The following is a 57,671-nucleotide window of genomic DNA, read 5'->3' on the forward strand; positions in this document are numbered from 1 at the left end:
AGAGTACAGATCAGGAGAGTACAGATCAGGAGAGTACAGATCAGAAAAGTATTAGAGCTTACCGTGATTTGATTGTTAGGTATTGAGAGCGACGCAGGTACGGACCGGAATCCGTACCTGCGTTTTTGCTTTTAGCCTTCAACATCCAGCAGGAAGCCGGTTTCCTGAGCTTCGCTACTGGTCAGCAGACTTTTCAGGGCTTCAAAGTCGATGCCATCTTCGGTGAAAACCGCAGATGCCGCCTCTTCGCCATACTCTTCCACTAACTTAGCTTCCAGTTCTTCAGGAGATGCCATGCCCTGTGGTGGCGGTGGAGGAGGCATTCCACCCATGCCACCAGGAGGTTGGCCACCCATACCTGGGCCTTCAGGGGCGTTAGCCGCCAAAAGCTCAGTCAGAGCTTCCACATTCAGAGTGCCATCTTCGGCAACAATGCCGGTTGCTTCCTCACCAAAACGATCTGTCAGATTAGCAACCAGGCTGTCCAGATCGATATCGCCATCCTCAACGGATTGCGCCATGCGTTCTGCCATCTCCTCCGGGGAAGGTGGTTTACGCATCTCGTGCATCTGGCTCTGTCCAATACTCTGAACACTATTAATACTCATAGGTCTCTCCTTAAATTGAGCTTTTTTGGAACGGGTCGTTTAAAAGCAAACCATGCCGTTTTGTCTTGCCGCTTTTTGGCAAAGAGCTCTGGGTTACGGCAAGAGGGTAAGAGCAATGCCAGTGCCGGATTTGTAAAACGAAACAAAGGTTTAGCTCTCTTAACGTGACTTGTTCTTTCTTAACGTTTCTTTGCACTGTAAAGAGATAATGCAGTTTCTTTACAAAAGGCTCAGGCCGTAAGCTCCCGGTTTTGTGCAAAGAGATATAAAAAAAGCGGCATTAAATTGCCGCTTTTAAAGGGTTATCCTCTTTTCTCAAATGGCGTTGCCGTCTGAGAAAAGCAGGCCGTTGATCAGGACTCTGAGGCTTCAGTATCCGGCCGAGGCATAGGGCGCATCTCTTTGTGATGGTCGTGTTTTCCTTTGTGACCCTTATCACGCATGGAGTGACGCATATCTTCCATCAGTTCCATCTTGATGCGTTGCTCTGGTGTCAGTAACTGATAAACCTGCTGACGCATGGTCGCTCGCGCCTGCATGCGCTCTGCCATCTGTTTCTGGGCGTTTGTGATCAGTTCGTTAACCTTGTTCTGATAGTCGCTATCGGTTGGGTCGAGGTCCCGCATGGCCTGATGCAGGGCTTTAGGTGATGCACCTTCTTCTTTCTCAGATTTGTGCTGTTCAAACAGAGTTTTCAGTTGTGCCACCTGATCGTCGGTCAGCTCCAGATAGCGCTTCATTTTTTCCATTCGACGCTCAGAATGTTTTTCCATCATCTGTTGGCGCTGTTCCGGATCGCCACCAAAGCGGTGGTAGCCTTCACCGCGATCATTTTGATGGGCAGAAACCGCAGCACTGAGTGTCAGGGCTGCCAGAGTTGAGCCAATCAGTGCCAGTGATTTTTTGCTTTTCATGTTTTTCAGCAGAGATAGTTTTTTCATTACAGTCATCTTGATCATCTCCATCAGATGTTGAGTCGCCCTTGGTGGCGGTTTTATTCCGCTCAGTCATGGGCGTTTGCTTTCGATGGATGCAGTATGGGCTTTGGCTGCGCAAAGTTGTCACACACCGGTGTAAAGTTAGGTAAAACCTGATCGGATAACAGGGGAGAAGCCTTACTGCGCCAGCCAAAGGCAGTATCATAGGCTTAAGATTTTGACTTGAATGCGTTTCGCCGTATTTAACCCCCTATTTGTTAAATAGCAGTTAAACAGCCCTTACCGAGGTAACCCTATGTCCAATGAACGATTACTGCTGGTCGATGACGATAAAGAACTTTGCAGCCTGCTGACGGAATACCTGAGTGCTGAGGGTTATCGGGTTGATTCCGCCTACAACGCACAGCAGGCGCTGGAAAAGTTACAGAGTCAGAGTTATAGCCTGATGGTGTTGGATATCATGATGCCCGGTACAACCGGGCTTGAGCTTCTGCAGCAGATCCGCCCCCGTATTACCCTGCCGGTGATTATGCTCACTGGTCGTGGTGATGAGATCGATCGAATTCTGGGACTTGAGATGGGGGCTGATGACTATCTGGGCAAACCCTGTAATCCAAGAGAGCTGCTGGCACGGATTCGTGCGGTATTGCGTCGTATGTCGCCTCAGGCTCCTGTGGAAGGGCGTTTACCGGAGCAGCCGTTGGTCATCGGCGCTCTGAGTCTGAATCCGGCAACCCGTGATGCCCGCGTTGCGGATCAGCTTCTGGAGCTGACCAGTGCCGAGTTCAATGTGCTGGCGTATCTGATGCAGCACGCAGGACAGGTTTTAAGTAAAGAACAGCTGACCCGCTGGGTACTGCATCGTGATCTTACCGCTTACGACCGTGCGATTGATGTTCATGTCAGCCGTGTGCGTCAGAAACTGGCACCTTATTTTGAGCAGGCGGGGGGCGAATCCGTGGAGATGATCAAGACGGTTCGCGGGCAGGGTTATATCTTTGTTTATACCGCTGATCAGGTTCAGGGCTAGCATTATGTGGCGGTTTAACACCCTGTTCTGGAAAATCTTCGGTACCATCTGGCTGATCAGCTCACTGGCGATGTCGAGCGTGTTTCTGGTGTTGGCCAGCCGTGATGATCAGGATCGCTGGCGTCACTTGTTCGAAACCCAGTTTAAGGATCAGGCACTGGAATTGATCCGGGATTATGAAGCCAATGGCACAAGCCGTAATCCGGTTGTAGAGCCAGATGGAAGCATGATTGAACAGCCTTTTTTATGGGAAATGCCGGATCGACTGACCCGTTTTTATCTCACACGGGAAGAGCGCAATCGCCTTGAGCGTCAACGTCGTGAAGAGCGCTGGAGGGATGATCGTGAGGGGGGGCGTTTTCCGCCGCCTGATCACGGTTACAATCCACCACCAAAGCCACCGATCTGGCTCTATCAGGTAGATTCGACCGGGGTGAATATCAATCAGATTACCGGCCACAGACGTCCTGCACCTCTGGATGCCTTTGCCCTGGATCTCACTTCCGATAGCGGGCAGGCATATCGCCTGATGGTCGAGCTGCCACCCCCTCTGCGGCATAAAGAGCGCTTTGCCAGTTATCTGTTTTCTATCCAGATGATTATGGTGATGGGGGTTGCGGCTATCTCAGCTCTGATTCTGAGCTTTATGCTGATTCGCCCGATCCGGCAGCTGAGCGAGCACGTTAAGCAGATCTATCATCAGGGGGATCTGAGTACCCGTGCTTCCCGCAAGCTGAGCCAACGCCGGGATGAGCTGGGCGAACTGACCCGTGAGTTCGATCAGATGGCTGACTATGTAGAACGCACACTGCAAAGCCAGCAGCGTCTGCTGCAGGATGTCTCCCACGAACTACGCGCGCCTATGGCTCGTCTGCAGGTCAGTGCAGGCCTTGCGGAGCAGCAGTTGGGAGAGGGCAGTACGCTGGCGCAACGGATTAACCGGGAGTGCGAACGCCTTGATGGCCTGATCGCAGAGATTCTCTCCTTCAGCCGTCTGGAAAGTGCGCAGAAAGAGGGCGATCGGTTTGCTGTAAAAGAGCTGTTTGATGAGTTGGTAAGTGACCTGAGCTTCAGTCAACCGGAGCGTCCGGTCAACGTTCAAATTGAACCGGAGACCCTGCACCTGAATCTGAACCGGGATCTGTTGGCGCGGGCTCTCAGAAACGGCATCGGCAACGCCCTGAAATACACCCCGGAAGATAGCCTGTTGGAACTGACCGCCCGTCAACAGGGCGGCGAGCTACTGATTCGGCTGCGGGATCATGGTGAAGGTATCAGCGATGACCTGCTCAAAGAACTCTTTACCCCCTTTGTCAGAGGCACCGGAGGTCACGGAGACGGCTATGGTCTTGGTATGAGTATCGCCCGCCGTGCTGTTGAGCGTCTGGGTGGCACTTTGAAAGCAGAGAATCATCCCGAGGGTGGTCTTCAGTTATCGGTACGTTTGCCGGTTTAATGCCAGTCTGATGCAAAAAAGGGGCTGATGCTTTAAGCATCAGCCCCTTTTTTCTTTGTAGCGATTCGACGGTTAAGTGTGTCTTTGTCCTTCTTTTACCCTTACTTAACCCTTCAGCCCCAGATAAACACCGGCACTCATCATAATACCGCCGGCGCTTTTGTTCAGGCGGTTCACCGATTGCTCGGAGCGGAGCATCTTGCTGGCCCAGGCGGCGAAACCTGCGATCAGCATCAGGCCTGCCAGCAGAGCAACAAAAGTCAGTCCGGCCGCCAGCCAGATATCCTGTGTGGTCAGTACTGTCAGATCCATAAAGGTCGGCAGGAAGGCGATATAGAAAAGGATCACCTTAGGGTTAGAGGCGGAGATCAGAAAGCCCTGAATAAAACCGGCAAGGATACCCTGGTCAGCCCCTGCATTACCCTGTTGGCTCAGATCCGGTTTGCTGGTGAACATTTTATAACCCAGATAAAGCAGGTACGCGGCACCGGCATAACGGATAACTGTAAACAATCCGCCCCAGTGTTCCGCAACCGCCGCAAGACCCAGACAGGCCAGAACCAGATAAATAATATCGCTGGCAATCATACCTACGGACATGGGCAGGCAACTGCGGGAACCGAACATCATACCGCGGGCCAGAATGGCAAATACGCCGGGGCCGGGGGTGATGCCGAAGATAAAGATGGCGATAAAAAAGGTCAGTGCGCTTTCAAAAGACATAGCGAGATCCTTGCGGGAAATAGAGATTTAGGAGAGTTGCAGGAAATATCACTGAGCGATGCGCTAATGCGCAGGGCTAAGATCTGTATTTTGGGTTTCACCGTAGAGGTTGTAAAGGTTGTTTCAGGATTGAAGCTATCTTTTTTGTGCGATGCAGCTAATAATGCTGCAGGGCAAAAAGACCCAGTAACGGGATCAATTTGTCAAAAGGATGGTATCAGTTAAATACAAGGGCAGATCGCTACGACTTTAGAGGTAATATTCGCCCAATTGATAAGTTATTTAGCGGTTTTAGCTCAAGACTTTTCAGTCAGAATCCGTATAATTCTGCGCCATCCACGGGGTATTGTAGACAAAATGTCGCAGTAATTATCTGATCCTGTAGATAGTTGGTGCGTACCCCAGATTATAACTAAAAAGGGATATCCAGAGACTCTGACTGACTGCTTAGCATGCGGGCAGAGAAGCCAAAAGCTGATTTCTGGTGTCGGTTCAATCCCAACAATATGACGAATGGCAAAGCTCTATGACCGCAAAAACTGCAGATGTGTTGCTAGTAGGGGCCGGTGCGATGAGCACGACCCTGGGCATGCTGCTGAAGCAGCTGGATCCCTCCATTAACCTGATTATGGTAGAGCGCCTTGACCACGTGGCGCACGAAAGTACCGACGGCTGGAACAACGCCGGTACCGGCCACGCCGCATACTGCGAGCTGAACTATACCCCTCAGCAAGCTGATGGCAGCGTAAACACTACCAAAGCTTTCGCAATCAACTCGGCCTTTGAGGTCAGCCTGCAATTCTGGTCCTACCTTGTGGAACAGAAGGCACTCCCTTCCCCTGAGAAATTTATCAATCCTGCGCCACACTGCAGCTTTGTCTGGGGCGAGAAGAATGTTGAGTTTTTGCGTACCCGCTATCAGACCCTGAGCAAATCACAGTCTTTCGAGGACATGGAATACTCTGAAGATCACGACGTGATTCGCCAGTGGATGCCATTGGTGATGCTGAACCGTGATCCTTCCGAAAAAGTTGCTGCGACCCGTGTTCGCTACGGCTCCGATGTTGATTTTGGTTCCGTTGCTCGCAACATGGTCGACCACCTGCAGAAGCAGGACGGTTTTGAGCTGCTGCTGAGCCACAACGTTCAGGATATCGACAAAGCTAAAGATGGCCGCTGGAACGTTAAGTTAAAAGATAAAAATGGCAGCAATGTGACAATCAATGCTGGTTTTGTCTTCCTGGGTGCCGGTGGTGGTGCTCTGCCTCTGCTTCAGAAATCTGATGTTAAAGAGGGTAAGGGCTACGGCGGTTTCCCTGTAAGTGGCATGTGGCTGGTTTGTAAGAAGCCAGAGATTGTTGAGCAGCACATGGCTAAGGTTTACGGCATGGCTCCGATCGGTGCGCCTCCTATGTCGGTTCCGCACCTGGATACCCGTATTATCAACGGTCAGAAAGCACTGCTGTTTGGTCCGTTTGCCGGCTTCACCACCAAGTTCCTGAAGCAGGGATCTATGTTCGATCTGGTCAGCACCATCCGTCCGGATAACCTGATGCCGATGATGTCTGTGGGCATGAACAACATGGATCTGACCAAGTATCTGATCAGTGAAGTACGTCAGTCTCACAGCGCCCGTTGTGACTCTCTGCGTAACTTCTTCCCTGAAGCTCAGGATGATGACTGGGAACTGGCTATGGCAGGTCAGCGTGTTCAGATCATCAAGAAAGATGAGCAGGGCAAAGGTAAGCTGGAATTCGGTACTGAAGCGATTACTACTGCTGATGGCTCTCTGGCAGCACTGCTGGGCGCCTCTCCGGGTGCATCCACTTCTGTAAATACCATGATCGGTATTATCGAGAAGTGCTTTAAAGACCGTATGGAAAATGACGGTTGGAAGGAAAAACTGAAAGAGATGGTGCCATCTTATGGCCACACTCTGGCAGACAATCCTGAGCTTCTGAAAGAGGTTCGTCAGCGTACTCTGACAACTCTGCAGCTGGATAAAGCTGAGAAGCAACAGGCGCAGGAAGCATAAGCTCCGGCCCCAAGCGTTAGGTTTAGACCCGAAAAAACGGCAGCCATGGCTGCCGTTTTTTTATGCCTGCTTTTCTGCATCCGTATCGATGTTTTCCATTAGCCTGTTATACGGGTTAGTTGCCGTTATTGTATTTTCTTCCCATTTTTAATTTGACCCGTCTACAGGTTCAGGGCTGATGCTTAAGCCTCCACAGTAAACAGGTGAACTTATGCTGACTGTTACTCAGCTGGCCCGACAGGCCGGAATCTCACGATCAACTCTGCTCTATTACGAGCGCGAGGGTTTGCTGAAACCGGCGTTGCGCTCTGAAAGCGGTTACCGCTATTACGGTGACGCTGAGCAGAACCGACTGAAGAGCATTGTGGCTTATCGTGGCTATGGCTTGGCTGTCAGCGATATTCACCAGCTGTTGGAACTTAATGACCGACAGGCTCAGGCACAGCTGCTGAAACAGCATTTTCAGCAGCTGGAGCAGGAGATCGGTCAGCTCAGACAGCAGCAGAAAGGCATTGTCGCCCTGCTGCAGGAACCGGAACTACTGGAGGAAAATAACGTGACGAAAGAACGTTGGGTCGCCATTATGCAAGCCGCAGGATTTGATGAAGATGCCATGACCCGTTGGCATCAGACCTTTGAACAGATGGAGCCGGAAGAGCATCAGAAGTTTCTGGAATCCCTCGGTATCGCTGAGGAAGAGATTCAGAGAATCAGAGGCTTTTGAGTGAAGAAGAAATGGAGGCTAAGCCTCCATTTTTTAGGATGCTTTCTTCGGTAGTGAGTGCACCCCGGTTGTCAGAGAATGTTGGTAAGACTGATTAAATTTTTGGTTAAGATCGGGTGATGTTTTTAAATTGCGGGTTCGTTTGCTGAGTAACTTACCCGTGTTTTGTCTCATGTTAGCTCTTCTGGCCTCGAGAGATTTCTGAATTGTTTCCATGGTAGAAAATAACTCATCGCAAAGTTCAACTGATCTTGAAAGAGAGCATTTTTTCATTTTATGAAACCATTTCCATATCGGTTAGAAGGTTTTGGGATGCAATAAATTGGTAAAAGTCATAATTGGTAAGCGGTTTGCTGATCAGATAACCCTGTAGGTAGTCACACCCCAGTTCGCACAGCAGTTGTTGTTGTTCATTATCTTCAACTCCTTCGGCTACAACCTTCATGCCGAGACTCTTGGCCAGATTGATAATCGCTTTGGTGACTAATTGATCCTGAGATTCGGTCATCATTTTATTAATAAAGCAGCGATCAATTTTCAGCTTGTCGAGTTGGAATCCTGTCAGGTAACTCAAGCTTGAGTAGCCTGTACCAAAGTCGTCAATAGAAAGTAAAAAACCTGCAGTTTTAAGGTCTTTCACAACTGAGATGGCGGATTGTGCATCATGAATCATCGCCGTTTCAGTAATTTCTAGAGAGATCCTGTTTATAGGAATATTGAAAGATTTCAGTGTTGCTTTCAGGTGTTCAGCCAATTCTGTATGTTGTAGTTGTTGTGCTGAGAGGTTGATTGCAATACTGCCCTTATAATGATCACCCCATCTTGCAAGTTGCCGGCAAACCTCTTCGACCACCCAGAATCCGAGGTCATTGATAATCCCGCAGTGCTCGGCCAGAGGAATAAAGCGGTCCGGGGGGACTTGCCCAAATTTTGGGGAGTTCCAACGGAGCAGGGCTTCGGCAGAGAAAATATCACCAGTTTTTGCATTGATTATGGGTTGGTAATGCAGCGACAGCTCGCCTTTGTATAGGACGTTGTGTAACTCGTGTTCCAGCAGAATACTATCATTGGCTTCCTGCTGAATTTGAAGATCAAAAAACTGCGAGCAGTTACCGCCTTGCTCCTTTGCATGGTGCATTGCTATGTGAGCAGATTCGATAATGTTTTTAGGCCGATCCGTTTTCTGAGCAATGGCTATTCCGATGCTAACCGTAAACTTCCATTCAATTCCCTGGTATTCGACACTATCCCGAAGCGTCTCCAGCAGGTGCTGTGAAACAGATGCTGCTTGATCCGGTGTTGAAATGTAGGGTGCTGCAACTATAAATTCGTCACCAACTGATCGTGCAATAAGTCCTTTAGGTGTAAATGTATCTGTTAGCCTGGAAAGGGTTGTTCTAATAACGTGATCGCCCAAAGCTATACCGCCGTGGCGGTTTAGCTTATTCATTTTATCTATACCGATATAGAAGACGGTAATTGCATCTTTTTGCTTGTTGAGATGCTCATTGATTCTCCCAATGATGCCCTCCTGACCTAAGATGCTATGGCTTTGGCATGGTGCGAGCGATGCCGACAGTGATGTGACATCGTCGTAAAGTACCGGCGTACCGGAGGAAAAATAATTGGTAATTTCACCTTCATCATTTTTAACGGTGTATATCGTTTTTTGTTCGGGGTACTCACGACCATCTTTTCTTCGGTTCCAGATTATTCCAGACCAGAAGCCGTCATTAATCAGGCTGTGCCAAAGATTTCTGTAGAACTCTTTATCTTGTCTTCCAGAGCTAAAATAACCAGGATCAAATCCGATAACTTCTTCGTATCTGTATCCAGATAGTTCTTCGAAGCGCTTATTTACTTTTATTATTCTGTTATTTGCATCTGTTATCGCTACAGATGAATGGCTGGAGTGGAATATACGTTCAAAAAGTAGCCACTGGTCTTTATATTTCTCTCTCCAACTAATATCTCTCACGGCAAGGATGGCAAAATTTGAGTGTGAAGACTTAATAGCCCATTCCAGTTTTAACAAGCTACCATCGTCTAGTCTTTCTTCGCTTTCAAATACTGAGGCATTGTCCTGGTTGTTGATAAGGTTTCCGATTTTTTCTCTTTCCAAATCAGAAAACCAGAGAGATAGCTCACTTTTTGACTTGTTATATTTTTTTGCAATTGAATTAAATTTATCATTAAAAGAAATAATAGAAATATTATTATCAAGATGAATGTGAATAAAGCCCATGTCCATCTGATCCATGACCATTGCAACAGATCCCAGCTCATATAGAGGGGCTGACATTCTTTGAGCTTGATTCAACTTCTTACTCCATTAATACAGTGATTAATATGCTGCTTGTGAAATTTTGGGCATCCTACATGACGGATGCCAATAAAGAATTAGGGGGAACCCTAATTTCTACTGACAAAATCAAACATTCTTGGAGTTTTTGTTCTAAGTTTGGTGGGCTATTTGATCGGTAGATAAAATATTCTGTTGTTGTTACAGGAATATTACCAGATAACGTTGGGTTAGCATCTTATGCTAAAGAATATAGGAGTATATTTAGGCTATGTTTTTTGGGATATTATTTTTTGTATTTTTGTTTATATTGATTTACAAGGTTGATAATACTGCTAGTTTCAATAGTCGGCTCCGGCCCCCAGGGATCAAAGATCGCTTCGTCAGAGCGTTTAACCCAAGCGGTTTTCATGCCGTGGTTAAGTGCGCCCAGCACATCAAAGGGGTTGCCGGAGATCAGCCAGGCGTTTTCGGCGTTAACCTCTGCGGTATTCAGCAGATGCTGGTAAACATCCGGGTTAGGTTTGAAGGTTTGCAGAACCTCAACGCTAATTACCCCTGCGAAAAAGTCCCGAATACCCGCATGGGCCAGCAGACCTTCCACAGCGGCAGCACTGCCGTTAGAGAAGGCGTAGCAGGTCAGTCCTGCTGCTTTGGCGGCTTCCAGTCCTGCCAGGGCATCGGGGAAAGCGGGCAGGGTTTTGTAAACTGCCATCAGTTCGTTGCGAACCGCCTCTTCAAGGGGCTGCTTCAGTGCCTGGCAGGCAAAGTCCAACGCATGTCGGGTGCAGACAGAGAAATCGACATAATCCCGCATCAGGCCACGTCGGAAGGAGTACTCCAGTTGTTTTTCCCGCCAGAGTTTTGAGAAGGCGGGAGCGGTATCACCCATCACCTGTTGCAGGGCATCCAATACCCCCTGAGTGTCGATCAGGGTGCCGTAAACATCAAAAGCCAGAACTGTTTTTTGTGACATGCTTGCCTCGTATCTCTGCCGTTGCTTTTGTCGGTTTTTCAACAGCCTAGCATAGCCCTGACTGTTTTTTCAGGTTCAGCTTGAAGGGTAATCACCGTATCATAGCCCTCCTGTTTGTAAGCACCTTAGGAAACCTTTAGGGAATAACAAAACCATGATGCCAGAGCTGAACTTTGATCAGGAAGACCTGCTGAAACTCGCCCAGATGAAGATGCCCTTCGGTAAATATCAGGGGCGTATTCTGGCGGATCTGCCGGAGCCTTATCTGCTCTGGTTCAGCAAGCAGGGTTTCCCGAAAGGGGAGTTGGGTAAGTTGCTGGCGCTGATGCTGGAACTGCATATCCACGGGCTGGATCGTTTGTTAGACCCGCTGAAACCTACCCGGAAAACCCAATACCGCTTCGACGACTGATCCGGCTTTTCCGACAGCTCGTAAGACGCATAAGCCACGGAGATGCTTATGCGTTATTACTCACTGTTACCCCTTTCTGCCATTATCGCCTTCAGCTTACTGACGGTGCTGGTCAGTCTCGGCTGGATTCCACCGGGGGAAGAGATTCTTACCCAACTGCAGGCCAATCTGGCTGATAGCCGAAGCTGGTTACTGCTGTTGATTATTCTGGCAGAGTCCATCATCTATCTGGGTTTTTACTTCCCCGGTCAGTTTTTTGCCGTGGTGATCGTCGTACTCTCTGATCCCGACTTTGGCGATATGCTCTGGCTGACCCTGATGATGGTGTCAGCGGCGACCTTGGGTTCATGCATCAATTACGGGCTGGGGCGTGCTTGGGGTGATCCTGCCTGCAGCGGTCATCAGGATTACTCCCTGCGTAACCTGCTGCTGGCGATGCTGCATACCAATGCCTTGGCGTTTTATATGTTTGCCCAGGGGGCAAGCCGACATCCCTTTAAAGTGGTCTGGCTCTCCGGCCTGATCAACCTGCCTTACTACCTGCTGTTGATCGCAGGAACCGCACTCTTAAGTGATGAGGTGATGTATGTCGCTGAAACACCGGAAGTGCTGGCACTTTTCCTCACGGGCTGGTTTCTGATCGCCCTTTGGCTGGATATCCGCAAGCGGGCGATACCTGCTCCCGATAGCTGATATTTTGCTGGCTTCTCACCATCACGAATTGACTTGTCGCTTATAGGGCGTATCGTACGCACCGCTGAAGAGTGCAGAGCTTTCTGTGCTCTTCAGTTCTCTATAAACAGCGATAAGGAGCACTCAGGTGTTACAGCTATCAAATGCCGTTTCCATTCCCGATGAGGAGTTGGAACTGCAGGCCATTCGGGCGCAAGGGGCCGGTGGTCAGAATGTGAATAAGGTGTCCTCGGCGATCCATCTGCGTTTTGATATACGGGCTTCCAGTCTGCCGGAGTTCTACAAAGAGCGCCTCTTGGCACTGAAAGACAGCCGGATCAGTAAAGAGGGTGTGCTGGTGATTAAAGCCCAGCAGTTTCGCACTCAGGAGAAGAACCGGGAGGACGCGTTGGAGCGATTGAAGACTCTGATTCTGGATGCCACCAAGGTTCAGAAAACCCGACGTCCAACCAAGCCCAGTCGCAGTTCACAGAACAAGCGGATGGATAAAAAGAATCAGCGCGGCCAGATTAAATCTCTGCGCGGTAAGGTGATGTAATGAAAACGGACAAAACGATGATGATTAACCGAATGATGGCAAGAAAAAGAATGATGGTAAGAAAGAACAGGCTCAGGACAAACCCGGATCAGAAACTCAATCTCAGACAGCTGGTGATAACCCAAAGCCTTCAGGCAAAAGAGAAAGGGCTGCCGAATACACTGCAAAGCAGTTTATCCGCCAGCCCTTTTTATAAGCCAGCCGTTTATAAATTTCCGCTTCTGATGTTTGGCTAGTTAAACTCAGCCACCACTCGATCCAGCTCTGCCAACAGCTCCTTTTTACGGGCTTCTTCTGCCCAGCTGCCTTCAATACTGTTTCGGGTCAGGGTGATGATATCATCGGCGCTTAAGCCTACCGCCTGCTGCAGCTGAATCAGGTTCTCATTCATATAGCCGCCAAAATACGCCGGATCATCTGAGTTGATGGTGGCTTTCAGACCGGCTTTCAGCATGGTCGGAATCGGGTGGTTTCCAAGATCTTTCACTACCTGCAGTTTCAGGTTGGATAGCGGACACACCGTCAGCACCATCTGAGAATCCCGCAGTCGCTCGATCAGGGCATCATCTTCCAGCGAACGGTTGCCGTGATCAACACGATCTACCTGCAGCAGATCCAGCGCCTGCCAGACATAATCCGCCGGGCCTTCTTCACCGGCGTGAGCGGTAATCTTCAGACCCAGTTCACGGCAGGCCTCAAAGACCCGTTCAAATTTCTCCGGCGGATGCCCCATTTCTGAAGAATCCAGACCCACACCGTAGATCTCATCCAGATAAGGTTTGGCCAGTTCCAGAGTTTCAAACGCGCTTTCTTCAGAGAGGTGGCGGAGGAAAGACATAATCAGACGGTAGCTGATGCCGTTCTGACTGCGGGCTTCTTTCAGCGCCTGCAGGATGCCGCCAATCTGAGTGGCAAAGTCGATACCCCGCTCCAGATGCCCCTGTGGATCCCAGAAGATTTCGACGTGACGCACATTCTGGCTGTGTACCTTATCCAGATAGGCGCGGGTCAGGTCGTAGTAATCCTGACGGGTCTGCAACACATTCATGCCCTGATAGTAAAGGTCCAGAAACTCCTGCAGGTTGTTGAACTGATACGCCGCTTTCAGAGCCTCTACGGAGTCGTAGCTCAGGGTGATGTTGTTGCGCTGAGCCAGTCGGAACATCAGTTCCGGCTCAAAAGAACCTTCAAGATGCAGGTGCAGCTCTGCTTTGGGCAGAGCCTGAATCAGGGCGCTCAGGTCAGTGGCAGAAGCCGTCCGGGAATGTGTCATAACTTTCTCCACTCTTTTCTATTCGCTATTCGCTATTCGCTATTCGCTATTCGCTTTCGCGATTTATATCTTCGGGGGGCGGGCATTCTAGCGAATCCCTGCCGGTTTTTCTGGTGGATTATTAATCGTGGTTTTAATCACCTTTAAGATCACTTTTTTAGTCATTCTTTCGTATCAGCAGGGGCAGCATCCCGCTCCGGTTTAAACCAGAGTTCAGGCCGGTTGAGCGGTGTTTTCGGGTGCAGTTCCGGGCCTTCCAGTTTGATCAGGGTGTAATCGGTATTGTTGAGCAGATTAAGGGCTTTTTTCAGCTCCGGACGGGTGCGGAAATAGTGGTCAAAGCTCCCATCGGCGATCGCTCTTTCCAGACCGGTTTCGATCCGCTCTGCCAGATGAACCCGCTCTAGGGGGACAAAAAAGTAGATGGGGCTAACGTACTGCAGCACCAGATCCTCTTTCAGCATCAGGCCATCGGTGATATCCCGCTCCAGCTCCAGCCAGACCTCGGCGATACTTCGGGGGAAGAGATCAACACGATTCTTTCGCATCATCTCGAAGGGGCCTGCGTATTGGGTGTGGGTGCGCACCGGAAAACCGTTCTTTCTCAGAATCGCCACATCCGGCCAGCCATTGCCCTGAATCATCACATAGCGGTTCAGTTCCTCTTTGGTATCCAGTGTTGAAAGCTCAACCGCCCGTTTACGGTTAATCAGCATCATGCGATAGCCCAGTAAACCCTTCATCAGAGGAATGCGGATCGGCTGGGTGCGTATCTCCCGCATGCCGCTGGTCATGCCCCAGGTCACATCCAGCTTGCTCTGGCTGACCATCATAAAAGAGCGTTCCTGATTGATAGGTTCATCCCTGGGGCCGAGCATATAAGGCCCGTAATCTTCCACGGTTTTATCCAGTGCCAGACGTAACAGACCGGTGAAATAGTTAGGGCGCTTATCGTCGGGGTGATCCGCAGGGCGGTGATAGAGCACCAACATGGGTTTGTCCGGCTGAGCAGACGGTTGTGACAAAGGTTGTGTCGAAGGTTGTGGTGAAGATTGGGTGGAAGCCTTATCTGAATCCGCACGGCTGATATCGGGGGAGAGCAGCATCAGGCTGCTCAGCAACAAAGCGAATAGCGATATCAGCGGAAGACGATGCAGGATTAAAGGAATCGGTTTTGCCATGGCATTGCCCCAGTTAACTGTTGTTGGTGTTCAGGGTGCGCTGCGATGTTTTATGCAGTCCTTTCCAGAGTATAGATTTCTTTCAAATATTTGAATCGACTTAATTAAAAGAGTGCGGATCATCTGCTTTGTGCAACCTTGGTCGCAAAGACATAGGTCGGATTGCGACCAATGAGTCATTTTCATATTCTTGCCCGCTGCCTACTGAACGGTAGGAGATAACAGGTTGTCACGGAAGAACTTTTTAACCTGATTTTTTGCGTACTTAAGCGCTGTCATTTTCAACAAACACAACAAAGAAGATCCCGATGACACATTCTGTACACTCTGAGCAAGAGTCTAAAGACAACACAACAGACGCGTGTTACCGCTCGCAACGTAAGCCAAGTAAAAGCTTCTCCTCCCGTGCGGAGTATCTGGAGCACGAACTCACCATTATGAATCCCAAGCGTTGGGGCCTGAATCTGCCATTCCGTGATTATCACTTTGAAATGGAAGACTTCGTACCTGCGCTGGCAGCAACCATCGGTAAAATTGTGATGGTGGCGGCTGTTGTTGCCGCATTCGCCGCACCGATGGGACTGTCTCCTGAATTTGTGATTGAAAACGTCCGTTTTGAGATGCTGATCGCAGCCCTGCTGTTCGTGATTCTGTTCTCCGGTATTTTCAATCCGAATGCCAACCTGGCCGGTACTCACGGCCCTATGATTCCTATGATCCCGCTGATTGTGGCCTCCGGTGGTCACCCGATGGCGCTGGGTGTCATGGTGGGACTGTTAGGTCTCTTCCTCAGTGTTACCAAAGGCGGCAGTAAGCTGATGGTACTGACCGGCGAAGGGGTGCGGGGCGGTCTTCTGATCTACCTCGGTGCTGTCGGTATGATCAGTCAGGTCAATGCACTGTTCGACTGGGCAAACGGTATCGGTATGGGTTATGTCGGCTTTGCGGTGATCCTGTCGACGGTACTTATGTATGCCTTCCTGGCACGTATTCAGATGCGTTGGTTGTCGATCCCGCTGGGCTCAGGTCTTGCCATGGTGATCGCTCTGGCTCTGGGCGCACCGTTCGAGTTTGTCACCGAGCCTGGTATTCCAAACCTGAATCCGTCGTACTGGTGGGGTGAAGATACCGGTTGGCAGATGGGCTGGCCTGAACTGCATCACTTTATTGCGGTAGCGCCTTTTGCTGTGCTGGCGGTTGCTATGTGGTCGCCGGATTTCCTCGGTCACCGTGTCTTCCAGGAACTGAACTACCCGAAAAAAGCAGAAAAAGTACTGATGAACGTAGACGACACCATGGCGGTTGCGTCTCTGCGTCAGATGGTCGGTAGTACCATGGGTGGTGGTAACCTGGCTTCCTCCTGGGGGACTTATATGATCCCTGCGGCGATCGCCAAGCGTCCGATTCCGGCCGGTGCGGTCATGACAGGTATCCTGTGTGTGGTTGCAGCTCTTTGGGGTTACCCGATGGATCTGGCGGTATGGCCTCCGGTTCTGCGTGTTGCTCTCTTGGTGGGTGTATTCCTGCCGCTGCTGGAAGCCGGTATGCAGATGACCCGTGACTCCAAGACTTCTCAGTCTGCGGGTATCGTGATGTTTGCTTCTGCTTTTGTTAACCCGGTATTTGGCTGGTCTCTGACCATGCTGCTGGATAACCTAGGTCTGATTGGTGACAAAGAGCGTGGTCGTGAACTGCGCCACACAGATCGCTGGATCATCCCATGCATCACCTTCGTGGTTCTTTGTGTGGTGATGGCCGCAGTAGGTATGCTGCCGGGTATCCCGCCGATGGTGGAATCCTTCCGGTCGGCAGCGGGCTAAGCCCTGTTGACCACGGAAACTGAAAAGGCAGCCTGATGGCTGCCTTTTTTGTGCCTGTTTTTTACCGGTCTGCTGAGCAATTTTGTACAAAAAACTTATTCGGGTATGAGTTAGACTCAATCAACCTCCGTTGGGAAACGACCATTCGTTCTGCAAACCTGCTTTTATGACTAAAGAGAACATTCCGGCCGAAGAAGCTGATTTATCGACAAAGGCCAATTTGTCTGATAAAGCCAATTCGCCCGAGAAAGCCAATTTGCCTGATAAAGAGAGCGCCGTATTCAATACCGCTGCAGAGCTGGGTGGTGTTGAGCTTCTGAACGCCCGTTATAAAAAGCAGAACTTCTCCCGCCACAGCCATGAAGGCTTCACCCTTGGCGTGATTCAGGAAGGTGCGCAGTGTTTTTATCGTACCGGTGGTAACCATATCGCCCCCCAGGACAGCATCATTCTGGTGAATGCCGATGAGGTGCATAACGGCCATTCCGCTGCTGATGGCGGCTGGGCGTACAAGGCGATGTATCCGCTGCCGGAGCAGCTCAACAGCGTCTGCGCGGAGCTGGGCAGCTTCAAAGATGTGACACCCTATTTCCCGGAACCTGTGGTGCATGACCCCGAACTGGCAGCGCAATTCCGCCAGCTGTTTGAGGTACTGGAAACTTCAGATAACCGGCTGCTGCGGGAAAGTCTGATGTATGCCTTTCTGGTGAAGCTGATTCACCGCCACGGTCGCTCCCGTCTGCCGGAAGGCCCGCAAACCAAAGTGCAGTCCCAGCTGCATCGGGTGAAAGAGTTTCTGGATGATTTTCCGGAAGCGGATATCTCTCTGGAAGATCTGGCACAACTGGCTAACCTCAGCCCGTATCACCTGATTCGAGCTTTCGGTAAAGCCTTTGGCCTGCCGCCCCATGCTTATCAGGTACAGGCGCGTTTGCGTCTTGCCCGTCAGTTTCTGCGTAAAGGCCAGACACTGGCAGATGCTGCACAAAGCAGTGGTTTCCACGATCAGAGCCATCTGCACCGCCACTTCAAAAAAGCGATGGGCGTGACGCCTAAACAGTACCGCCAGAGTTTTGGTTTCTGATCTGACCTTTGCCCCACCTGAGCAATTTTATCCAAGTTTTCCCGCCCTCAATTCTTCTAATCTCAAACCTCGATTTACTCATTTTTTCTGTCTTTGTGCGTTTAGAGGTTGTGATGATTCCAGATACCTTCAGTCGGTTGGGCAGGCTTAATCCGCTCAGTCCGTTTAGTCGTTTTAATCGTGGCGCGCTGGCGATGTCGCCGCTGACGATAGCGGTATTGCCCTGGGGCGTGCTGGTGGGGTCACTGGCTATTGATGCGGGTTTTACCCTCTGGGAGAGTCAGGCGCTGTCGGCCATCTTGTTCGCTGGTGCCGCCCAGTTGGTGGTGATCGGTATGTTAAGTGGTGGCGCGGGTTTACTGGCGCTCCTGGTAACGGTGTTCTTTATTACTTCCCGCCACCTGCTTTACAGCGTGGCGATGCGAAGCCGAATCAGCCCTTTGCCACTGCGTTGGCGTTTGGTGCTGGGTTTCCTTCTGACCGATGAACTTTTTGCGCTGTCTTCATCTGGTTTGAGCCCATCTGAACAGGGTTCATCTGCGAAGAAATCCGCTGATAAATCTGCAGCCGTAGAACCTGAGTTTGATCGCTGGTTTGCACTGGGAGCCGGTCTGAGTTTTTACCTGATCTGGAATCTGGCAACCCTGGCTGGAATCCTGTTGGGCAATCACTTCCCGCAGATGAGTCATTGGGGGCTGGAGTTTGCGGTTGCCGCGACCTTTATCGCCTTGGTCGTTCCTCAGATTACCGGTTGGCCGGTGGCAATTTCGGTTTTTGTCGCCCTGTTGCTGTCGGTCATGTTGCACCTGTATGTCGTTCCCGGTGCTTTAGCATTGGCTGCGCTGGGTGGAATGTGCGCGGGTTATCTGGCTGACCAGATAGCTGAAAGCATGTCGGGTGAAGAAAGGTTAGGTGAATCCCAGAGTGCTTTTTCTGAAGCTTCTAGTTGTTCTGAAACATCAGAGGAGCCAACCCGATGACTTTTCTGATTATCTGCATTCTGGCAGCACTGGTTTTTTTAAGCCGTTATTTGTTTCTGGAGCCGAAACTGCCGATTAAGCTATCTGCTAAAGGAGAGCGTTTTCTGCACTTTTCAGCCCCTACGGTGTTAACCGCGATAGCAGCCCCCGTGGTGCTGTTGCCGGAACAGGCGGGTTCTGAGTCCCCCGAGCTTTGGTTGGCCTGGGACAATCCCTATCTCATCGCAGCTTTGTTCTGCGTTGTGATTATCCGTTTAACCGGAAATGTGTTGCTGACCACGGTACTGGGTATGGGGGGATTTGTGTTGTTGAGTCAGGTGCTATTAGGTCACGGGGCGTAGGTCACGGGCTTTAAGCCTGAGTAGTGGATTTTTCTGTTTGTGAGGTAGTGATCTGAGCTAGAGATGGGAAGTGAAAGAGAAAAGTCCCATTTTTAGCGAGAAAATGTCATGTTTAGCCATGAGTCTTGTGTCCATAATAAATTCAACAAAGAGGGTAGGGATTTGAAGGGACGTTGCCTCTCTACCCGGCGCAAGCGCTGCTTAAGCAGTTTGCGTCCGACGACTACAACAACAATTAGTGGGTACAATCTCATGAAACAGAATAATCCTATGCTGGAAAAACTGCAGGAAATCCTGCCTGCCATTCGCGCTAATGCAAGCAAAGCAGAAGAGCTGCGTCAGGTTCCTCAGGAGAACATCGACATGCTGCACGGCATCGGTCTGAACCGTGCATTCCTGCCGAAGGCATACGGCGGTCTGGAAATCTCCCTGCCGGAATTTACCGATTGTATCGCAGCGCTGGCTGGTGCCTGCTGCTCAACAGCCTGGGCTTACAGCCTGCTGTGTACCCACAACCATCAGATGGCGATGTTCAATAAAGAAGCTCAGGAAGAGTTCTGGGGCGAAAACCCGGATGCAGTGGCTTCTTCTTCTATCGCGCCATTTGGTAAGTATGAAGAAACTGAAGGCGGCATCATCTTCACTGGTGATATGAAGTGGAGCTCCGGTGTTGACCACGCAGACTGGATCATTGTGGGCCTGAACCGCATCGTTAACGACGAGAAAGTTTACAGCTTCGCCGTTATTCCACGCAGCCAGTTCTCCATTATCGACGACTGGTACTCTGTTGGCATGCAGGGTTCCGGTACTAAGACTGCCCGCATTGAAGGCGTGTTTGTTCCTGAGCACCGCATTCAGGCAGCAGGCGATATGATGGAAGGCCGTCATGCCGGTCGTGAGCTGTATCCGGACAGCAAGATTTTCCATACTCCGTACCGCCCGTACTTCGCTTCTGGTTTTGCCTCCATGAGTCTGGGTGTTGCTGAGCGCATGATCGAAGTCTACAAAGACCTGACCAAAAACCGTGTCCGTGCGTACACAGGTGCCAAGGTTGATGGTTCTGTACCTCCGATGCTGCGTATCGCTGAGTCTTATCAGCAGGTGTGTGCTGCCCGTGCATTTATGGAAAAAACCTGGAACGAGCACAAAGAGTACGGTGAGCGTCATGAATATCCTGATCGCTACACACTGGCACACTGGCGTACCAATCAGGCTTACGCTGTGAAAATGTGTGTTGAAGCAGTGAATCGTCTGTGGGCTGTTATGGGTGCTTCTAACTGGTATGAAGACCGTGAAGCTCAGCGTCTGTGGCGCGAATCCAACATGACTGCCGCTCACGCTTACACTGACTATGACGTATGTGCACAGATCATCGGCCGTGAGCTGCTGGGTCTGGAGCCTGATCCGTCCCTGCTGTAAGCATCACCTCCGGCTGAGGGGGACACCCTTCAGCCGGGCAAAACCGGTCTGCTGTTCCTCCGGCAGACCGGGTTCTGAAACCTCTGACGGGGTGATCATCATGAAAACACTTCTGGCCAAACTTCAGCTGCTGAAACAGCCTTCCTCTTTCGGGCCTTCTTATTCAGATCGGACGAGAGATCTGCAGTCGTCGGTTTCTGCGCCCTCAGGAACCGGTCACTTGGAAGCTCAGGTCAGTATGCCTCTGACCAGTTCAGCTGCGGTTTTTCTGGTGCCTTATAACTGATCACTTCTGATATCGGTTCCGGTTAAAACAGACCGGGGATCACCTGACCATCATTGGTCGGCTTTCTTATTCCTAAAAAGAACTGGCAGGTGCTCAGCTCCCATCAGCCTGTCAGTTCGCCCTAATGCAAAGGCCTGTGACCCTTCACAGAATAAAAGCAAGAACAGGACAACAACCATGAGTACTGAATTCGACCCACGGGATTTTCGTCGCGCACTGGGCAACTTCGCCACCGGTGTTACCGTTATCACTGCCTGCACTCCTGATGGTGTTCAGACCGGCGTAACCGCTAACAGCTTTAACTCGGTTTCCCTTGAGCCACCTCTGGTGCTGTGGAGCATCATGAAGAACTCCGGCAGTGTTGAAGTGTTCGACAACGCCAGCCACTTCGCGGTGAATATTCTGGCGGCGGATCAGATTCCTGTTTCTAACCACTTTGCCCGTCCATCCGATGATAAATTCGCGGGTATCGATTACGAGAAAGGTGCCGGTAATGCGCCTTTGCTGCAGGATTGCTCGGCACGTTTTCAGTGTGAGAACTACCAGAAAGTTGACGGTGGCGACCACTGGATTCTGATCGGTAAAGTGGTGGCTTATGATGACTTTGGCCGTGCGCCTCTGCTGTATCATGGCGGTGCTTACTCCGCAGTGATTCCTCACGCCGGTGTTAAACCGAAAGAGACCGAAGCCTCTGATGCCGGTCAGGCGAAAAACGATAAGCGTCTGGCGGATAACCTCTACTACCAGATGCTGCAGGCGGTAAAACGCTATCAGGCAAGTTACCAGCCGATGCAGCTGGCGACCGGTCTGCGCACCATTGAAGCCCGTATGCTGCTGACCCTGAACGACTTCGACACCCTGACCACTCAGGATCTGGAAGAGCGTATCGGCATGCCGGATCACGATCTGCAGGCAGCGGTTGAAACCCTGTGCCGTAAAGAGTGGCTGGCCCGTAAAGATGACCAGCTGAGCCTGACGACCGCAGGTGTCGAACAGGCAGAAACCCTGTGGAATATTGCCAACGAACGTCAGAAAGAGGTCTTCGGACAATTCTCTGAAGAAGAGCTGGCAACCTTCCGTAAGGTATTGGAAGCGGTTTAACCCTTCCTTGTTTTACCCTGAGCTTTTCCGGCCCTTGCCATCGGTTTGCCGGAAAGCCCGGGGAGTTGCATCGATGATCTTCATTGTGTCTGGGGAACGGTCTCTTTGGAGCTGTTCTCACCTTGTTTTGCCCGGTGCCGAATACCGGGCTTTTTTGTGTCTGATATTTCTCCTATCCTGTTTCGCTTATCCCACCCCATAAAACACAAAATAAGAAACACCATGACTGCTAACGATGCTGCAAACCCAAATGACTCTTCCGAACCCTCTTTTGACGGCTTGGCTGAACGCACTTCTGACAGCTTCCCTGAACACACGTCTGAATCCGATGAAAAGGTCAACTGGCAACCGACCCAAGGGCAGCTGCAACTGCTCTGCGCTTTAGGTGAGTCGGGCTTTTTTGAGCCCTTTCTCAACTGGCTGCATCAGGAGCTGGGGGCGGATCAGTGCATGATCTTTTTCTGTGCCGATGGCAAGAAGGTCAGCACTCTGTTGTTTAAAGACTTTATTAAAGATGCCTCCGGTAAGAATCTGGCGGAATCCTATGTGACCGAACGCCGTTATCTGGAAGACCCGAATTTTCCGCTGTTTAAAAGCAGTCAGCCGGGGGAGGTGAGCCTGATCCGGTATGCGGATCTGATTCGGGAGATGGGGCCGAATTATCGTAAACGCTACTTTGATGAGCCGGGCTTTCAGGACAAGCTCTCGGTGATTTATGGCAGCGAAGCGGGCAACTTTTATATCAATCTTTATCGTCGGGCATCCGACTTTGATCAGGTGATACCGGCAGATCAGCAGCAGGCGATCGGTCAGCTGCTGGGTTTGCTCGTCAGTAAACACTATCAGATGAATCAGTCTCAGCTCAGTCAGGGGCCATTGGCGTTTCTTTCAGATCGTGAACGACAGGTGTGTGAGGCGGTGCTACAGGGCAAGAAAAGCGAAGCGGTGGCTCACGAACTGAATATCGCCCCCAGCAGTGTCATCACCTACCGCAAACGCGCTTATGAAAAGCTGGGTATCAGCAGTCGTGCTCAGCTGTTTGCCCTTTGTTCATCCTAGGGCTGGACATCTGCCTGCGATTCGTAAATGCTACGCGCCCGATAAAGCAGATCGCTACGCCATACCCTCACTGTTTTATCGGGAGTGCCCTGACGAAATGCAGGAATAGCATCTAAAGTTAGTGGTAACTCACCATAAAAAGATAACAGGTCAGACTGTTTACACGTAAAGACTAAGGCCAAGACTATGACTACTGCATTCGACCCGAAAGCCTTTCGCCGCGCTTTGGGCAACTTCGCCACCGGCGTCACCGTAATTACTGCCACCGCAAAAGACGGGCAGCAGGCAGGTGTCACGGCAAACAGTTTCAACTCCGTTTCTCTTGATCCGCCGCTGGTACTCTGGAGCATCATGAAGAACTCCGGCAGTGTTGAAGTTTTCGACAACGCCAGCCACTTTGCGGTGAATATTCTGGCGGCCGACCAGATCGATATGTCCAACCACTTTGCCCGCCCGTCCGATGACAAGTTCTCAAGCGTTGATTATGAGAAGGGGCTGGGTGACGCGCCTTTGCTGCCAAACTGCGCGGCACGTTTCCAGTGCGCTAACTATGAAAAAGTGGATGGTGGTGATCACTGGATTCTGATCGGTAAGGTAGAAGCCTTTGATGATTACGGCCGTGCGCCGCTGCTGTACCACGGAGGCACTTACTCCGCTGTTGTGCCACACATGGGCGCGATTCAGAAAACCGCAGAGATCGACGAAGCCGCCGCAGAAAAAGCCGATGCTGATCGTGAGAAGCTGCTGGATAAGAACCTCTACTACCAGATGCTGAGCGCGGTAAAACGCTACCAGCGTGGTTACTGGCCAATGCAGCAGGCCAGTGGTCTGCGCGTGGCCGAAGCCCGCCTGCTGATGATTCTGAAAGATCTGGGCACTGTAAGCTTCAGCGATATGGGTGACTTCCTGCTGATGCCGGAACAGGACCTGACCCCGGCGGTTGAGAAACTGACCCGCAAAGCCTGGATCAGTGTTCAGGACGATAGCCTGACCCTGACAGAAGAAGGTGCCAATCAGGCAGAAGCTTACTGGCAGCTGTCAGAAGACTATCAGGAAAAAGTGTTCGGTGATCTTACCGAAGAAGAACTGGCGGTATTCCGTAAGGTTCTGAAAAAGATCTGAGCGGTCTACAGACGCTGAACACAAAAAACCGGATCAACTGATCCGGTTTTTTGTATCTGGCTTTTCAAAGAGGCTCTTGCGAATCAAAAACTCTCGAAAATAAAAAAGGCTCTGGTGAAAGATTCGAATCAGGCGGTTGCCGTTTCGCAGGAGACAGCTTGCTTCATCTTTTCACTTCGTCTCAGCAAGGCTTCTCCGATAAGAAGTGTCAGTCCCACGCCAGACACAAGTTGGGTCATATTTTTCCAGTCAATGGCTTCTCCGGGAACCCAGAAGAAAAGCAAAATTGCCAGTGAGAGGATGCCAATACAGAGCAGGGAGAGTGCCAGACCGACGGTTTTTCCTCCGGGGACAACGAACGGGCGGGGCGTTTTAAGGTCGGACGACTTCAGCTTGATAAAGGCCAGATGCATAGCGATATAGGGCAGAAGGAAGATGGTGGCGCTGAAAGCAAACAGAGACCAGAACAACTCCTCCGCGTTTGAGGCCATAACCCCGTAGGCAAGCAGGATTGAAGAGCTGATCACGCTGGTCATTACCGCAGCACCTACCGGAGCTTTATGATCAGGGTGCACTTTCGCCAGAATCGCTGGCATCTCTTTGGCTTCTGCCGCTTCAGAAACCGCCTTGTTGCCACCAATCGTCCAGGTCACCATGGTTGAGAACAGGGTAAACAGAGTCAGTCCACCGATGATCTGGGCGATCAGATTGCCAAACCCTGTGTCACTGAACAGCATCGTCAGCGTTGTTGCCAGAATATCGACCATATCAACTTCTTCTGCGGGGACAGCCGCTAAAACGCCCAAAGTACCAAAAATATAAAGGGCAGCTGAAAGCAGGCCCGCGGCCAGCATCGCTCTTGGAATATTACGTTGAGGGTTGTCGATTTCATCGCTCTCTGCGCTGATCAGTTCGATACCGAGGCAGCCATAGACGATGACAGGCAGGTAGGCGAGACCCGCGTCTAATTCAGAAAATGCACTGGTCAGGCTGATATCGTTGGCAAAACCGTGTTCTAGCCCGTAAAGAATCCCTGTTGTGCCCAGCGTCAGAATGATGATGAACTTTAATGGCGTCCCCAGATTAGGAATCCACTTGCTGTATTTCAGATCCAGACAGTTCATCCATGCGGTTAGCAGGCACATACAGATGCCCAGAATAATCTGAGAACTGAGAGACATCTCCGGCATAAAGAGCGCAGAGAAAATGCCAGCGAACATGATGTAAACCGCAGGCATCCACAGCGCGATATTGATCCAGTACAGCCAGGTAATTCTTCCGCCCCATCGGGCACCAAAAGCATCCCTGACCCAAGCATAGATACCGCCTTTTTTCGGGTAGGTGGTGCCCATTTCGGCAGTAATCAGCGTATTGGGAATCAGAAAAGCTACGATGGTTACCAACCACCAGAATATAGCGCCCTGTCCCACTGCTGCTGACATGGCGATCTGATCCACCAGCAGAACTGCAGATACCGTATAGAGAGTGATATCGACAGCATTCAGCTTTTTATCGTTTTTTTTGACCATGAGTTCTTTATGACCTCGCGTAATTATTTTTGTAGGACTAGCGCTAGGGTCATTAACGTTAATGGCTGTTGATTTATTAATGAAATGAATTGCTTTGATTTATATATGCAGCGCATGCATTTTTAGGCGTCGGTTTACTGGGAAGAGAGAGTTGATAGTTAAGAACCGGATCAAGTGATCCGGTTTTGTTACAGCGATGGCAGGCCGCTAACAGTACAGGGGCAAAAGCGGTTTAAGCACAGCGTCCTGCAAGCTGTCTTCGTTCGGGTAGTAGCGCTGGATGATCTTCATGTAGCGGCCATTTCTGATGATGGTGCAAAGTCCGAACTCAAAATGTCGCTGAAGCATCTCGGCTTCTTTATGAAAGACCAGACTGATGGGCACGACATGGATCGGATCTGAGATGGTGGCGAATTCCTGTGACGGCATATTGAGCTGATGAATCAGAGTCCAACCGGCCTTCTCGCCGGCAATGGCGAAATCCACCCGCCCGGCTTCAAGTTTGCGGAAGTTAAGCTCAAGTGTGCTGATCCAGTCCGGTTCTATGCCCAAAGAGTGCACCACAGGAGTTGTAGAGCTGCCGCGAACATTACCGACGCGATAGGTTTTCAGACCTTCAAATGAGGGCAGGCTGGCTTTATCCGGGAAATGGGACTTGAGGTAAAACAGTTTAAAGTTGATATAGAGAAGATCGACACTTCTCACCTCATCCTGCTTGCCATCTTTGATAAACCAGTTGATGGAGCCGAGGTTTGCCGGAAAGCGTTTCTCAACCACAGATTCTACCGAACGTATCATCGGTTGATAGCTGTAGTTAACGCTGATGCCTGCAGCCTGAAAGGCCTCTGTAGTGATGTCCTGTGCTGCGCCGTAGCCAAGGCCGGGTTGTGGTTTACTCTGGAAAAGTGATGGGTATTCGATGGTAGAAATATCAATGGGATTCAGGCTGAACTGAGCGCTCGTTATCTGACTGAGCATCAGCAGTCCCATGCCCAGAGAAGAGATCTTAATTGTTTTTATCATTGTTTTTATTTGGTTTTCTATCAGTAGTCAGTACGTGGGCATTGCAGTCTACCGAATGGCTGGCCGATGCCAATAGGAGTTGAGACAAAAGAGTGTTTTTTGAAACGATAATTGTTCTTAAGCAAAAAAACCGCCTGTCAGGCGGTTTTTTAGTGGTGTAATTCGTTAAGGCCTAACAATCTGATTTAGCTAGTGAAAACATCTTCAATGGAGCTCAGCAAGGGCTAAGTATTGTCAACGCGCTTTACGTTAAATTTACACAAATGATAGTAATTCGTATTTGCAAGAGGTAGTGTTTCTCAATATCATATCTCTATTGAGTGACTTCTTTCACACTTCGACTGCACAACACGGATCTGTCTATGTCTCTTTCCCGCTATCTGCTTAAGGCCATCGGTGCTCCGGTTTTTATGGCGAGCACGGTTTTTCTCGGGCTGATATTTGCTCTGCCCAAAGCCCATGCTGCTGATACCCCAAATTCTGCTCTGGAAAAAAGCCTTGCGAGCGTTCAGCAGTCCCACCGTTCCGGTGCTGAGACACAGCTGAAAGTGGATGATCTCTCCGCAGAGAGTCGCGCGCTGTATCAGGAATACCAGCAGGTGCTGCGTCAGGCTGAAACCACCGAAGCCTATAACCGTCAGCTGAGTCGGCTGATCAATAGCCAGCAACTCGAACTGAGCAGTATCGATGGCCAGATTCAGTCTCTTGAGGAAACCGACCGCTCTCTGTTGCCGATGCTGGTACGCATGGTAGCTACGTTGGATCGCTTTGTGGCGCAGGATCAGCCTTTCCTGTTGGATGAGCGCAGGCAGCGGGTTGCCCGACTGGAAACCCTGTTGGATCGGGCTGATGTCAGTCTGGCAGAAAAGTATCGTCAGATTCTGGAAGCCTATCAGGTGGAGGCGGATTACGGCCGCAGTCTGGAAGCCTATGAAGGCAATGTGATGACCGCTGAAGGCGAGCGTCAGGTCACCTTCCTGCGACTGGGGCGTGTTGCGCTTTATTACCAGTCCGCCAATGGTCTGGTCGGTGGGCTTTGGTTGCCGCAGCAACAAAGCTGGCAGCAGTTGGATTCTGAGGATAACCGCGTACTGAAAAATGCCATCGCCATGGCCCGTCAGCAGATCGTACCTGAGCTGCTGAATCTGCCTTTACCGCTTCCAACTGTAAATTCCTCTGAAGGTGATGCCTGATTATGCGTTTTATCCGATCTCTTTCCGTCGCCTGCCTGTTACCGGTTCTTTCCATGTCAGCGGTGTCCATTGCCTCTGACAGTGCTGCCGTTGCTCAGGAGTTAAATCCGGCATTACAGGCACTAACCGCTCAGCAGCAACTGCTTAAGGATGTACAGGGTTTTGTCGCTGAAGATAAAGCGGAGCAACAGGCGCGTCTGCAGCTGTTTTTACAGGATAAAGCCCAGCAGGAAGCACTGCTGAAAGCCGCTAAAACCCGTCTGCAGCGTGCTGCTGAGGAACAGGAGCGTCTTAAGGCTCAGTTTGACCGTAACGAAGAACAGCTGATTGAACAGGAAACGCTGCTTAAACAGCGTACCGGTCAGCTGGGGGAAGTGTTTGGCGTGGTGAAAGAGCAGTCTGCAGAGTTGAGCCAGCAGCTGCAGGCCTCTCTTGTCGGAGCCGAGTTTATAGGTCGTGCCCAATCTCTCAGTTTTGCCAGCGACAAAGCCGTGCCCACTATGGCACAGCTGCAGACTCTGTGGTTTCAGCTGCAGCATGAGATGACCCATTCCGGCACCATCAGCCACTTTAATACTGAAGTTGCTGATACCGATGGCCGTATCGAGGCTCAGCCTGTGGTCAGGGTTGGCACCTTTAATGCCATCAGCAGCAAAGGCGAGTTTCTGAACTGGCAGCCGGAGCGACAGCAGCTGAGTGTACTGGCGGGGCAGCCGGAATCATCACACCAGCAACAGGCTGCTGAGTTTTTTAGTGCAGTTTCATCTGATGACAAAGGTGGTGAGGCTAGCAGCGAGTACCTGCTGGTGGATATCAGTTCGGGTCAGCTGCTGGCGCTGATCGGCCAAAAGCCAGGGCTGTTGGATCAGATCCGTCAGGGCGGCTCTGTGGGCTACATCATTCTGGCGCTGGGTGTAATGGGTTTGCTGACCGCTATCTATAAGCTGGTTCGACTGAATCTGGTGCGTCATAAAATCACCCGCCAGCTGAAGGCGGAGCAGCCATCTGAGGATAATCCGCTGGGGCGTGTGCTGCTGGCCTGTCAGCAAAAGCTGCAACAGATCAAAGACAAACCTGTCACCAGTGAAACCCTGTCCGACAGCCTGAACAGCACGCTCGATGAAGCCCTGTTGAAAGAGTTGCCGGCACTGGAGTCCGGTCAGTCGATGCTGAAGCTACTGGCGGCAGCGGCTCCTTTGCTCGGTCTTTTGGGAACGGTAACCGGCATGATCGGCACGTTTCAGAGTATTACCCTCTTTGGCACCAGTGACCCCAAACTGATGGCGGGTGGTATCTCACAGGCACTGATTACTACCGTTTTTGGTCTTGTGGTGGCGATTCCTATGCTGTTCAGTCATGGCCTTCTGAGCAGCCAGAGCCGCGCTTTGCTGATGATTCTGCAGGAGAAAAGTCTGGCTCAGCTGAATCAGCTGAATCAGCTGATGATCTGGCAGCCCGCAGTTGAGCCTGTCAAAAAGCCGCAGGATAAACCGGTTTCAGAACTGGTAACAGGTTGATCGATCATGGCCGAGGTTTGGTTTTATCTGCGGCAGTTCTTTGATCTGGAAGCCTACCAGCTGACCTTAGATCAGTTTCTGCAGGCCGGAGGTTGGGTGATGCAGATTATTGTGCTGCTTTGCCTGCTGCTGTTCAGCCTTTTAGCAGAGCGTTACTGGTTTTGTTTTCGTGGCTATCGGGAGTTTTATCAGCACCGAAAAGCTGAATTGTCGGGGCGCTATTCCAAAGCAGATCATTCTGCCCCCTGCTTGCTGATGATCCGGAAAGACCCGCTTTTACGCAGTTTCCTGTGTGATCTCCGGCTGGCACTGAATGAGCGTCTGGGCATGATCCGTAGCCTGATCGCCCTGTGTCCCTTGTTGGGTTTGCTGGGCACGGTATCCGGCATGATTCAGGTGTTTGATGTGCTGGCGGTCAGCGGAACCGGTAACCCTCGGTTAATGGCAGCAGGTATCGCCAGTGCCACCCTGCCGACATTGGCGGGTATGGCGGTGTCAGTAACCGGGCTTTTGCTTTACAGCTATCTGAAAAGCTGGAGTGACCGCAAGCAGCAACAGCTGAACAGTCATCTGCTGCAGGATCTGCAGGGTTAAATCGTTCTTTTTATAAGCTCTTATTCAGACACTCTTATTCAGACACAGGTACGCGTTATGAGCCGTTTTCTCAGCCAGCAGCAGGAAGAAGCCGCTATCGATATGACACCCATGCTGGATGTGGTGTTTATCATGCTGATCTTTTTTATCGTCTCCACCTCCTTTGTGCGCGAGGCGGGTATCGATGTGAATCGCCCGTCGGCGAAAACCAGCGAAGGTCAGACCCAGAGCGCGGTGATGGTTGCCCTGTCGCCGGAAGGTGAAGTCTGGCTGGACCGTAAAGCGACCGATCTGCGCATGGTGCGCCCGACACTGGAACGCCTGCGCAGTGAACAGCCCGGCCTGAGCGTTGTGGTACAGGCAGACAGCAAAAGCACCACCGGCGATCTGGTGAAGCTGATCGATCAGCTGCGCCTTGCTGGCGTGACCTATACGGTGGCAACCCGCGATGGCGAGTGAGGTTTCTTTTGATCGGGCCGCATCAGGCTGGCGCGCCCGCCTGATGCCCTGGATGGCGGTTCCCGTTGGTCTTCTGCTGACGCTGGTGTTTTTTGTTCTGTTGGCAGAAATGGTTCAGATGGATCAGATGCGTGAGCTGCCGGAAGATAACAGCGCCGACATTAGTTTTTTTATGCTCAGGGATGAAAGCGAAACCGAAGTGCGTAAACGGGCGCGCCCGGAACCACCGGAGCCAGCCCCTGAAAAGCCTGCGATGCCAAGTATCAGTCAGCCATTGCAGAACATGAGCATGCCGCTCACACCTACAACAACGCCAACACCGGATATCGATCTGCCGGATATCGCAGCGGAAAGCTCTTTTCAGCTGGATGTGGATCTTTCTCAGTTTCAGCCGGGGGAATCGGCGGTTCAGATCGCTGAAAATCCCATGCCGCTCAGTCGGGTGAATCCCCGCTATCCCCGTAAGGCGCTGCGTCGCGGTCTTGAAGGTGAGGTGGTGCTGGAGTTTACCGTGGATGCCAACGGTGATGTGGTGGAAGACTCCATCAAAGTGATCAGCGCCACACCGGAAGGGGTATTTGACCGCACCAGTATGCGTGCCTTGTCCCGCTGGCGCTTTCAGCCGAGAAAGCAGGGCGGGCAGGCGATACCTTTCAGAGCACGACAGACACTGGTCTTTAAACTGGCTCAATAGCATCAGCGAACGGAAACAAGGATATGGGGGCAAGCAAGATGAACTTTCTTAACCGACAGGCAAGTGGATGCCATTGGCTGCGCCAGTACCGATCCGGTCTGGTTTTTCTGCTGATGCTCACCAGTAGTCTGACCTTCAGCGGTGCTCAGGCAGCGAATCTGACGCCAGCAGAGTTTAAGCAGCTGCAGGAGATTCAGGCGCTGCAGACCGAGGCGCGCTGGCTGGAAGTGAAAACTCTGGTGCAGGCTCAGCTGTCACCGGAAGATTCGAGCAAGCAGGTATCCAGGCTGATGCAGGCGATGCTCTGGCGTGCTTTAGCACAGGCTGAACTGCAGGAGGCGGACTACGCTAAAGCGCTGACCGCCATCCGTAACGCCTGGCAGCTGAAACAGCTGCCGGAAGCGGATCAACTGAATCTGCAGGGCTTGTTGGCGCAGCTGATGATTCAGCAGGATGAACTGTATCAGGGCATCCTGTTGTTTGAAGACTGGCTGGCTAAGACCCCGGAAGATCAGCAACAAGCGCGACACTATCTGACACTGGCGCAGGCTTACAGCCAGCAGGAAAGCTGGTCAAAAGCTCTGCCCAATGCTGAAGAAGCGGTAAAGAGGCATGAGTCCGCACCGGTTTCCTGGCTGGCACTTTTGGTAGGACTGCATACCCGACTGGAGCAGTGGCCGCAGGCAGTAAATGTGCAAAAGCGCATTCTGATTCAGCAACCCCGCCAGATGCGTCACTGGCGTCAGCTGGCGATGCTGCAGTATCGTCTGCCGACGGATGAGCGCAAAGATGCTGTTAATCCCGAGGCTGTCGCCAGCCTGCGAATAGCATGGCAGCAGCAGTTGTTTGATCGCACCAACGACTATCAGTTACTCAGCCAATGGCTGAATGCCAACGGCCAACCGCTGAAAGCCGCTCAGGTACTGGCAGATGCCCAGCAGCAGCCGGTATTTACAGCGCTATCTGAAGAGCAGCAATTGGTGGTTGCCGAACAGCTTGCAGGTCTTTGGTTGCGGGCAAAATCCTGGGGTAAAGCGGAGCAGAGTTTGCAGCAGGTGGCATCGCATACTGCGGTTAAAGACAACCCAGAACGCAGTGCGGAGCTTTACAAACAGATCGCCCGCCTGCAGATGCAACAGAAGAAATGGCAGGTCGCAGGTGAAACCCTGAATACCCTGCTGGCCGAATATCCGGCAGATCCCGCTGAGGTGTTATTACTGCAGGGTATCGTCCTGCTGCAGCAGGAACAGGTGGCAGCCGCCGAGGGTAAATTCCAGCTGGCGGAGCAAAGCGTTGACCCGGATTCCGACAAGTATGTCGGCAAGAACGCCCGCCAGTGGCTGAGGTATATCGAACAGATACGGAGTTAAGGGGGGAGAAGCGTCGCGCCCTACCTGCTGGCTTTTTTGATACGCCCGAGCACAATCGCTCGGGCTTTTTCATGGCTTACGCCAAGGCCATTCGTTAGTTGCATCTTTGCGGATTTAATTTCATTTTGAATGCCCTGTTGCTTTGGTTTACTGTCTTTGTACCGCTTCGATACACATTGCATAAATTTTTTCTGCCATGAGGTCAGCTCGGCTTTCAATAGCCATTTTATTCCACTCTACTTCACTTAAAGCTATATCTTGAAGTGGGAAGTTTAAGCCTTTCAAAATGGATATTTTTTCTTTTACCGTCTTGTCTTCTAAGTCGTTAGAGTTCGTTTTGTTGTCAAGAAGTATTAAATTTCCAATGTTGTATATGCTTTCTTCATTTATATCTGTTGTGGGCTTCGATTGAGGGTGTAAATGTTCAATGGTTAAGCTATTGCTGTCTATAGTAAGTCCTGCATTGTTTTTAGGGGTTAGCAGGTCTAGGGTGTATTTTACAATTTTTTTGTCCTTAGTCTTTTTGTTTCCATATTGCATTTCCTTGAACTTAACTTTGAACTCATTTAACTCAGGCATTTTGCTTTTTAAAAATGTGTCCAGGTTTTTTAGTGTTGATTGGATTTTTGGCTGGGTATCCGCATTTGTTAGATCGATTGCAATTTTCGAGTAGTTTGATGCAACAGAGCCGGAAGATCTTTGCGATGTTATTGCATTAAAACAGTAATGGAATTTTTCAATCTTGTTTAGTGATTTTTTTAATACTCTTAATGAGATAGACTTTTTTTCGTATTTCTGGAGTAGGGCTAGTGTTAGGGCTGTTTGCTGTTTTACTTTAAATGTATTTAAAGATAAAAGAGAGTTTTTAACTGGTAGTTCTTCTTTTGACCACTTGCGTTGCTCTGGCGCTAGTAGATCCCGATATGTTGAGCTGTATGACGAAAGGTCAAGTAATAGCTTGTGAGCCTCTGACGGTTCATCATTAATCATTTTTTTTATTTCAGGGAAAAGTTTTTTATCTGTTGTATAGCTATGTTTTGATACCCAGTAGTGGAGCAGGAATGAGTCTAAAGTTGAGGAGTCTGCTTCATCATCAAAATGTTTAACCATGCTGTTCCATGACTCTTTTGCTTGGTCTATGGATTTACTTGTGCTTTTTTTGTTTTTTAATAATAAATTTTTTACAAGGTCGGATGTAGTAAGGTCTCTTCCTCGTGCATTTAATGTTTCAAAAATCAAGTATGCGTCATCTTCATTTTCAAGTTGAATGAAAACAAGTTTTAATGATAATACCTTGTCTCTAATAGCTTTTAGTTTTTGTACGGCAGAGTTTTCATGGTCTGTAAATAGGCTGGCTTGTCCCGAGTTATCCTTGATCGCAGGGATGTATTTATCTAATAGCCTTGATATAGTGCTGAACGCAGATTCAAGCTTTTTCTCTTCTACACCTACATCACATGAGAGGTTTATGCCATTGAAACTTTGAATGTGGTCTTGAAGGTATGGGTAGGCTGTTTCCGAATTGAGAATAAACTCATCTTCATTGTCAATGTTCGCCTTTTCTACATATTTGTGGACTCCCTTGGCTAGGTTGGTCTCACCTATAGAAATAAAGGCATTACGGATTGCCGATAGTATTAATGTGATCGTTGTTAGTCGCTGCTGACCATCGACAATGCCAAAGTATGGCTTTTTATTTTGGTAAACAACCATTGAGCCAATGAAGTAATTCTCAGAGTTCTCGATTATTGTGTCTTTCCAGAAACTTTCAACTTCATCGTTGCCCCAAGAGTAGGGGCGTTGAAACCGTGGGATTTTGAAATACCCTAGTGAGAATATGTCCTGTACTTCCTTGTCATTTGCTTCAATTTTCAACTTTTATAATTCCATAGGGTTAAATATTAGATATTCATTTTTTTATATATTATATGAACTCTCTAATCCACGTAACCCACCCGAAGGTTGAACCCCTTCAAACTGCCGGAAACACCACGACTTCATCTCCTTCCTGCCAGGGCTCAAACTTGGTCATGGCCTGCAGAAATACCGGATGTTCTAACCAGTTCTGCAGCCATTGCTGCAACTTCGGATACGGTAGTGCGTAAAAAGTTTGCCGGTCGACGTGGGCGAACTGGCGGACAAAGGGCATGATGCCGATATCGGCGATGCTGATGGTGTTCCCCAGCAGATAAGGTCGGTCAGTCAGCAATCCCTCAAGAACCTTTAAGAACACTTCACCGTGCTGGCGGTATTCCTGCTGGCTCATCTCTGGATGGCGGTCGGCGTATTTATAGCGATCCAGCCAGTGTTTAAAGTCGCCATCGTTCTGATCCAGAAGCCCTGCTGCTAACTGCAGATCTACATCTAACAGCCCTTCGGGGTCGTTCTGCGCCAGTGCCCATTCCAGAATCTCCCGGCTCTCTTCAATCACGCGGTCATCCGGCAATTCCAGTACAGGAACCGTTCCCTTTGGGCTGATTTCCAGCATAGGTGCGGGTTTGTTTTTCAGGACGATCTCCCGCAGTTCAACCTTTAATCCGGCAAACAAAAGCCCGAGTCGGGCGCGCATAGCGTAAGGACATCGACGAAAGGAGTAGAGGCGGGGCAGGGAGCTCATATCAGGTGGTTTCCGGAGTGTTTATAAAAGAGGGTTTTCGCTTAAAGCCCTTTAAAATCAATGGCTTTAGCGATGCTGGCTGTTGTATCAGTTTAAACAATGCCGGATAGGTTCGCCAATCGGGCTACGTAGTTCTACGGAGTCGGTTGCGTAGTTTCAACAGGGTGGCTACGTACTCACCCGAATAGTGGGGGATATTTGTTTTTGTAACTATCTCAGCCGTTCCAGAAACCCGCAGGTCTGAACCAGCCACAAGGCTGATGCCGGATGATCTGCCGGGCATTCCGACAAACGCTGAGGATGATAAAAACAATGTTTAGCGCTCTGAAAAAGATTTCCTTCGGTAAGAAGGCACTGGCAGCGGCAACCTGCCTGAGCTTCCTTGCGGCTCCTGCGATGGCTGCTGAGAAAGTTTACAAACTGAAAATGGCTGAAGGCTGGCCGACTAACTTCCCGATCTTCGGTGATGCGCCACGCAACATGGCGAAGATGGCGGAAGAGATGTCCAATGGTCGTCTGAAGATCACCATCGATTCTTCCAACAAGCACAAAGCGCCGCTGGCGATTTTCGATATGGTGAAAGGTGGTCAGTACGATATGGGCCACACCGCTTCCTACTACTGGAAGGGTAAAGATCCTAACACCCTGTTCTTCACCACGATGCCTTTCGGTATGACGGCTCCAGAACAATACGGCTGGTTTTACCACGGTGGTGGTATGGAGCTGATGCAGAAGGTGTACAAGCGTCACCGTATGCTGTCTTTCCCTGGCGGTAACACCGGCATCCAGATGGGTGGCTGGTTCCGTAAAGAGATCAACTCTGTTGAAGACCTGCAGGGTCTGAAGATGCGTATTCCGGGTTTCGCGGGTGAGGTTCTGGCAGAGCTGGGTGCTAAGCCGACTAACATCGCAACCGGTGAGCTGTACACCTCTCTTGAGCGTAACACCATCGATGCACTGGAGTGGGTAGGCCCGTCTCTGGATCTGCGTATGGGCTTCCACAAGATCGCTCCTTACTACTACACCGGTTGGCATGAGCCAGCGACTGAGCTGCAGTTCCTGATCAACGAGCGTAGCTGGAAGAAGCTGCCTAAAGATCTGCAGGAGATCCTGCGTGTAGCGATGCGTACTGCAGCGTATGACATGTACATCCAGTCGACTCACGCGTCCGGCGAAAACTGGGCAACCATGACTCAGGAATACCCGAATATTCAGGTTAAGCGTTTCCCTGCTGACGTTATCGAAGCGATGCGTGCTGCGAACGACAAACTGCTGGCTGAGAAAGCAGCGGCTAACCCTGTAGCGAAAGAGATCATCGAATCTCAGGCTCAGTACCTGAAGCAGGTTCGTGCCTGGACCAACATTGCGGATAAGCAATACCTGGATTCCATCGCGGGTGAATAAGACCTGTTGATACAGTGACCCCAACCGGAACGTGCCTTTTGGTTGGGGTTGCTCTTTTCTGATCTGACGCTTTTTCCCTTTCTACTATCACCTTGCCCCGATAGGAATAGCTATGTCCCCGACATCTGCGCCTCTGCTTGTGCGACTGGAGAATGGCCTTAACTGGGTCTCCGATCGTCTGGGCACTTTTTCTGCCCTGTTATTTCTGCTGCTGCTGGTAAACGTTTTTTATGACGTGCTGGCGCGCTATCTCTGGAACGATGTGTCTATCGCCCTTCAGGAGCTGGAATGGCACCTGTTTGCGGCCATGTTTCTGTTTGGGGTGCCTTACACCCTGAAAGCTGGCGGCCATGTTCGTGTGGATCTGATCTATGAGCGTCTGTCGCCGAATGCCCGCGCCTGGATCGATCTGATGGGTACGCTGGTGTTCCTGTTTCCTTTCTGCCTGTTGGTGGGTTGGTTCGGTATCGACTTTGTGAAAGAAGCTTATGAGCTGGGTGAGAGTAGTGGTGATCCGGGTGGTTTGTCCCATCGTTGGATTATTAAAGCGGCTATTCCGGTGTCCTTCGGCTTTATGGCGGTCAGTGGTCTGGGGCTGCTGTTAAATTCTGTGAATACCCTTCTGGGTCACCACAAACCGATTTATCACAAAACAGAGCTGTAGGAGACCGTCATGACAGGTATTTTGATGTTCGCGGCGGCTCTGGTGCTGCTGCTGTTAGGTTTTCCCGTCGCCTTCACCTTTGGTGGTGTGGCGCTGATCTTCGGTGTATTTGCCGAAGGTATGGATATGTTCGCCTTTATGCCGTTCCGTGTGATGAGCATCATGCAGAACACGGTGATGATGGCGATTCCGCTATTTATCTTTATGGGGCTGGTGCTGCAGAAAACCCGTCTGGCGGAACAGCTGCTGGAATCCATGGGTACCCTGTTTGGTCAGGTGCGTGGCGGTATCGCCATCTCCACTATTCTGGTGGGGGCGCTGCTGGCGGCTTCCACTGGTGTTGTGGGTGCATCCGTTGTGGCAATGGGTCTTATCTCACTGCCGGTGATGATGAAGTACCAGTACGACAAGCGTCTGGCCTGCGGCACCATCTGTGCGTCCGGTACGCTGGGGCAGATTATTCCACCGTCTATCATTCTGATTATTCTGGGTGACGTGATGGGTATCCCGGTGGGTGATCTGTTTCAGGCAGCCGTTGGCCCGGGTGTACTGCTGATTGTGGCTTATATCGTTTATATCCTGATCTACACCTGGCTGAAGCCTGAGGCTGCTCCTGCCATGCCGGTGGAAGAGGGCGTTGACCGTAAGGCGCTTTACTTCAAAGCAATTCGTGCCATTGTGCCGCCGCTGGCGCTGATTCTGGTGGTGCTGGGTTCAATCTTTGCTGGTATCGCCACGCCGACCGAATCTGCTGCCCTGGGTGGAGCCGGCGCGGTGTTGCTGGCAATTTTCTACAAGCAGTTCAGCTGGAAGATGGTATTCGACAGCAGTATTGAAACGGTTAAAGTCACCGCGATGGTATTTGCCATTCTGCTGGGTGCGACGGCGTTCGCGATGGCCTTCTCTTACACCGGTGGTGAAGAGGTGGTTGAAGAGCTGCTGCTGGGCTTGCCGGGCGAGAAGTGGGGCTTCCTAGTGCTGTCTATGATCGTAATTATGATTCTGGGCTTCTTTATCGATTTCGTGGAGATCTCCTTTATCATCGTGCCGATTCTGGTGCCGATTGCTGAGATTCTGGGTATCAACATGACCTGGTTTGCGATCCTGATTGCGATGAACCTGCAGACTTCATTCCTGACACCGCCCTTTGGATTCAGTCTCTTCTATCTGAAAGGGGTTGCGCCGAAAGGGGTTACCACCATGGATATCTACAAGGGTGTGATGCCGTTTATCGCCCTGCAGGTGCTGGTATTGCTGGCGCTGCTGTTCTTCCCCGAGTTCATGGGTTTTGAATAAATAGTTGGTTTTGGATAAGAGCGGGTTTTGAATAAAGAGCGTTGTTTTGAAGAACCCGGCTTAGATTAGACGAAAACCTGATCTGAATATGAGCCGCAACTGCAAGCGGCTTACATCAGTAACTTCTTTTTGCATGGTTGGGTTGGCAACAACCCGATTCCCTTGGCATCGTCCGGCATCAGCCTGCCGGCACAGTGATTTCCGGATCGATGCACTGCTCCCGATATTTCAGGTGGTCATACATAGAGGGCCATTTTGAAATCGGGAGCAGACTTTTCCATATCTAATCGTCTCTCTTGCTTTAAATCCACTTCAAATTTCCACGATCCCTCCGTAAAACTACGTAGGGGTATCCCCCTTTTTCTACGTAAAGAGTGTCCGTAAGCACTCTTCTGTCTTGCCTGATGGCGGCATTATCCTGACAATAGCCTTCCATCTAAAAACAATACCGGCAGGATGCCCGCTAAAAAACAGGTAGGGTTGTTCTGCTGATATGAGTCTGAAAACCAAAATTCTTCTGCTGGCGCTGGTGCCTCTGATGCTGGTGACCACCAGTATCACGCTGATCAGTGCGCAACAGGTGAAAAGGCTGAGCGAAACCGAGATCGCCATCTTTGAGCACAATCTGCTCGAATCCAAACGTACTGAACTGCAGCATTACGTCAGTCTGGCGATGAGCAGTATCTCCCCAATTCTGAATCGTACCGATCTGAGTGAAGAAGAAGCTCAGGAGCAGGTCAAAGCCGTGCTGGCGGCGATCACCTTCGGCAGTGACGGTTACTTCTTTGTTTATGACAAGCATGGCGTCAATCTGGTGCACCCGATTCAGCCGGAACTGGTGGGGCTGAATCTGATCGATATGCAGGATGCTCAGGGTGATTTTGTCATTCAGCGCCTGCTTGAGCTGTCCCATACCGGTGGTGGCTATCATCACTATATGTGGAATAAGCCCTCTAACGGTCAGGAGTCCGAGAAGATTGGCTATGTGATCGAGCTGCCCCGCTGGAACTGGATGCTGGGTACCGGGCTTTATATTGATGATATTGCGGAAGAAGTGGCGAAAATCCGCCATGAAGTGAAGCTGAATATCCGCAATACTTTCTTTACCGTGCTGGCGATTACCACCATCACCATCGGGTTGATCGTGGTATTTGTGATTCTGTTTAATGTCCACGAACACCGGTTGGCGGATTCCCGCCTGAAGGAGCTGGTGCATAAAACCGTTCAGTTTCAGGAATCAGAGCGTCGCCGTTTCTCCCGTGAGCTGCACGATGGCATCAATCAGTTGCTGGTTTCTGCCAAGTTCCGGCTGGAGCTGGGGGCGGACAGTGTTGGAGATAAGAATCCCAAGGCTCAGTCCCATCTGGCTAAAGCCTCTGCGGTTATGAACGAGGCGATTCAGGAGATCCGGCGTATTTCCCATGATCTTCGCCCCAGTGCACTGGATGATCTGGGTTTGATTCCGGCTATGACTATGGTGCTGGATGAGTTCCGTTTACGAACCGGTATGACGGTTGAACAGAATACGCCGCCTTGTCGTATGCGTCTGCCGGAAGAGATAGAAACCACCCTGTACCGAATCGTGCAGGAAGCGCTGACCAATGTTGAGCGTCATTCAGAGGCGAAACACCTGAAAGTCACCACGGGCTGGCACAAAGATACCTTCCATCTGACCCTGGTGGACGACGGTGTTGGCTTTAATGTCCATGACGTGATGAGTGGCAGCGGAATTGGCCTGCGCAATATGCGGGAGCGGGTCGAATTTCTCTCCGGCGACTTTATTATTGAATCAGCCCCGAGACAGGGAACCCTTGTCCGGGCGCAGTTCCCCATGCACAGCTGGCAACCCCTGCTGCTGCAGGAAAAAAATATGAGCAGTGATGATCCGCTGCCTGATAACTTAACCGGACAGCTACCGGGCTAAAGCATTCAACAGCCCGATACTGACCCGTGAACACAGAGAATTGCGATGACTGAGCAAGCAAGTCCATCAGACCGTTCCGTTTCAGCTCCGATTAAACTCCTCTTGGTGGATGACCACCCTCTGGTGCGCGATGGAATTAGGGCGCGTTTTGAGGCCGATGAACTGATCGAAGTGATCGGCGAAGCTCAGAACGGTCAGCAGGCACTGGATTTTGTCAGCCAGAAGATGCCGGATGTGGTGCTGATGGATGTCAGTATGCCGGTGATGAATGGTCTTGAGGCGACCCAGCATTTGCGACACTTGTATCCGACCATGCCGGTACTGATTTTGAGTATGCACGACAGTCGTGAATATATTCAGCAGCTGGTGCAAACCGGTGCATCCGGTTATGTGCTGAAGGATGTCAGCTCTGACGAATTAGTGCGCGCGATTCAAACGGTTTATCAGGGTGGCAGTTATTTCAGTGCTGGTGTGTCTCAGATGCTGTTTCAGGGACAGGTTCAGGCCAGTGAACAGAAGCAGGCACTGACCCCCCGTGAAGAGACGGTACTACGTCATCTGGCAGAAGGCAGCAGCAATAAAGAGATCGCCCGGGCGCTTGATATCAGTGTCAGAACAGTGGAGACCCATCGCCAGAATATTAAGCAGAAGCTGGATATTCACACGGCGGCAGGCCTTGCCCGATACGCAATTGAGCAGGGACTAGTGAGCTGATTTAAGCCAATCCGGTGAAAACAAACCTGTAATCAGGTCAAAGTCCAGATGCAAAAAGGCCCCGATTTAAGCGGGGCCTTTTGTTTTCAGCTCGATAAGCTGTTCGTGATCAGTGAGTTTTAAAACGGCTGATCAGTTGGTTCAGGTCGCGGACTTCGGCCTGAATCTCTTCTGTGGCACGTACAACCTGTTGAGAGTCGGTACGGGTTTGTTCGGCAACATTGGAGATGCTGACGATACGCTGGTCAATATCATCGGCTACCTGACTTTGCTCTTCTGCAGCGGTGGCGATCAGGGTGTTCATGGAGCTGATGGTGTCGACGGCACCGGCGATATGTACCAGTGCTTCAGAAGCCTGTTCCGCCTGCTCAACACTGCTTTTCGCCAGAGTGGAGCTCTGCTGCATGGAAGTAACCGCGTTGCGGGACTCGCTCTGCAGGCGTTCAATAATCACGCGGATCTCTTCGGTGGATTCCTGAGTACGCTGTGCCAGAGTACGAACCTCATCCGCAACCACGGCAAAACCACGACCCTGTTCACCGGCTCGGGCTGCCTCAATCGCCGCGTTCAGAGCCAGCAGGTTAGTTTGTTCGGCGATACCTGTGATCACTTCCAGAACCTTACCGATCTCTTCTGATTCTGCTTCCAGACGATCCAGTACACCGGAGGTGCTGTCCAGCTGGTTCGCCATATCGTGAATCTGATCTACCGCCGCCTGAACAACAGCCATACCGCTGCGGGCTTCGTTATCTGCAGTTTGCGCTGCTTCAGCAGCCTGAGCCGCGTTCTGGGCAACTTCATGCACAGTGGCGCTCATCTCGTTCATGGCAGTTGCTACCTGATCGATGTCGTTGTACTGGCGTACTACACCAGCTTCGGCATCTGCGGTTGCTTTGGTCACGCTTTCACTGTGTTCTGCGGTGCGTTTAACGGCAGAGCGAGCATTGCTCACCAGTTCTGAAACCTGATCGATCATGGTGTTGTAAGCGGCAAACATTTTGCCCACTTCGTTGTTGGTGTGATCGACGTTGAAGCGGTGGGTAAAGTCACCACTACCCACGTGGGTCAGACGTTTTTGCAGACGGGTGATGTTATCCATCAGCAGACGCAGACCGAAGATACGGCCCATAACCACCATAAAGACAATCAGAATCACACAGACAAAGGCGGTCATCAGCTGGGTTCGTGTCAGATCGCTGGATGCCTTGGTCATCATGATCACGGCTTTATTCATTTCACCAAGAATGACGGGTGACTCTTTATGAATTTTGCCACGAAGAGCATCTGTCGGATTATCAGCATATTGCAGCAGCGTCTTGCTGTAGTCCTTCCAGAGGCTTTCTACTTTTTGCATCTGACCCAGAATCTCCTTGTCGGTGATCGGGTTCATGCCCTGAGCTTTATTACCGTTGATAATATCTTTGTGTGAACTTTCAAACAGCTGCATGGTTTTCTGCAGGGTAGACTTGTTTTCCACCTGAGCGGCTACCAGCAAGGCTTCTTTTGCCATCTTCTGGCTCAACATACGCTGGCGGCCAGCAATGTTAATGGTCTGTGGGTCGATCGCCATACTCAGGTAGAGAGAAACACCGGAAGCGATAGCAAGCAGGAAAATCAGTGCGTAGGAAAGCAGAAACTGAGCATTCAGGCTTTTGGCTCCGACCGCACTAAGAATCGTATCGATCAGCCTGGCAAGTGTATTAAACATAAGGTGGTCATCCTTAAATGATTTTTATCCCGGGGCTCGTGGGGGATGAGCCGTAATTGAGGGTTTTTATTATCACGGTGGATTTTCAGGGTTTTGCGCTGGCAATGGAGAACTTGCCGCAAGCTGTAGTTTAGTTAATTGATGACGTTGCGCAATCAACTTTACGATTAAATTCAACCCTCTTTGACGTTGAGCAGGGTTCTGAGAGTAGTTAATCGCTTACTGGCTGAAGGGCATTCCAGAAGGCTTTGCTTATCAAGGTCACTGATCGGCATCAGGTGGGCAAGGTTCAGGCTGACACTAACGGCATCCTGCAGATCAAAATGACAATCCAGCCCTTCTGCCAGAGGATGATGGCTGATTCCGGAGAGGAGTTGTGCCAGAGGCTGATGCTCAGGAGTGATGGGGAGAGGGTTTTCCTCTTCGATCCAGTCAACATCAGCAACGACAAGGCCATCAGCTTCCTGACGGGCCTGCCTGATCTGAAAACGGTTCAGACCATCGATATTAAGAGAGAGAGTGTTATCCGGTTGAGGATACCAGTCAGAGATCAGTCCGTAGGTGCCGATCATGCCCTTGAGTGAAGCCAGTTGCTCGTTATTGGCATCACTGGTGAAGATCTCCTGCTGATAGAGAATCCCTATTCCCACCTGATCAGAAAGACACTCCTTTACCATGCGCTCATAACGGGGTTCCAGCACATTAAGGGGCATAAAGGTCTGTGGGAAAAGCACCCGAGGCAGTATCACCAGCCGTATCTGAGCGGGTAACTGAGGTATGGGGTTTGTGGTTTTCTGCAGCGCCGGGTCCATGGGCAGGGTCTCTCTGGTTGGTTATTCGCCAACGTCTTATGTCAGCCGTCGGGGAGAACCGGGTTGTACGTATCAGAAAAGAGTAACTGAGCGGGAAGAAAAGCTCAAAGCCACGATTAAACCGGCACGGAAAGCCAGAATAAAAAAGGGAACAGACGGTAGATAAACCTGACTGTTCCCGAAGGGGAGGTTGGTAAAGCTTTCCGATGCAGAGCAGGTATTAAGCTGCTGGCATCGGGGCTTAATGACGCATACTAAACTTTGAAGCGATGAATCAGCTGTTTCAGTTCGCCGGCCAGAGAACTCAGCTCAGTACTTGCCTGACGGGTCTGATCTGCAGAGTGTGAGCTGTCTTCTGACAGATCCACAATGCTGACCACGCTGGCGCTGATCTGTTCTGCCACGGCGGATTGCTGTTCAGCGGCACTGGCGATCTGGCTGATCATATCGTTCACCTGCAGCATGCCACGGGCGATCTCTTCCAGAGCGGCCTGAGTTTCGTCAGCTCGTTCCATGGTGGTTTTGGTGCTGGCAACACTGGCTTCCATCACACTAACCGCCTGTTTGGCACCGGCCTGCAGTTTTTCGATCATGGTTTCGATTTCGTGGGTGCTGTCCTGAGTACGGCTTGCCAGTGTCCGCACCTCATCGGCAACCACGGCAAAACCGCGACCCTGCTCGCCGGCTCGTGCCGCTTCAATGGCAGCGTTCAGAGCCAGCAGGTTGGTCTGCTCGGCGATACCCCCGATCACATCCAGAACCGAGGCGATATTGTTTGCCTGATCATCCAGCTGCTTAATCACATCGGTAGCACGACCCACTTCATCAGACAGTGCTGCGATGGTCTGAGTCGTCGCATCGATATCATCTTTGCCGGTATGGGTCTGTTTCTCGGCGTTGCGGGTGGTTTCTGCCGCACTGATCGCACTCTGGGCAACCTGATGAATGGTTGCTGCCATTTCGTTAATCGCCGTTGCCACCTGATCGGTCTCTGTTGTTTGGCGATGAATCGCTTCTGTGCTCTGGCTAGTTGCCTGAGTCAGCTGCTCCGCCGCAGAAGCCACTCGCTGGGTTGAACCGTCCACTTCACGAATCACCGACTGAATCTGATCCACAAACAGGTTGAATGAACGGGCCAGCTGGCTCATCTCATCATTACCGGAAGCATCCAGACGTTTGGTCAGATCACCTTCACCCTGACTGATGTTGCGCATAGCACGGTTGGTTTCGTCCATCGGCGTGATAATACTGTTGGCGATCAGGAAGAGTACCAGCACCGTAATAGCAAGACCGATAACGGCGATAGTGACCTGGGAACCTGCGGTTTCCCAGAATGCTGCTTCCACATCATCGATATAGATACCGGTACCGATCACCCAGCCCCATGGCTTAAAGCCAGCAACGTAGGAGACCTTTTCCACAGGCTGATCAAAGCCCGGCTTCGGCCACAGGTAGCCTTCGTTGCCGCGACCTTTGGCTTTTACCGTATCGACAAAACTCTGGAACAGACGCTTGCCGTTCGGGTCTTCCAGTTTGGACAGATCTTTACCGTTAAGCGCAGGTTTGATTGGGTGCATCACCACAACCGCCTGCATATCATTGATCCAGAAATAATCGTTGTCGCCATAACGCAGGGCTTCGATTGTTTTAATCGCCCGCTGTTTAGCTTGCTCTTCTGTTTGCTGCCCTGTTTTAAACGCCTCGTATTCGTGCTCCACCATGGCGACTGCACTTTCAACCAGGTGTTGGGTTTTGATCTGTTTTTCCTGAATCTGCATTTTGTAGGTCTGGTTCAGCGAGAAACTGACCAGAGCTACGATGCTCAGCACCGTAGTGATCACGACCAGGACCATACGAGGTTTAATGCCAATAGAACGTAATACTTGATTCATAAAGGATCCACTGTAGTTCTGAATGCTAATCAAAAATGACAACGCCAGACCTTTGCAACGGGGCTTAAGCCCTTCTTGTTTCTTTCTTATTGTTAGTCATGCTTTTTGTGGGGTTTTGCATTGTAAAGATTCGGTCTGAATCGGGTTTGATCTGGCTTAGGTTATTGCTGCTTTCAGTAAAATTTTTTCTTTCCGTGTTGTTTGATTTATTACGGATAACCATCCTGAGGGTAGTTAATTGTAATTTTGTCAGACTTTTTTACTACTGAGCCTTGGTCGTATGTACCTTTGCAAAAATGAGGGATTCGAGCTAAGAAAATCCGGCTGATTTTGCTGGGTGCGCTCAAGCAGCATGTATTGCATAATGTATTGATACAGCTTGCTTTTTAGGGAGAACTCAATGCAGGCACCTAAGCCTTTGGCGCAATCCCGCCTTAAAAAACGCTGCGTGAAGAAACGTCTGCCCGCCAGCACTGCACGCATCAAACCTCTGGATCGCTTTATCGGCCAGCAAAGGGCCGAACACGCGGTTCGTTTTGCTATCGCCGTACCAGATAAGGGTTATAACCTGTTTGCCGTAGGTGACAATGGCTTAGGCAAGCGCACCATGCTGAAGCGCTTTCTGCAGCAGCACGCCTCCGCACAGTCGGCACCGGATGACTGGTGTTACGTCAATAACTTTGAGACTCCCCGCAAGCCCTGGGCGATTCGCCTGCCTGCCGGTATGGCTGTTCAGCTGAAAAAGGATATGGAAGCTTTGATCAAAGAGCTGCGCCATGCGATTCCGGCAGCTTTTGAGCAGGAAAGCTTTGTTGAAAAAGCCGAGTCGATCCGTGAAGACTTCTCTGAGCAGCAGGAAACCATGCTGAAAGAAGTTGCAGCGGAAGCCGGTAAGCACAAGCTCAAGCTGATTCTGCAGAACCCCGGCGGATACTCCTTTATGCCGGTGGATGAGGAAGGCGAAGCCTACGCTGTTAAAGATTTTAACGAGCTGCCGGAAGAAACCCGTCTGAGTTTCAAAGACAGCATCGAGCTGATGGAGAAAGATCTCCGTGCGGCCCTGCGCGATCTGGCGCACATGGAAAAGGATATCCGTGAGAAGCAGCAGAAGCTGAACGAAAATATCACCCTGACTGCGATTCAACACTGGCTGTCGGAGCTGCGTGATAAGTACGCCGATCACGAGCGCGTATTGGATTACCTGAACGCGCTGCAGAAAGATCTGGTGGAGAATGTTGAGATCTTCCTAGAAGAAGATGAGAACACAGACGCGGTAACCCGTGCCTCCCCGGACCATAAGATTCCGGCCCGTTATCAGATCAATGTAATGTCCACCAACTGTCCGGATTCCGGTGCCCCTCTGGTGATCGAGGATATGCCGACCCACAATAATCTGGTCGGCCATCTGGAAAACGTCACCTACATGGGTACCGTTGCCACGGACTTCTCCCTGATCCGTGCCGGTGCGCTGCATAAGGCCAATGGCGGTTTCCTGATTCTGGATGCGGGTAAGTTACTGCAGCAGCCGTATGCCTGGGATGGTCTGAAACTCGCCCTGCGTACCGGTTGTCTGCGTATCGATACGCTGGAGAAGCAGCTAACCCTATCCGGTAATGTCAGTCTTGAGCCGGAGCCGATGGAGCTGAATGTGACTGTTGCGCTCCTCGGGGACGCCGAGCAGTACTATCTGCTGCAGCGCTACGATCCGGACTTTGGCGAGCTGTTCAAAGTGCTGGCAGAGTTTGAAAGTGATATGCCGCGCAACGAGGAGAACGAATCCCTCTACGCCCGACTGATCAGCTCTATGGTGAAAGAGGATGATCTTCTGCCTCTGAATCGTGATGCCCTGATGAAGGTGATCGAAGTGGGTGCCCGTCAGGCGGAGCATCAGAATCGCTTATCACTGAATGCGGCGGATCTGAAACACCTGCTGCGCGAGGCGCACTACTGGGCGACTTCTGAGCAGAAGGAGCAGATAGATGCTCAGGCGGTGGATCAGGCTTTAGGTGGCCGCGAATACCGCTCCGGTCATATCCGTGAACGCATGTTCAACAATATCCATGACGGCACCATCCTGATCGATACTCAGGGTGAGAAAGTCGGGCAGGTCAACGGCCTTACGGTGTTGCGTATCGGTGAAAGTGAGTTTGGTCAGCCAAGCCGCATCACAGGTACGGTGCGCTATGGTAACGGCGAAGTTCTGGATATCGAACGCAGTGTTCAGCTGGGTGGTGCTTTGCACTCCAAGGGTGTGATGATCCTCAGCTCCTTCCTGAATGCTCAGTTTGGTGTCGATGAGCCGCTGCCGTTGTCAGCAAGCCTGGGTTTCGAACAATCCTATAATGGTGTCGATGGCGACAGTGCATCTTTGGGCGAGCTGGTGTGTCTATTATCGGCCATGTCCGGCATTGCGGTTAAGCAGTCGCTGGCGGTTACCGGTTCCATGAACCAGTTTGGCGAAGTTCAGCCGATTGGTGGGGTAAATGAGAAGATCGAAGGCTTCTTTGCGACCTGTAAAGAGCGCGGTCTGACCGGAGAGCAGGGCGTGATCATTCCGGTACAGAATATCGACAACCTGATGCTGAGCGATGAAGTGATCGATGCCTGTGCCGAAGGTCAGTTCGCCATCTACGCTGTTGAACATGCGGAGCAGGCGATCAAGCTGATGACCGGCGTACCTGCGGGTACTGCTAATGAAAAAGGACATTTTGCTCAGAACACCCTCTATGGGAAAATACAGCAACGTCTTAAAGGGCTGCGCAATAAGCAGCAGGGCAAAGGGAAGAGCAAGCGTAAAAAGACCGCCAAAAAGAGTGAAGAGAAAGCTTAGGCTTTCTCTTTAACAGGCTCGTGCTCGTTTACTCAGATTAATCGATTGTGGCGGTAATAAACTTCTCAACTAAGCGGATTTCTAAAGAAAGATGACACAACAGATGGCCGTGCTACTGGCCGTTATTGCAGTAGCTATTATTATCGCTCTGGGTGTTTATGCCCTGAAACTGCGTAAGCAGGTTGAGCAGCGTGAAGAAGAGCGTTTGAAGGCGCTGGCAGAAGTAGAAACCCAGGCCCGTATCAAAACCATGGAGAATATCCATACGGTTTGTCAGGCACTGGTTCAGGGGCAGGTGGATGTGATGGAAGCCTGCATCCGTGTTCGTACCCTGGTCGATATTATTGAGCCGGACTGGTTTGATAAGGCAGAGCTGAAAGTTTTTGCTGAGATCACCCGTCGTGGAGAGCACTTTGCTACCCATCAGGCCCGTAAAGAGTTGCCGAAGCAGGAGCGCATGAAGCAGGATCTGGAGCGTATTGCTCTGGAAGGTGAATACCATGATGCAGCCCTTGAAGGTGCACGCTGGTTGCTGCAACAGAAGCCCTGAGTCATTGAATTAAGCTTTTGATCTGAAAGCTGTCTATCTGATATGAGCGTCGGACGGGTGATCGGTCGACGGGTAAGAATATGATCAATATTAACGATAAGCTGAAGTCCCTGCGTACCGGTGACGGAACCCGCAAGGCTAAAGCGAAAGAGACCAGCGGCGTAGGTAAGACCCGCAGTTTTACCGATCATCTGGTGCAGCAGGTTGATGAGATCAGCCGTCCGAGTCTGAACGAAGAGCTGACCCGTATCCGGGAAGCGCTGGATGATGCTTCCCATAATCTTGAGCGTAATCCGACCATCGGTAATCTTGAGATCTATCGGGCGCTGCTGAGCAACCTGATCGGTAAGGCCACCAAGGGCGCTTACGAAGTGGAAGGTGTTGGCCCCGGCTGGAGTCTGACCGATAAGCACCATGTGATTCGTAAGATCGACGAGGAAGCGGAAGAGCTTCTGCTGCTGGTGCTGAACGAGCAGAAAGATACCCTGAAGATCGCGGCGAAACTGACGCACCTGAAAGGTTTGGTGGTGGATCTGTTGTCCTGATCTGGTTAACTCAGACGTAGCATCAGTAAGTATCACAACATTATGAAGCACAACAAAAAAAACGGCTGATTGAAGAATCGGCCGTTTTTTTATGGCTCTGATAAATAGAGCGAGTGATTGGCGCACTCTTGGCTGTTCAGGCATTGTTTGGTTTGGCTGTTCAGCATTGTTTGGATAGCAAATCGCAGGCAAAAAAAAGCCCCCACCAAAGTTGGCGGGGGCGGAAGTATATATGCAAGAGCTAACAGAGGGTCTCTCAAAAGAGATCTTTCCTTCAGAGACTACCCTAGTCTCCAGCCAGAAAGTGTTCAGAGTAAAAAAGCCACCTCATGGAGGAGATGGCCAAACGCTGGACAAACCCGTTTGCAAATTTATAACGCGCCTTCAAACACTGGAAAATGCTGCGCGACCCTATGGCGCATAATACTAAAGGCGAACATGTATTCGGTCAATCTGGAATGGTTTGTTTTAATGTAAAAAAAGGTTTACGCATTACGTTTATTCTATGAAGGTATTTAATTACAGAATAATCTTTTGGTTTGGGCTGGTATTTTTGGGCTGATTTTGTAGTCTAGGCACTGTTTTGAACCCTGAATCGATTCTGGTTTGAGTTAATCCAGTGAAATCATCCGGGTTAATGAGAAAAAGCAGAAAATCAAACCAGTAAATAGCGGGTGATCCATTTTCTCTGTTCGACGTTACAAACGAGAATGCCGGGTCACGCTTTGCAGTTGCTGCAGTGTGTTTTCAGGCAGAAACTGGCGGTATGATTAAATTCGATCAAAACAAAAACAAATCGACAAAAGCAATAAAACGACGCAAAGGCTTCTGAACATGACCAAGCAGGTTGAGTTTTTTTACGACATCGTTAGCCCATACAGCTACCTGGCAGCAGTGCAGCTGGAAGAACTGGAAAAGCAGACTGGTTGTGAAGTGCTTTGGCAGCCGCTCTTTCTGCCCGGTTTGTTTAAGCTGATCGGAAATCAGCCACCTCAAACGCTCCCGGAAAAGAAAACCTACCTGTTTGATCAGGATCTGCCACGCATGGCCCGCTACCTTCAGGTGCCTTATAACAAGCCGGCCAGTTTTCCCTGTAATACTGTTTATGTGATGCGCGCTTTGATGAGTTTGCCCAATAAGATTCGTGCGGAAAAGAGTCTCGCGCTTTATGAGCTTTTCTGGGGCGAAGGGCAGGACATCATCAATGACGATACTATTCTCTCCCTTCTGGGGCAGGAAGCGCTGGACTATTGCAAAAGCGATGCCGGTAAAGCGGCCTTGATTGACAATACTCAGAGGGCTGCTGACAAAGGTGCTTTCGGTGCACCAACCTTGTTTGTGGATGATGAGGTCTTTTTTGGCTGTGACCGTATGGCGCAGTTGAAGTACCATCTGCAGCAAGCCTGATGGGATCATATTTTCAGGCCCCGGTTGGCCGACTGATTCGCTGTCAGGTCAACCGGGGTTTTTTATTGCCCGTATAAGTGTCCGTTTTATCTTTATCCTATTTATTCTGGAGTCACTATGTTTACCGGTATTGTTCAGGGCCGTGCGCCACTGGTTGAGCTTGTCGAGAAAGAAAACTTCCGTACCCATGTGGTGGAGCTGCCGGATGAGCTGCTTGCAGGTCTTGAAACAGGTGCCAGTGTTGCCCATAACGGCTGCTGCCTGACGGTAACCGAGATCAATGGCAACCGGATCAGCTTTGATCTGATGCAGGAAACTCTGCGCCTCACTAACCTTGGTGATCTGACGCTGGGTGATGAGGTGAATATCGAGCGTGCCGCACGCTTTGGCGATGAGATTGGTGGTCACTCTATGTCGGGTCACATTATGTGTACTACAGAGGTCAAAGAGATCGTCGAGTCTGAAAACAACTATCAGATCTGGTTTGCGCTGCCAGCAGGTTATGAGAAGTACGTTTTTGAGAAAGGCTATATCGGTATCGACGGCATCAGCCTGACGGTTGGCGCTTTAAAAGAGGGTAGCTTCAGTGTGAATCTGATTCCTGAGACCCTTGAGCGTACTGTGATCGCGCAGCGCAAAGTCGGCAGCCGTATTAATATAGAAATTGACCCTCAGACTCAGGCGATTGTGGATACCGTTGAACGTGTAATGGCGAACCAGAAACTGGGTTGATGCCTGCAAGGGTTTGACTGCCGGGTCAGCCAGCCGCATAAAAAAAGAGGCTTAACCTGAAAAGGGTTAAGCTTCTTTTTTAGGCTCACTTTCACTGATTTATTTCCACTACAGATCGGTATTGCTCATAAAAACCACCAAAAGAAAAGGCGGAAACAGCGCTTTTTTTGTGCAAAGCAGCAGAAACAGGCTATTTTTTGCTGCAATGCGGTGCGTCAAAACCTGTTGCCAACTTTTTTAAGAAAATCGATAGAGTTTCTGCTCTGTTTGCTCGATTTTTACCCTACTTTTGGCTAAGATTGCCGCAAATGCAGCTTTGACTGTATAGCTAATTGTTGAAACCTGGAAACTACCCTTTCCGGGTTTTGTTGTTTTTGGACTGGTTTAGGGCACAACCCATGCTGGAAAAATTGTTTAAGCTCAGCGAGCACAATACCAACGTAAAAACCGAAGTTGTTGCAGGTATCACAACCTACCTGACGATGGCTTACATCATCTTTGTTAACCCATCGATTCTGAAACTGGCAGGTATGGATTACGGCGCTGTGTTCGTCGCAACCTGTTTGGCAGCAGCGATCGGTACCCTGATCATGGGTCTGTGGGCTAACTACCCAATCGCGCTGGCTCCGGGCATGGGCCTGAACGCCTTCTTCACCTTCACGGTTGTGATGGAGATGGGCTACAGCTGGCAGTCTGCACTGGGTGCGGTGTTTTTCTCCGGTCTGATCTTCACGGTTCTGAGTCTGTTCAAGATTCGTGAGTGGATCATCAACAGTATCCCTCTGTCCCTGCGACTGGGTATTGCCGCCGGTATCGGTCTGTTCCTGGCGCTGATCGCTCTGAAGAGTGCAGGCATTGTGGTAGACAGCCCTGCGACTCTGGTGACTATGGGTGATTTGTCCGACCCTAAAGTGATTCTGGCGATTGTCGGTTTCTTTATTATCGTGTCTCTGTCTTACCGCCGTGTTCTGGGTTCCGTAATGATCGGTATTCTGGTGGTAACCGTTCTGTCTATCGTAATGGGCCTGAACGAGCTGAACGGTGTGGTTTCTGCACCACCAAGTCTGGCGCCTACCTTTATGGAAATGGATCTGGCTGGCGCACTTGAAGTGGGTATGCTGAGCATCATTTTCGCTTTCCTGTTTGTGGATCTGTTCGACACTTCCGGTACGCTGGTTGCGGTTGCTCAACAGGGTGGTCTGCTGGATAAAGACAAGCGTCTGCCACGTCTGGGCCGTGCGCTGATGTCAGACAGTACTGCGACTATGGCGGGTGCTGCTCTGGGTACTTCTACTACCACCAGTTATATCGAAAGTACTGCGGGTATCTCTGCAGGTGGCCGTACTGGTCTGACTGCTGTGGTGGTTGCCGGTCTTTTCCTGCTGTCTCTGTTCTTCTCTCCTCTGGCGGGTTCTGTACCGGCTTATGCCACCGCTGGTGCGCTGTTCTACGTTGCGGTTCTGATGACTGCAGGTCTGGCAGAAGTGGATTGGAAAGATCTGACGGAAGCGGCTCCGGTATTTGTTGCTGCGATCGCTATGCCGCTGACCTTCTCTATCGCGAACGGTATCGCTTTCGGCTTTATCACTTACGCCGGTATCAAGCTGCTGTCCGGTCGTCGTGAAGATGTGTCTCTGAGCGTTCTGGTTCTGGCTGCTCTGTTTGTTGTTAAATTTGTTGTTGCCTAACCGAGACTCAGGCTGCTGAAAAGCAGTTTAAATGCCGACCCTAGGGTCGGCATTTGCATGTCTGTGGATCTGATTTTGTTCAACGCTGGCAGGATGATCAGCGTCACTGATGCGGAGCATCCGTTTTAGAAAAGGTTTACCCATGTCTGATCGTGATGAAAACACCATGAACAACACCGACTACCTGCGTTCCGTGATCCGTACTGTGCCCGACTGGCCGGAAGCGGGAGTGATGTTCCGTGATATCACGCCGCTGTTCCAGAATAAGAAAGCGTTCCGCAAGCTGATCGATACCTTCGTACACCGCTACTACGATCACGATATTGATGCAGTAGCCGGTGTTGATGCCCGTGGTTTTATTCTGGGTTCACCCATCGCTTATGAGCTGAATACCGGCTTTATTCCGGTACGTAAGAAGGGCAAGCTGCCTTTTGAAACCGTTCAGGAAAGCTACGATCTGGAATACGGTTCAGCCACCGTTGAACTGCACACGGATTCTTTCAAACCCGGTGACAAGGTGCTGCTGATCGACGACCTGATCGCCACCGGCGGTACTATGCTGGCTGCTGCGAACCTGATTAAGCGCCTAGGTGCTGAAGTGGTGGAAGCTGCAGCCATTATCGACCTGCCGGATCTGGGTGGTTCAGCTAAGCTGAGAGAGCAGGGGATTGAGGTTTATTCTATCTGTGAGTTTGAAGGTGAATAATTATTTATTCGAACCAAATTCTGAAGCTGTCATCCTAGGGTGATATCTGAAAAGGCATCGGAGACGATGCCTTTTTTATTGCTGTTTTATATCGAAATTTTAAGCGAAGCCCTTCGTTCTGTTGTTCGGTGAAACTGACTAACAAGGCGCTTTGTGATGAGGAAAAAAAGAATGATGCGATATCCACGACTGATGAGCGGTGTTAAAGCGATCAGCAGTGCTCTGGCACTAACTTTGAGTGCTGGCATAGCACAGGCCGCAAGCCCGGCGAAACCTCTGGCCGATACACTCAAGGGCACGGTCTGGCAGCTGGAATCTTTCACCTCTATGGATGATGCCATCGGCGTTAAACGCCCGGAGCAACCGGAGCACTATACCCTGTATCTGACCCATGAAGGCCGTGTTGGTATGCGTCTGGATTGTAACCGCGCTATGGGCGGCTGGTCTGCAGATGCTGGTCAGAGTGGCGTGAATGGCTCGTTCCGTTTTACGCCTCTGGCAGGCACCATGGCGATGTGCCCTACGGGCAGCATGGATCAGAGTATTCTGCGGGATACTGGTCATATCACAGGTTTCGCCCTGCGTGATGGCAAACTGCACCTGAGTCTGAAGGCCGATGCCGGTATCTATAGCTGGACACCACTGGCCAAAGTACCTGCATCACCTGGGATGGGCGGCCCCGCAAGCTGGCAGGTGACTGGTGTAAGCAGCTGGCTGAATCTGCGTAAAAGCCCGAACACCCGTTCCGATGTGCTGGCACACCTGAAAGCGGGTACAGAGCTTTCCAGCAAAGGCTGTGATTACCGCAACGATAGGATCTGGTGCGAAGTCGCCACACAGGATGGCAAAACCGGCTTTGTTGCCCATGACTACCTGAAGGCCAGTCGTTAAAGCCCCGTCTCTTTCGCCAGTTGGATAAAGCGCCTGATATGCGGGTTGTCTTCATCCTGCTGGCGGACTCCCAGAAAGATCTGCTTCTGAATACCTTGCTCCCCCAGCCGAACCAGTGCAATCGGCAGGTGCTCGGCGTATTCCCGTCCCAGCCATGCCGGTAAAGTAGCAACGCCTCTGTTTGCCGCGACCATCTGCAGAATGATCTCGGTGGCTTCCAGGGTTTTATGTTTCTGCGGTCGGCAGTGGGCGGGCAGCAGGAACTGCTGGAAGATATCCAGCCGTTCAATCTCCACCGGATAGGTGAACAGGGTTTCACTGGCTAGCTGATCCGGTGCGATCCAGTGCTGGCTGGCCAGCGGATTATCCTGATGTACCACCAAAACCTGCTCGTAAGGAAAAACCGGTTCAAACACGATACCTTCCCGCCAGATCGGATCAGGGGTTACCAGAATATCGATATCGTGATTAAACAGCGCCGCCATACCACCAAACTGAAAGCGCTGTTTAACATCCAGATCCACCGAGGGGTAAACCTCCATAAAGGGCGAAACTACCTTCAGCAACCACTGATAGCAGGGGTGACACTCCATACCGATATGCAGGCTGCCCTGTTCGTTGCGGGCGAATCGGCTCAGGGTTTCATCGATACGTTCCAGCTGCGGCAGAATGCGCTTGGCTTCTTTCAGCAGATATTCCCCCGCCTGCGTCAGGCGCACCTTGCGGCCATCCTTCAGCCAGAGCGGGCTGCCGATCTGACCTTCCAGCTTTTTGATGGTGTGACTGAGTGCGGACTGGGTCAGGTGCAGGCTTTCCGATGCGGCGGTCAGCGAACCCTGTTGGTCGATGGCGCGCAAAATACTCAGGTGGCTGCGTTCAATCATCTGCTTTCCTTGCTCTTTCTTTTCACTGGCTTAATAAGCCAAAAATAAACCTATGAATAAATCTAATAAATCAATGAGAAAGTACCATTATTTTTCATGGATTGCATTGTTTAGGCTATCGCCATCGTTTGAAGCTGCTCAGGCTTCTGCACCAATGAACAAAGTAAGGAAACATCATGGCTTTAGTACACAATCTGGGTTTTCCCCGTATCGGCGCAAAGCGCGAACTTAAATTTGCACAGGAAAGCTTCTGGAAAGGTGAGTCCTCAGCAGAGCAACTGCTGACCACCGCAAAAGCGCTGCGTGAGATCAACTGGCAGCAACAGCAGGAACTGAATCTGGTGCCGGTGGGGGATTTCTCCCTCTACGATCAGGTGCTGGATATGAGCTTCACTCTGGGCAATCTGCCGGAGCGGGTTCAGGGGCTGGAAGGCTCGGAACTGGATAACTACTTCCGCGTTGCCCGTGGACGTTCGGCTCAGGATTCGGCTTGCAACTGCGTGCATGCCGGTGAGATGACCAAGTGGTTTGATACCAACTATCATTACATCGTGCCGGAAGTGACCGCAGGCACTGAGTTTGCCCTGAATCCGGAGCGCATTCTGTCCCAGCTGGCAGAGGCGCAGATTCAGCTGGGTTTAGCAAAAGCCAAACCCGTGCTTATCGGCCCTGTGACCTACCTCTGGTTGAGTAAAGCCAAGGACGGTTCTGATCCGCTGGCACTGCTGGATAAGCTGCTGCCGGTTTACAGCGCGCTGCTGGAACAGCTGGCAGATGCCGGAGCTGAATGGGTTCAGATCGATGAACCGGCACTGGTGACCGAACTGGATGCCCGCTGGAAGCAGGCGTTTGAACATGCCTATCACACCCTGAAAGCCAATCGTCCACAGGTAATGATCGCCACTTATTTCGGCACCCTGCAGGATAATCTGCAGTTGGCCTGCAACCTGCCGGTGGCAGGGCTGCATATCGATGCGGTGCGTGGCCGCGAGGAAGTCACCAAGGTGGTGGACTGGCTGCCTGGACATAAAGTTCTCTCCATTGGCGCGGTGGATGGCCGCAATATCTGGAAGACGGATCTGAACCGTGTGCTGGATTGGCTGGAGCCGGTTGCGGCCAAGTTGGGTGATCGTCTCTGGTTGGCACCGTCCTGTTCTTTGCTGCATGTGCCGGTGGATCTGCAAAGCGAAAGTGCTTCTACGGAAGACAAACCTGCCACACTGGATGCGGAGCTGATCAACTGGCTGGCCTTTGCCAAACAGAAGCTGGCAGAAGTGCAGCTGCTGGGTCGTGCCATCAATGAAGGCCGTGAGGCGGTTGCCGAACAGCTGGCTGAGAATCAGGCCGCGATCACCAGCCGTCGTCTGTCGGAGCGGGTACATAACCGTGCGGTGAAAGCCAGCGTTGGCGGTATCACCTCAGGTTTTGGTCAGCGTCAGAGTACATACGCTTTCCGTGCGGCCAAGCAGGAGAAGATCCTGAATCTGCCACTCTATCCGACCACGACCATCGGTTCTTTCCCGCAGACCTCGGAGATCCGTAAAGCCCGTCTGGCCTATAAAAAGCATGAGCTGAGCGAAGCGGATTATCAGGCGCAGATGAAAGCCGAGATCGAACGTGCGGTGCTGGAGCAGGAAAAACTGGGGCTGGATGTGCTGGTACACGGTGAAGCCGAGCGTAACGACATGGTGGAATACTTCGGTGAACAGCTGGAAGGTTATGCCTTCAGCCGCTTCGGCTGGGTGCAGTCTTACGGTTCCCGCTGTGTGAAGCCGCCGATTCTGTTTGGTGATATCAGCCGCCCGCAGCCGATGACCGTCGCCTGGACACAGTTTGCTCAGTCCCTGACCGACAAACCGATGAAGGGCATGCTGACCGGTCCGGTGACGATTCTGAACTGGTCCTTTGTGCGTGACGATCAGCCCCG

The 57,671-nt window shown here is 50.9% G+C and carries 52 protein-coding genes (1 of these 52 running past the window's edge); 37 read left to right on the forward strand and 15 right to left on the reverse strand.

Annotated elements, in window-relative coordinates; translation table 11 throughout:
* Positions 1–131 precede the first annotated feature (131 nt).
* Together BV405_RS14275 and BV405_RS14280 are read right to left on the reverse strand one after the other, a co-directional pair.
* Entirely contained in the window at positions 132–608 is a 477-nt protein-coding gene (locus BV405_RS14275; RefSeq protein WP_086481569.1) for a hypothetical protein, read from the reverse strand.
* Positions 609–961: 353 nt separating this feature from the next.
* The gene (locus BV405_RS14280) at positions 962–1,558 is read right to left on the reverse strand and encodes a Spy/CpxP family protein refolding chaperone (protein ID WP_176330173.1); all 597 of its coding nucleotides are present in this window, start codon (positions 1,556–1,558) and stop codon (positions 962–964) included.
* 283 nt (positions 1,559–1,841) lie between these two features.
* On the opposite strand from BV405_RS14280, the gene BV405_RS14285 reads away from it, so the two are divergent.
* Entirely contained in the window at positions 1,842–2,576 is a 735-nt protein-coding gene (locus BV405_RS14285) for a response regulator transcription factor (RefSeq protein ID WP_086481571.1), read from the forward strand.
* A 4-nt stretch (positions 2,577–2,580) separates the two neighbouring features.
* Positions 2,581–4,032: a sensor histidine kinase gene (locus BV405_RS14290; RefSeq protein WP_086481572.1), complete on the forward strand. Its 1,452-nt coding sequence runs from the start codon at positions 2,581–2,583 to the stop codon at positions 4,030–4,032.
* Positions 4,033–4,137: 105 nt separating this feature from the next.
* Here BV405_RS14290 and BV405_RS14295 read toward each other — a convergent pair whose 3' ends face one another.
* A complete protein-coding gene (locus BV405_RS14295; protein ID WP_086481573.1) occupies positions 4,138–4,755 on the reverse strand; it encodes a LysE family translocator in 618 nt (205 codons plus the stop codon).
* A gap of 484 nt (positions 4,756–5,239) precedes the next feature.
* On the opposite strand from BV405_RS14295, the gene mqo reads away from it, so the two are divergent.
* Both mqo and BV405_RS14305 read left to right on the forward strand, forming a co-directional pair.
* Entirely contained in the window at positions 5,240–6,790 is a 1,551-nt protein-coding gene (gene mqo / locus BV405_RS14300) for a malate dehydrogenase (quinone) (RefSeq protein ID WP_281251697.1), read from the forward strand.
* Between the two features lie 211 nt (positions 6,791–7,001).
* Positions 7,002–7,514, forward strand: a complete 513-nt coding sequence (locus BV405_RS14305) for a MerR family transcriptional regulator (protein WP_086481575.1) — start codon at positions 7,002–7,004, stop codon at positions 7,512–7,514.
* A 274-nt stretch (positions 7,515–7,788) separates the two neighbouring features.
* Here BV405_RS14305 and BV405_RS14310 read toward each other — a convergent pair whose 3' ends face one another.
* Entirely contained in the window at positions 7,789–9,834 is a 2,046-nt protein-coding gene (locus BV405_RS14310) for a sensor domain-containing protein (protein ID WP_140054626.1), read from the reverse strand.
* A gap of 268 nt (positions 9,835–10,102) precedes the next feature.
* On the reverse strand, positions 10,103–10,792 hold the full coding sequence (locus BV405_RS14315) for a haloacid dehalogenase type II (RefSeq protein ID WP_086481577.1): 690 nt from the start codon (positions 10,790–10,792) through the stop codon (positions 10,103–10,105).
* Positions 10,793–10,946: 154 nt separating this feature from the next.
* On the opposite strand from BV405_RS14315, the gene BV405_RS14320 reads away from it, so the two are divergent.
* The 4 genes from BV405_RS14320 to BV405_RS14335 all read left to right on the forward strand — a co-directional run bounded on the left by BV405_RS14320 (position 10,947) and on the right by BV405_RS14335 (position 12,671).
* Complete coding sequence (locus tag BV405_RS14320) at positions 10,947–11,204, forward strand: DUF3820 family protein (RefSeq protein ID WP_245832342.1); 258 nt, start codon at positions 10,947–10,949, stop codon at positions 11,202–11,204.
* A 48-nt stretch (positions 11,205–11,252) separates the two neighbouring features.
* Complete coding sequence (locus tag BV405_RS14325; protein ID WP_086481660.1) at positions 11,253–11,897, forward strand: hypothetical protein; 645 nt, start codon at positions 11,253–11,255, stop codon at positions 11,895–11,897.
* Positions 11,898–12,024: 127 nt separating this feature from the next.
* Positions 12,025–12,435, forward strand: coding sequence for an alternative ribosome rescue aminoacyl-tRNA hydrolase ArfB (arfB, locus tag BV405_RS14330; protein ID WP_086481578.1), 411 nt, complete (start codon positions 12,025–12,027; stop codon positions 12,433–12,435).
* Positions 12,435–12,671: a hypothetical protein gene (locus tag BV405_RS14335; RefSeq protein WP_086481579.1), complete on the forward strand. Its 237-nt coding sequence runs from the start codon at positions 12,435–12,437 to the stop codon at positions 12,669–12,671. Before arfB ends, BV405_RS14335 begins: the two co-directional genes overlap by 1 nt.
* Here BV405_RS14335 and BV405_RS14340 read toward each other — a convergent pair.
* Positions 12,668–13,708, reverse strand: a complete 1,041-nt coding sequence (locus BV405_RS14340; protein ID WP_086481580.1) for an adenosine deaminase — start codon at positions 13,706–13,708, stop codon at positions 12,668–12,670. The two genes, BV405_RS14335 and BV405_RS14340, sit on opposite strands and share 4 nt — an antisense overlap.
* Before the next feature lie 161 nt (positions 13,709–13,869).
* Positions 13,870–14,889 (reverse strand): hypothetical protein, encoded by a 1,020-nt coding sequence (locus BV405_RS14345; protein ID WP_086481581.1) that lies wholly within the window; start codon positions 14,887–14,889, stop codon positions 13,870–13,872.
* A 308-nt stretch (positions 14,890–15,197) separates the two neighbouring features.
* On the opposite strand from BV405_RS14345, the gene BV405_RS14350 reads away from it, so the two are divergent.
* The 9 genes from BV405_RS14350 to BV405_RS14390 all read left to right on the forward strand — a co-directional run bounded on the left by BV405_RS14350 (position 15,198) and on the right by BV405_RS14390 (position 24,101).
* Complete coding sequence (locus BV405_RS14350) at positions 15,198–16,709, forward strand: DUF3360 family protein (protein WP_086481582.1); 1,512 nt, start codon at positions 15,198–15,200, stop codon at positions 16,707–16,709.
* A gap of 166 nt (positions 16,710–16,875) precedes the next feature.
* The gene (locus BV405_RS14355; RefSeq protein WP_086481583.1) at positions 16,876–17,793 is read left to right on the forward strand and encodes an AraC family transcriptional regulator; all 918 of its coding nucleotides are present in this window, start codon (positions 16,876–16,878) and stop codon (positions 17,791–17,793) included.
* Positions 17,794–17,906: 113 nt separating this feature from the next.
* Positions 17,907–18,773, forward strand: coding sequence for an AzlC family ABC transporter permease (locus BV405_RS14360; RefSeq protein ID WP_086481584.1), 867 nt, complete (start codon positions 17,907–17,909; stop codon positions 18,771–18,773).
* The gene (locus tag BV405_RS14365; protein ID WP_086481585.1) at positions 18,770–19,114 is read left to right on the forward strand and encodes an AzlD domain-containing protein; all 345 of its coding nucleotides are present in this window, start codon (positions 18,770–18,772) and stop codon (positions 19,112–19,114) included. Before BV405_RS14360 ends, BV405_RS14365 begins: the two co-directional genes overlap by 4 nt.
* Before the next feature lie 252 nt (positions 19,115–19,366).
* Positions 19,367–20,533: a p-hydroxyphenylacetate 3-hydroxylase oxygenase component gene (locus tag BV405_RS14370; RefSeq protein ID WP_086481586.1), complete on the forward strand. Its 1,167-nt coding sequence runs from the start codon at positions 19,367–19,369 to the stop codon at positions 20,531–20,533.
* Between the two features lie 100 nt (positions 20,534–20,633).
* Entirely contained in the window at positions 20,634–20,819 is a 186-nt protein-coding gene (locus BV405_RS14375) for a hypothetical protein (RefSeq protein ID WP_086481587.1), read from the forward strand.
* A gap of 177 nt (positions 20,820–20,996) precedes the next feature.
* A complete protein-coding gene (locus tag BV405_RS14380) occupies positions 20,997–21,920 on the forward strand; it encodes a p-hydroxyphenylacetate 3-hydroxylase reductase component (RefSeq protein ID WP_086481588.1) in 924 nt (307 codons plus the stop codon).
* A gap of 222 nt (positions 21,921–22,142) precedes the next feature.
* On the forward strand, positions 22,143–22,979 hold the full coding sequence (locus tag BV405_RS14385) for a LuxR C-terminal-related transcriptional regulator (protein ID WP_086481589.1): 837 nt from the start codon (positions 22,143–22,145) through the stop codon (positions 22,977–22,979).
* Between the two features lie 186 nt (positions 22,980–23,165).
* A complete protein-coding gene (locus BV405_RS14390) occupies positions 23,166–24,101 on the forward strand; it encodes a p-hydroxyphenylacetate 3-hydroxylase reductase component (RefSeq protein WP_086481590.1) in 936 nt (311 codons plus the stop codon).
* A gap of 128 nt (positions 24,102–24,229) precedes the next feature.
* Here the strand turns inward: BV405_RS14390 and BV405_RS14395 are convergent, their stop codons facing one another.
* Positions 24,230–25,630, reverse strand: coding sequence for an APC family permease (locus BV405_RS14395; RefSeq protein WP_086481591.1), 1,401 nt, complete (start codon positions 25,628–25,630; stop codon positions 24,230–24,232).
* A 207-nt stretch (positions 25,631–25,837) separates the two neighbouring features.
* On the reverse strand, positions 25,838–26,653 hold the full coding sequence (locus BV405_RS14400) for a substrate-binding periplasmic protein (RefSeq protein ID WP_140054628.1): 816 nt from the start codon (positions 26,651–26,653) through the stop codon (positions 25,838–25,840).
* 362 nt (positions 26,654–27,015) lie between these two features.
* On the opposite strand from BV405_RS14400, the gene BV405_RS14405 reads away from it, so the two are divergent.
* From BV405_RS14405 to BV405_RS14430, 6 genes are read left to right on the forward strand one after another with little or no spacing between them, the layout of a single operon-like run.
* Positions 27,016–27,846 (forward strand): DUF3450 domain-containing protein, encoded by an 831-nt coding sequence (locus tag BV405_RS14405; RefSeq protein WP_086481593.1) that lies wholly within the window; start codon positions 27,016–27,018, stop codon positions 27,844–27,846.
* Between the two features lie 2 nt (positions 27,847–27,848).
* Positions 27,849–29,363 (forward strand): MotA/TolQ/ExbB proton channel family protein, encoded by a 1,515-nt coding sequence (locus BV405_RS14410; RefSeq protein ID WP_086481594.1) that lies wholly within the window; start codon positions 27,849–27,851, stop codon positions 29,361–29,363.
* 6 nt (positions 29,364–29,369) lie between these two features.
* The gene (locus tag BV405_RS14415; RefSeq protein WP_086481595.1) at positions 29,370–29,957 is read left to right on the forward strand and encodes a MotA/TolQ/ExbB proton channel family protein; all 588 of its coding nucleotides are present in this window, start codon (positions 29,370–29,372) and stop codon (positions 29,955–29,957) included.
* A 57-nt stretch (positions 29,958–30,014) separates the two neighbouring features.
* On the forward strand, positions 30,015–30,416 hold the full coding sequence (locus tag BV405_RS14420; protein WP_086481596.1) for an ExbD/TolR family protein: 402 nt from the start codon (positions 30,015–30,017) through the stop codon (positions 30,414–30,416).
* A complete protein-coding gene (locus BV405_RS14425) occupies positions 30,406–31,110 on the forward strand; it encodes an energy transducer TonB (RefSeq protein ID WP_086481597.1) in 705 nt (234 codons plus the stop codon). The genes BV405_RS14420 and BV405_RS14425 overlap by 11 nt, the downstream gene beginning before the upstream one ends.
* Positions 31,111–31,148: 38 nt before the next feature.
* Entirely contained in the window at positions 31,149–32,480 is a 1,332-nt protein-coding gene (locus tag BV405_RS14430) for a tetratricopeptide repeat protein (protein ID WP_176330174.1), read from the forward strand.
* A gap of 147 nt (positions 32,481–32,627) precedes the next feature.
* Here BV405_RS14430 and BV405_RS14435 read toward each other — a convergent pair whose 3' ends face one another.
* Together BV405_RS14435 and BV405_RS14440 are read right to left on the reverse strand one after the other, a co-directional pair.
* On the reverse strand, positions 32,628–34,355 hold the full coding sequence (locus BV405_RS14435; protein WP_086481599.1) for a DUF262 domain-containing protein: 1,728 nt from the start codon (positions 34,353–34,355) through the stop codon (positions 32,628–32,630).
* A 97-nt stretch (positions 34,356–34,452) separates the two neighbouring features.
* Positions 34,453–35,097, reverse strand: coding sequence for a glutathione S-transferase (locus tag BV405_RS14440; RefSeq protein ID WP_086481600.1), 645 nt, complete (start codon positions 35,095–35,097; stop codon positions 34,453–34,455).
* A 312-nt stretch (positions 35,098–35,409) separates the two neighbouring features.
* Here BV405_RS14440 and BV405_RS14445 point away from each other — a divergent pair, with 312 nt between their 5' ends.
* From BV405_RS14445 to BV405_RS14465, 5 genes are all read left to right on the forward strand, one after another.
* A complete protein-coding gene (locus BV405_RS14445) occupies positions 35,410–36,501 on the forward strand; it encodes a TRAP transporter substrate-binding protein (protein ID WP_176330175.1) in 1,092 nt (363 codons plus the stop codon).
* A 112-nt stretch (positions 36,502–36,613) separates the two neighbouring features.
* Positions 36,614–37,165 (forward strand): TRAP transporter small permease subunit, encoded by a 552-nt coding sequence (locus BV405_RS14450; protein WP_086481602.1) that lies wholly within the window; start codon positions 36,614–36,616, stop codon positions 37,163–37,165.
* A gap of 9 nt (positions 37,166–37,174) precedes the next feature.
* Complete coding sequence (locus BV405_RS14455) at positions 37,175–38,461, forward strand: TRAP transporter large permease (protein ID WP_086481603.1); 1,287 nt, start codon at positions 37,175–37,177, stop codon at positions 38,459–38,461.
* 493 nt (positions 38,462–38,954) lie between these two features.
* Positions 38,955–40,385, forward strand: coding sequence for a cache domain-containing protein (locus BV405_RS14460; RefSeq protein ID WP_086481604.1), 1,431 nt, complete (start codon positions 38,955–38,957; stop codon positions 40,383–40,385).
* Positions 40,386–40,430: 45 nt separating this feature from the next.
* Complete coding sequence (locus BV405_RS14465; protein WP_086481605.1) at positions 40,431–41,099, forward strand: response regulator transcription factor; 669 nt, start codon at positions 40,431–40,433, stop codon at positions 41,097–41,099.
* Between the two features lie 109 nt (positions 41,100–41,208).
* On the opposite strand, the gene BV405_RS14470 is transcribed toward BV405_RS14465, so the two are convergent.
* The 3 genes from BV405_RS14470 to BV405_RS14480 form a co-directional block, all read right to left on the reverse strand.
* A complete protein-coding gene (locus BV405_RS14470) occupies positions 41,209–42,807 on the reverse strand; it encodes a methyl-accepting chemotaxis protein (protein ID WP_086481606.1) in 1,599 nt (532 codons plus the stop codon).
* A gap of 173 nt (positions 42,808–42,980) precedes the next feature.
* Positions 42,981–43,619 carry an LON peptidase substrate-binding domain-containing protein gene (locus BV405_RS14475; RefSeq protein WP_086481607.1) on the reverse strand — a complete coding sequence of 213 codons (639 nt, stop codon included), beginning with the start codon at positions 43,617–43,619 and terminating at the stop codon, positions 42,981–42,983.
* A 254-nt stretch (positions 43,620–43,873) separates the two neighbouring features.
* Positions 43,874–45,511 carry a methyl-accepting chemotaxis protein gene (locus tag BV405_RS14480; RefSeq protein WP_086481608.1) on the reverse strand — a complete coding sequence of 546 codons (1,638 nt, stop codon included), beginning with the start codon at positions 45,509–45,511 and terminating at the stop codon, positions 43,874–43,876.
* Positions 45,512–45,911: 400 nt separating this feature from the next.
* Here BV405_RS14480 and BV405_RS14485 point away from each other — a divergent pair, with 400 nt between their 5' ends.
* From BV405_RS14485 to BV405_RS14520, 8 genes are all read left to right on the forward strand, one after another.
* Positions 45,912–48,341: a Lon protease family protein gene (locus tag BV405_RS14485; RefSeq protein ID WP_086481609.1), complete on the forward strand. Its 2,430-nt coding sequence runs from the start codon at positions 45,912–45,914 to the stop codon at positions 48,339–48,341.
* A gap of 91 nt (positions 48,342–48,432) precedes the next feature.
* Positions 48,433–48,891, forward strand: a complete 459-nt coding sequence (locus BV405_RS14490) for a DUF2489 domain-containing protein (RefSeq protein ID WP_086481610.1) — start codon at positions 48,433–48,435, stop codon at positions 48,889–48,891.
* An 80-nt stretch (positions 48,892–48,971) separates the two neighbouring features.
* The gene (locus BV405_RS14495) at positions 48,972–49,436 is read left to right on the forward strand and encodes a DUF327 family protein (protein WP_086481611.1); all 465 of its coding nucleotides are present in this window, start codon (positions 48,972–48,974) and stop codon (positions 49,434–49,436) included.
* 834 nt (positions 49,437–50,270) lie between these two features.
* Positions 50,271–50,843, forward strand: a complete 573-nt coding sequence (locus BV405_RS14500) for a 2-hydroxychromene-2-carboxylate isomerase (RefSeq protein ID WP_086481612.1) — start codon at positions 50,271–50,273, stop codon at positions 50,841–50,843.
* Between the two features lie 117 nt (positions 50,844–50,960).
* Complete coding sequence (locus BV405_RS14505) at positions 50,961–51,575, forward strand: riboflavin synthase subunit alpha (RefSeq protein WP_086481613.1); 615 nt, start codon at positions 50,961–50,963, stop codon at positions 51,573–51,575.
* A 398-nt stretch (positions 51,576–51,973) separates the two neighbouring features.
* Positions 51,974–53,263, forward strand: coding sequence for an NCS2 family permease (locus tag BV405_RS14510; RefSeq protein ID WP_086481614.1), 1,290 nt, complete (start codon positions 51,974–51,976; stop codon positions 53,261–53,263).
* Between the two features lie 142 nt (positions 53,264–53,405).
* A complete protein-coding gene (locus tag BV405_RS14515; protein WP_245832343.1) occupies positions 53,406–53,969 on the forward strand; it encodes an adenine phosphoribosyltransferase in 564 nt (187 codons plus the stop codon).
* Positions 53,970–54,140: 171 nt separating this feature from the next.
* Positions 54,141–54,860: an META domain-containing protein gene (locus tag BV405_RS14520; protein ID WP_176330176.1), complete on the forward strand. Its 720-nt coding sequence runs from the start codon at positions 54,141–54,143 to the stop codon at positions 54,858–54,860.
* Here the strand turns inward: BV405_RS14520 and BV405_RS14525 are convergent.
* Entirely contained in the window at positions 54,857–55,744 is an 888-nt protein-coding gene (locus tag BV405_RS14525) for a LysR family transcriptional regulator (RefSeq protein WP_086481616.1), read from the reverse strand. The two genes, BV405_RS14520 and BV405_RS14525, sit on opposite strands and share 4 nt — an antisense overlap.
* Before the next feature lie 176 nt (positions 55,745–55,920).
* Between BV405_RS14525 and metE the strand changes: the two genes are divergently transcribed.
* A protein-coding gene (gene metE, locus BV405_RS14530) for a 5-methyltetrahydropteroyltriglutamate--homocysteine S-methyltransferase (RefSeq protein WP_086481617.1) crosses the window boundary here: on the forward strand, positions 55,921–57,671 show its 5' portion. 604 nt of this gene lie beyond the right edge of the window; only the first 1,751 of its 2,355 coding nucleotides appear in the window; its start codon is at positions 55,921–55,923; its stop codon lies beyond the right edge, outside the window.

This window comes from Oceanospirillum sanctuarii, from assembly GCF_002150805.1.
GTDB lineage: Bacteria > Pseudomonadota > Gammaproteobacteria > Pseudomonadales > Halomonadaceae > Oceanospirillum > Oceanospirillum sanctuarii.

Excerpts from the sequence above, each read along its gene's own strand:
- BV405_RS14385 (WP_086481589.1), top strand. The coding sequence starts at position 22,143 with ATGACTGCTAACGATGCTGCAAACCCAAATGACTCTTCCGAACCCTCT.
- BV405_RS14340 (WP_086481580.1), bottom strand. The coding sequence starts at position 13,708 with ATGACACATTCCCGGACGGCTTCTGCCACTGACCTGAGCGCCCTGATT.
- BV405_RS14525 (WP_086481616.1), bottom strand. The coding sequence starts at position 55,744 with ATGATTGAACGCAGCCACCTGAGTATTTTGCGCGCCATCGACCAACAG.
- BV405_RS14395 (WP_086481591.1), bottom strand. The coding sequence starts at position 25,630 with ATGGTCAAAAAAAACGATAAAAAGCTGAATGCTGTCGATATCACTCTC.
- BV405_RS14360 (WP_086481584.1), top strand. The coding sequence starts at position 17,907 with ATGATTCCAGATACCTTCAGTCGGTTGGGCAGGCTTAATCCGCTCAGT.
- BV405_RS14425 (WP_086481597.1), top strand. The coding sequence starts at position 30,406 with ATGGCGAGTGAGGTTTCTTTTGATCGGGCCGCATCAGGCTGGCGCGCC.
- BV405_RS14465 (WP_086481605.1), top strand. The coding sequence starts at position 40,431 with ATGACTGAGCAAGCAAGTCCATCAGACCGTTCCGTTTCAGCTCCGATT.
- BV405_RS14370 (WP_086481586.1), top strand. The coding sequence starts at position 19,367 with ATGAAACAGAATAATCCTATGCTGGAAAAACTGCAGGAAATCCTGCCT.
- BV405_RS14515 (WP_245832343.1), top strand. The coding sequence starts at position 53,406 with ATGTCTGATCGTGATGAAAACACCATGAACAACACCGACTACCTGCGT.
- BV405_RS14285 (WP_086481571.1), top strand. The coding sequence starts at position 1,842 with ATGTCCAATGAACGATTACTGCTGGTCGATGACGATAAAGAACTTTGC.
- BV405_RS14345 (WP_086481581.1), bottom strand. The coding sequence starts at position 14,889 with ATGGCAAAACCGATTCCTTTAATCCTGCATCGTCTTCCGCTGATATCG.
- BV405_RS14400 (WP_140054628.1), bottom strand. The coding sequence starts at position 26,653 with ATGATAAAAACAATTAAGATCTCTTCTCTGGGCATGGGACTGCTGATG.
- BV405_RS14460 (WP_086481604.1), top strand. The coding sequence starts at position 38,955 with ATGAGTCTGAAAACCAAAATTCTTCTGCTGGCGCTGGTGCCTCTGATG.
- BV405_RS14365 (WP_086481585.1), top strand. The coding sequence starts at position 18,770 with ATGACTTTTCTGATTATCTGCATTCTGGCAGCACTGGTTTTTTTAAGC.
- BV405_RS14315 (WP_086481577.1), bottom strand. The coding sequence starts at position 10,792 with ATGTCACAAAAAACAGTTCTGGCTTTTGATGTTTACGGCACCCTGATC.
- BV405_RS14410 (WP_086481594.1), top strand. The coding sequence starts at position 27,849 with ATGCGTTTTATCCGATCTCTTTCCGTCGCCTGCCTGTTACCGGTTCTT.
- BV405_RS14470 (WP_086481606.1), bottom strand. The coding sequence starts at position 42,807 with ATGTTTAATACACTTGCCAGGCTGATCGATACGATTCTTAGTGCGGTC.
- BV405_RS14420 (WP_086481596.1), top strand. The coding sequence starts at position 30,015 with ATGAGCCGTTTTCTCAGCCAGCAGCAGGAAGAAGCCGCTATCGATATG.
- BV405_RS14450 (WP_086481602.1), top strand. The coding sequence starts at position 36,614 with ATGTCCCCGACATCTGCGCCTCTGCTTGTGCGACTGGAGAATGGCCTT.
- BV405_RS14355 (WP_086481583.1), top strand. The coding sequence starts at position 16,876 with ATGACTAAAGAGAACATTCCGGCCGAAGAAGCTGATTTATCGACAAAG.
- BV405_RS14480 (WP_086481608.1), bottom strand. The coding sequence starts at position 45,511 with ATGAATCAAGTATTACGTTCTATTGGCATTAAACCTCGTATGGTCCTG.
- BV405_RS14430 (WP_176330174.1), top strand. The coding sequence starts at position 31,149 with ATGAACTTTCTTAACCGACAGGCAAGTGGATGCCATTGGCTGCGCCAG.
- BV405_RS14490 (WP_086481610.1), top strand. The coding sequence starts at position 48,433 with ATGACACAACAGATGGCCGTGCTACTGGCCGTTATTGCAGTAGCTATT.
- BV405_RS14500 (WP_086481612.1), top strand. The coding sequence starts at position 50,271 with ATGACCAAGCAGGTTGAGTTTTTTTACGACATCGTTAGCCCATACAGC.
- BV405_RS14380 (WP_086481588.1), top strand. The coding sequence starts at position 20,997 with ATGAGTACTGAATTCGACCCACGGGATTTTCGTCGCGCACTGGGCAAC.
- BV405_RS14510 (WP_086481614.1), top strand. The coding sequence starts at position 51,974 with ATGCTGGAAAAATTGTTTAAGCTCAGCGAGCACAATACCAACGTAAAA.
- BV405_RS14375 (WP_086481587.1), top strand. The coding sequence starts at position 20,634 with ATGAAAACACTTCTGGCCAAACTTCAGCTGCTGAAACAGCCTTCCTCT.
- BV405_RS14405 (WP_086481593.1), top strand. The coding sequence starts at position 27,016 with ATGTCTCTTTCCCGCTATCTGCTTAAGGCCATCGGTGCTCCGGTTTTT.
- BV405_RS14325 (WP_086481660.1), top strand. The coding sequence starts at position 11,253 with ATGCGTTATTACTCACTGTTACCCCTTTCTGCCATTATCGCCTTCAGC.
- BV405_RS14455 (WP_086481603.1), top strand. The coding sequence starts at position 37,175 with ATGACAGGTATTTTGATGTTCGCGGCGGCTCTGGTGCTGCTGCTGTTA.
- BV405_RS14520 (WP_176330176.1), top strand. The coding sequence starts at position 54,141 with ATGATGCGATATCCACGACTGATGAGCGGTGTTAAAGCGATCAGCAGT.
- BV405_RS14415 (WP_086481595.1), top strand. The coding sequence starts at position 29,370 with ATGGCCGAGGTTTGGTTTTATCTGCGGCAGTTCTTTGATCTGGAAGCC.
- BV405_RS14350 (WP_086481582.1), top strand. The coding sequence starts at position 15,198 with ATGACACATTCTGTACACTCTGAGCAAGAGTCTAAAGACAACACAACA.
- BV405_RS14445 (WP_176330175.1), top strand. The coding sequence starts at position 35,410 with ATGTTTAGCGCTCTGAAAAAGATTTCCTTCGGTAAGAAGGCACTGGCA.
- BV405_RS14440 (WP_086481600.1), bottom strand. The coding sequence starts at position 35,097 with ATGAGCTCCCTGCCCCGCCTCTACTCCTTTCGTCGATGTCCTTACGCT.
- BV405_RS14335 (WP_086481579.1), top strand. The coding sequence starts at position 12,435 with ATGAAAACGGACAAAACGATGATGATTAACCGAATGATGGCAAGAAAA.
- BV405_RS14505 (WP_086481613.1), top strand. The coding sequence starts at position 50,961 with ATGTTTACCGGTATTGTTCAGGGCCGTGCGCCACTGGTTGAGCTTGTC.
- BV405_RS14275 (WP_086481569.1), bottom strand. The coding sequence starts at position 608 with ATGAGTATTAATAGTGTTCAGAGTATTGGACAGAGCCAGATGCACGAG.
- BV405_RS14320 (WP_245832342.1), top strand. The coding sequence starts at position 10,947 with ATGATGCCAGAGCTGAACTTTGATCAGGAAGACCTGCTGAAACTCGCC.
- BV405_RS14290 (WP_086481572.1), top strand. The coding sequence starts at position 2,581 with ATGTGGCGGTTTAACACCCTGTTCTGGAAAATCTTCGGTACCATCTGG.
- BV405_RS14475 (WP_086481607.1), bottom strand. The coding sequence starts at position 43,619 with ATGGACCCGGCGCTGCAGAAAACCACAAACCCCATACCTCAGTTACCC.
- BV405_RS14495 (WP_086481611.1), top strand. The coding sequence starts at position 48,972 with ATGATCAATATTAACGATAAGCTGAAGTCCCTGCGTACCGGTGACGGA.
- BV405_RS14485 (WP_086481609.1), top strand. The coding sequence starts at position 45,912 with ATGCAGGCACCTAAGCCTTTGGCGCAATCCCGCCTTAAAAAACGCTGC.
- BV405_RS14280 (WP_176330173.1), bottom strand. The coding sequence starts at position 1,558 with ATGACTGTAATGAAAAAACTATCTCTGCTGAAAAACATGAAAAGCAAA.
- BV405_RS14295 (WP_086481573.1), bottom strand. The coding sequence starts at position 4,755 with ATGTCTTTTGAAAGCGCACTGACCTTTTTTATCGCCATCTTTATCTTC.
- BV405_RS14390 (WP_086481590.1), top strand. The coding sequence starts at position 23,166 with ATGACTACTGCATTCGACCCGAAAGCCTTTCGCCGCGCTTTGGGCAAC.
- BV405_RS14305 (WP_086481575.1), top strand. The coding sequence starts at position 7,002 with ATGCTGACTGTTACTCAGCTGGCCCGACAGGCCGGAATCTCACGATCA.